Source organism: Leifsonia sp. HAY1-4F (genome assembly GCF_056755275.1).
This window is the reverse complement of sequence record NZ_JBNDHX010000019.1, coordinates 1-48,087: the sequence shown is the minus strand read 5'-3', so window position 1 is coordinate 48,087 and position 48,087 is coordinate 1. Positions and strand designations below refer to the sequence as shown.

The window sequence follows — 48,087 nt, the reverse complement described above, 5'->3', positions numbered from 1 at the left end:
TGTGGATCTTCACCCTGTGGCTGCACGCTCAGTACGGGCTCCGTGCGCGTCAGCCGTTGCGGTTCCTCTCCTACATCGAGCGTTCTCTCCAGTCCCGCGGCGCCCGGCACCGAACGGAGCTCGCCAGGCATCCGCTGATCGTCCGAGCGCAGGCCGACCTGCAGATCGCCGCCAACAAACCGCAATCCGCACGGGACACCCTCGCGACCGGCGACGACCTGGCGACAGCGGTTCCGCGCGCCCGGTACCTCTGCCTCGCCGGCCGGCCGGAACATGCAGCACACGTCACAGCCTCGGCCCTCGAGCATCCCTCGCTCACCGACCGGGACCAGCTGGAGCTGCTCATCGTCTCGATCTCCACAGCAACGAGACTGGGCCGCCAGACCCAGGCCCTGGAGCTCGTCGGCCGGGTGAACGAACTCGCCGAACGAATCGGAATCGCTCAACCGCTCGCCGGTCTGCCCTCCTGCGACCGCGCCGCACTCGAGCTCGAGGTCTCAGAACCCCCGATCTACCCCGACCGTCTCCGTGTCGTCGAGCTGACGCGGCGAGAACGGGAGTTGCTGAACGCGCTCGCCGTGTCCACCTCGAGAAAGGAGACGGCCGACCTGCTCTTCATCTCGATGAACACCATCAAGACCCAGCTCGCCTCCCTGTATCGCAAACTCGAGGCACGAACCCAGGAAGAGGCGGTCAGAAACGCTCAGGATTGGGGACTTCTGCCCGCGGATCAGCACCGCCAGACGCCGGAACCGGCGCGCACGGCCGATCCCCAGCCGTGACCGGCCTGCGCCCGGGATCAGACGACGATCCCGGGCGTGGCTCTGAACGCGTTGACGCTCCTATCGAGGACGACCTGGGCCTCGGTTCCCGAATCGAGGATTGTATTGCGGACCGATCCCGGATCCACCATGACGGCCGTGACCGCGAGGCCCTCCGACGACTCGGTCGCCAGCAGCGCATCCACCTGGGCCGCATAGGCGGAGTCGCTCGACTTCGCGTTGACGTCCAGTGCCACCACGTGGTTGCTGGAGACGAAGTTGCCGCTCCCTGCCCGCAGCCGGATGATGACCGGCGTCGCACCGGCCGGCCGGACCGTCTGCGCGTCGATGACCTCGGAGAAGTGGTTGCCGATGACGGAGTTGTTGCTGCCGCTGACGGAGAGAAGGCCGGAGAGGTCGTCCCGTCCGTTGCCGACCCCGAGGAACGGCGTCCACGGCTCATGGTCGCGCAGGAAATGGTTCGAGCCCACGAGGTTCTCCGAACTGTTCTCGGCGAGCACGACCATCCCCGGGTAGAACGAATGCAGCCGGTTGTTGGTGACGCTCGAGCGCGTCACCCCCGAGAGCTCGACGCTGCTCGCCCCGCGGGGGAAGACGTTGTTCGCCGTGATCAGGAGCCCGCCGTGATTCTCGGCATAGATGGAGTGACCCCTGAAGCCCGCTCCGATCAGGTTGTCGGTGATCTTCGACGCCTGGCCCCACCCGCGCAATTCGATGCAGCTTCCGCATTCCGCGATGAAGTTGTCGTGAATGGACAGCGCGTCCGCGTTGTAGATCGTGACGGCGTGCTCGAGGTAGACGAACCCCATGCCGTTGACGCGGAACGAGTCGTTCGCGCTCGCGACATGGATGCCCGTCTTGCCGTTGACGTAGGTGTTCTCCGGACGCATCCCCGAGCCCTCGGCGGTGAAGTGCAGGCCGTCGATGCAGAAGTTCGAGAACTCGACCGAGCTGATCCGCGGGCTCCCGCTCCGCTCGACGAGGAAGGCAGCGCCCGCGGGCTCGTCCTCGTCGCTCCCGGGGGGCAGGTCGACGAGGATCCGACTGCCCCCCGGCCACAGTTCATGCAGGCCGGCCCACTCCTCTTCGGGAACGTTGAACCGGATGCTCGACGACGTGAAGCCGTGACCCGAGCCCCGGATCGTGAGGAAGCTGATGTCGATCACCACTGGGGTGCGAAGGCGGTAGTCGCCGGGCGGAAGGTAGATCACCGCGCCCGGCTTTCCGCCCTTGTCCTCATCGGTTGCCGACTGCCGGGCCTTGATGTCAGCGATGATGCTGTTCATCACCTCGCCGACGTCCTGGGCCGGGTCACCGACGGGCCATGTCGTCACGTCGTAGTGGTTGGCGATTGACACGCGAATCCTTCCTTCAGGTGGTGGCTTGCCGATGGTCTTACGGGGTGGGGCGGAACCCGTAGCTGGTGGAGTTCGCCAGCAGTTGATCCTGGGTGCCGCTGTCGAAGACGTGCGAGTTGGTCGTCCCTGCGTCGAGGACCACAGTGTGGAGCGAGAGGTTGGAGATGATGTGGTTGGCGCCGATGTAGTTCTGGTCCCCATTCTTGACGCGGAAGACGGCCGCCGTGCCGCCGGCCGGTTTCACCTGATCGGGCGGGATGACCAGGGTGACGTGGTTGGCGGTGATGGTGTTTCCGTCGCCATTGACCTGGACCACTCCGAAGTCGTCGTCGAGGCCGTTGCCGATGCCGATGAACGGGCCGTACGTCTCGACTTGGCGCTCGAACACGTTGGAGCTGATCAGGTTCTCCTTGCAGTTGCCTTCCAGTGTGATGCTTCCGGGGTAGAAGGACTGGAGCCGGTTCGCCGAGATGTTGGACCGGAACGAGTTCTTGATGTGAACGGAGTCGATTCCCCGCGGGAAGATGTTGTTCCCCGTGACCAGCAGGCCGTTGCTGTTCTCGGCGAAGATCGAGAACCCGACCGGGCCGGCGCCGAGGTGGTTGTCGGAGATCTTGGACGCCTGGCTTCCGCCGACGATCATGATGCACGTCCCGCACTCTGCGAGGAAGTTCCCGGACACATCGAGCGCGTCCGGCCCCTGGATCAACAGCGCGTGCTCGAGATAGACCATCCCCATTCCGCGGACGCGGGCGGAGTCGTTGTCGGTCGCGAAGCGGATCCCCACCTTGCCGTTGCGGTACGAGTTCTGGTTGCTGCCGAACGAGACGCCGTCGAGGCAGAAGTTCTCGAACGCGACGGCGCTCAGGCGCGGGTTCCCGTTGCGGGAGACGATGAAGGCTTCCGCGTTGCCGTCGGTGTTCTCCACCTTGATGTGGCTGCCGCCGGGGTTGATCTCGTGCCAGCCGGTCGTATCCGAGTTGTACCGGATGGAGAGAGAGGTGAAGCCGTGACCGGAGCCCCGGATCGTCAGGAAGCTGACGTCGACGACGACGCGCGTCTTCAGCGAGTAGGTTCCCGGCGGAATGTAGATCACGGCTCCGGGCTTGTCGGCCGGGTCCGCCTGACGCTGCTTGATGTCGGCGATGATGCTGTTGATCACCGCTCCGATGTCGTACTGCGGGTCGACCGGTTGCCCGGGGGTCTTCCAATCGGTGACGTCGTACACGTTGGATTCCATCTGTATTCCTCTCGCTGGGTGGGGTAGCGCTATTACAGGAGGCCGACGGGGACCCGCCGGCGGGGCGCGGGCTGTGCGGCTTGCGCCGGTTGTGTCTCGGCCTGCGCCGGCTTCGCGCTGACATAGGTGAGCGCTGCGAGCGCTACCGAGGTCGCGGCGGTCTGAACGACGGCACGGCGGGTCGGTTGCAGCTTGTCGGTCATGGGCGTCCCTTCTTATCTGTGGTCTCGTGCGGAGTGGTCAGACGCGGATGCGGCCGCACTCGACGACCTATCGATGAGCGCCTCACCGACGACGAGCGCAGTGCGGCTCACGAGGGCATCCGCGCGTTCAGCACCTCGTCGCGATCCTGCGCCCGGATCTCCAAGCGTCCGTCCCGCCAGCCGATGGGCTGCGGGTCCGAGATCTCGCCGACCCAGTCCCCGTCGTCGTCGTTGTTCTGGAAGGCGAGGAGCTGCCACTGGCCGGTCCGGTCCTGCACGAGACGCCCCACATACAGGCGTTCATCGGTGATGCGGTAGGCGGCCTCGATGTCGAACGGCCCCGCCAGCGACGTGGTCGGGAAGGCCCAGATGCCCCCCGACAGCTCCCGGTCGCGACGATCGTGGGAGAGCTCGCTCGCCAGGCACGAGAACAGGCCGACTGGCCGTCCGTCGACCTGGACGGTCTGGACCACCTCGAGATGTCCGAAGCCCGCGCCCGGTTCCGACAGCGGTGGCCGGACGGTCCAGGTGGTCAGATCGGGCGAGGTGGCATGGCCGACGACGCCGCGGCCGTCGGGATCCCCGTGGTTCGCTCGAGCGGTGACCAGCATGTGCCAGACACCGCCGTCGCGGAACACCCACGGGTCGCGCCAGGCCTGGTCCGGCCACTTCCGCGTCCGCTCGGTCTCGTACCAGCGCTCGTCCGGTTCGAGGATCTGGCGGCCGGGTTCCCGTCGCCAGGTGAACAGGTCGTCGGAGACGACGGAGCTGATTCGCTGGTTGAGCCCGCCCTCCGCCCGGCTGACAGCGGTGTAGAACATCCGCCACATCCCGTCGTCGTCGCGGACCACCGACCCGGTCCACGTCGCGAGGTCGTCGAACGCCGGCGAGTCGTCGGGGATGACCGCGTCGGCATGTTCTGTCCACGTTCTGAGATCCGTGGAGGTCGCGTGCCCGATGGTGGCACGCCAATGGCGCCGGTCGGGGTCGAGGAGGGCCCGGGGTGCCTTCAGGAAGAACAGGTGGTATCGGTCGCCGTCGTCGGCGATCCAGAAGTCCCACACCCAGGAGGCGGCGAGGCGAAGCATCTACGTACCTTTCAGTTGGCAGGTGGTCTTGCGACTGAGCCTCGTGTGACGAGCGGACAATCGAGAAGTGTCGGTCGGTCGGCGAGAAGCTTGTATTCGGCTTCGCCGTGGATCAGGTGGACGAGGGTCTCGACGGCCCAGGCGCCCATTTCGTAGTGGGGGAGCGCCACGGTGGTCAGGCCGGGGAACAGGTTCGCGGCGATGAGCTCCTGGTTGTCGAACCCGACGATCGAGAGGTCGCCGGGAATGCTCAGGCCCAACTCCTGGGCCGCCCGGTAGGCGCCCATCGCCATCCGGTCGTTGTAGCAGAACAGGGCGGTCGGCCGGTCGTTCCGGGAAAGGATCTCCCGAGCGAGCTCGTATCCGGGGAGCGTTTCGGATACTGCGTACGCCACGAGGGTTTCGTCGAACGGGATGTCGTGCTCGTGCAGCACCTGCTTGTAGCCGGCGAGACGTCCGTGGGTGGCCGGCACGTCGTCGTCGTTGTTGAGGAAGCCGATGCGGGTGTGACCGGCTGTGACGAGGTGGGTGACGGCGGCGACGGCGCCGCTCACCTCGTCCGGGACCACCGCCGGGACGATGCCGTCCCGGTCGGTGGAGTCGATCAGGACGGCCGGGAGGCCCTGCAGGTCCGGGAGCGAGACCTGGCGGTGATACATCGTCGCGTAGAGGACGGCGTCCACCTGCCGGTCGATCAGCGCCTGGACATCGTCCCGATGCGCGTTGCCACCGGAATCGCGTTCGGTGTTGATGATGACGAGGGTGAGATCGTGTTCGCGCGCCGCGTTCTGGGCGCCGAGGATGATCCTGCCCGCGTGCGGGGTGGTCGCGATGTCCTCGCTCAGCAGACCGATCAGGCCGGACCGGTTGGTCCGCAGCGCCTGCGCCATCCGGTTCGGTCCGTAGCCGAGCGATTTCGCGGCCTGGCGGACACGCGCTCGGGTGTCATCGGCGACGCGCGTGTGCGGGGTGTCGTTCAGGACGTGCGACACCGTCGTGACCGACACCCCGGCGAGCCGGGCGACGTCGCGGATGCCGGCGCTTCTCACTGCCACAATTCTTCCCCTGCCTTCTCGATGTCTGGGATCGCTCGTCTCGGAGCCTCCGGTGAGGGTGCCCGGGTCACCCCTTGACCGCACCGAGGGTGAGCCCTGCGACGATGTGCCGCTGCAGAACGATGGCGAGCACGATGACCGGCACCGAGTACAGCACGGCGAGCGAGGTCATCGTTCCCCAGTCCAGTCCGAACTGACTCTGGAAATTGGCGATCTGCAACGGTGTCGTGACCGCTCGGACGGAGGTCAGCAGGAGCGCGAAGATGAAGTCGTTCCACGAGGCCAGGAAGGCGAAGATCGCCGTCACCGCGACACCTCCTCGGGTGATCGGGATGACCACCCGCCAGAGCGCGCCGAGCCGGCTGCTGCCGTCCACCCGCGCCGACTCCTCCAGCTCGTCCGGCACCGCTTCGAAGAAGCTGGCCATCAGCCAGATGGACAAGGGCAGCGAGATGGTCGTCTGGGCGATGGCCAGCGCGAACGAGGTGTCCGACAGGCCCAGGCTGTGGAAGATGGTGATGAGCGGTGCGCCCACCACGATCGCCGGCACCATCCTCATGATCAACGCGAGCAGGATGAACACCCGGCCGAGCCGCGTCCGGTACCGGGTCACTGCGTAGGCGGCGGGCACAGCCAGGATCAACGAGAGGACGGTGCTCATCACCGCTGTCTGGAGGCTGTTCACGAACGACTGCGGCACGCCCTGCGTGCTCAGGGCGGTGATGTAGTTCTGAACGGTCCAGGTGGAGGGCAGGATCGTCGGCGGAATCGCATTCGTCTCGATCGGCGTCTTGAACGACGTGAAGAGCATGTAGACGAAGGGGAAGGCGTAGAGGACCACGAGCACGGCGAGCGCGGTCCAGAGGATGGAGCGCGTGCTCGCGCGTCGTGTCTCGAGTCCGTTCATCAGTTGTCACTCCCTGGCCGCCAGATGGTGAGGACCGCGACGATCGCGACGACCATCATCGCGATCAGATAGATGGTGCCCATGGCGCTGGCGAGCCCCGGGTTCCCGTTGGCGATCTGCGTGTTGTAGACGAGCAGTGAGAGCACGTTCGTCGAGTTCTGCGGACCGCCATTGGTCTGAACGACGATCACGTCGAAGGCGCGCGCCGCGTCCACTCCTCGAACGATCAGGGCGACCGCGATCACCGGCCGCAGAAGCGGGAGGATGATCCGGAACAGCAGCGTCGGATACCGGGCTCCGTCGATCCGGGCGGCCTCCAGGATCTCTCCGGGCACGTTCTGCAACCCGGCGAACAGGACGAGCGAGATGAAGGAGGTGGTGAGCCAGATGTCCGGCAGCGCGACGGAGAACAATGCGATGTTCGGATCGCTCAGCCACGGGATCTGGTTGGGGGACGAGGTGATGTGCGCTTCGAAGAGCAGCTGGTTGACGATCCCCGAGTTGTCGATGAGCAGGAACCGCCAGAGCAGACCGGCGACGATCGGCGCGATCATCAGCGGGTACAGGAAGATCGTGCGGAAGATGCGGGAGCGGTCGCCGAGTCCGCTGAACAGCAGCGCGACGGTGAGCCCGAGCACGAACTCCATGGTGACGACGATGACGGTGTACGCGATGGTGCGCAGCGCCGAGTTGCCGAAGTCGGCCGAGGTGAGGGCCTGCACATAGTTGGCGAATCCGACGAACTTGTGCGGGCTGCCGGCGATGGGGTTGTAGCGGAAGAAGCTGTTCCCGATGAACTGGGCCAGCGGCCACGCCACGAAGGCGGCGAGGAAGAGCCCGGCGGGCAGCATCATCAGCGCTGCGAACCGGCGGTCGGTCAGCCGGAACCGCTTCCGGCGCCGGCTGGGCGTGTTGTGCGGGCCGAGAGCGGCCGGCCGGGTGGCCGGCCGCTCAGGAACTGTGGTCGTCATGGCTACTGCTGGACGATCTGGTCGATCTGGGATGCTGCGGACTTGAGAAGCGACGCATTGTCCGCGCCCGGCTGGACCGACTTCTGGATCATCGGGATCAGCACGTTGTTGACGATGTTCTGCCAGTTGCCGTTCGCGGGACGGGCGATCGTCGCCGGCGCGGAGAGCGTGGCGATCATCGGTCCGTACGCGTCGTAGCCGGGCTTGTTCTGGTACTGCTTCAGCGCGGAGATCCGGGCCACAAGACCGAGCGAGGTGGTCGCGCTCAGGGCGTTGTGGTCGTAGGCGAACTTCACGAACGCCGTCGAGGCCGCCTGGTGCGCACCCTCCTTCGGGATGCTCAGGTAGAACGGCCCGGGAACACCGGCGATTCCTGCAGGACCGCCGATCATGGGCGCGACGGCCGTCTTGCCGTACACGGGCGACGTGGTCGGGATCTGCCGGAACGCATGCGCCCAGAAGAGCATCATGGCCGACTTGCCCTGGTTGTACGAGTTCTGCGCCGCATTCCAGTCGGCCGCTGCGACACCGGGCGGGGCGAACTTCGCCAGGCTGGTGTAGTAGTTCAACGCCTTGAGGCTGGCTGCGTCACCGAGGGTCGACTTGGTTCCGGCGGCGTTCAGAACCATGTTCTTCTCGCCCGCCTGGGACAAGACCGCCAGGTACTGCGTCTCTTCCGCTCCGGGGAGGGGTGCGCCGTACATCCCGTTCTTCGTGAAGAACTCCGCGGCATCCGTGTACTGCTGCCACGTGGTCGGCGCCTTGAGGTCGTACCCGTACTTGGCCTTGAACGCCGCCTGGTTGGCCGGATCGTTGAAGAGGTCGGTGCGGTAGTACAGGATCTCCGAGTTGGCGAACGCCGGCATGCCGACATAGTTGTCGCCGACCTTGGCCTCCTGCACGACGGACGGGAAGTTGTCCGCCTTGACGGCCGAGGTGTACATACTGTTCAGCGGCTGGAGGCCCGCGGCGAAGGCGGGCAGCCAGACGGCGTCGAGCGCGGCGACGTCGAACGAGACGCTCCCGGTCGACAATTCGCTGTTCACGCGGTTGTAGAGACCGTTGTACGGCAGCTCGACGAAGTTGACTTTGACGCCGGTCGTCTTGGTGTACAGGTCGGCGATGGGCTGGAGCTCCCCATGGCCGCCGGCTTCGACGAGGACGCTGATGGACTTGACGGACGTGGCGCTGTCACCGCTGGTGCCGGGGGAGCATGCGGTGAGGGCAAGGAGAGAGGCGGCGGCGACTGCTGCGACCGCGACCGTCCTGGTGCGGGGGAGACGCACGCGACGGCGACCCGTCGTACTTGTGCGAAGCATCTTTACTCCGATTCATTCGGGGCGCGGCCGGGGCTCGCGCAATGTGTTAGCGAAGTGATCGCGGAAACGTTTTGGCAAAACGTCTTGGCGTAAATGTACTTTCCTCGATTTCACCCCGTCAACCGCCAAAAAGCGCCAAAATACGCCAAAATTTTTGGCCCCGCTTCGTCGAGAGTTTGCCTTGGGTGAAGTTTCGGGGTGAAACCCGCCCGACCACCCCATGAGTGTCTTGAGCTTCGCTATTGATGAGGAGTGTCCTGCCATCTCGCTCCGCTATCGGGCGCTATGTCGGGCGTTACCGAGGGGTCGTAACATGCGTCGAAATCGCACCGCAACATCATCCGCCAAGCACCGGGGTCCGCGTGGTCTGCTGGCCCTGCTCCGCGGAATGCTCTGGCATTCGGGTCGTCCGACGGCAGGGTTCCGGTGGGTGTCGGCCGGCTTGGCGATCGTCACCGGCGTCATGGCGTTGTCGGTTGCGGGTGTGGCGTATGCGGCACCAAGCGCTGCGGTGCATGAGCTCACGGCGAACTGGCTGAATCCGCCGGCGTCCGTGGCCTCTGGTGATGTGGTGACCTCCGAGTGGCACATCAGCACCAACGACGCGAACAATCCGCAAGAGAACAACCCCGTCGACAATGTCCGGGTCACTCTGGTCGCGACGAACGGCGTGTTCGCAAGCATCCCCACCATCTGCAAGACGAGCGGTGTCACTCCGGTGTCGTCGATTTCTGCCGATGGCACCACCCTGGTCTGCAATCTGGGGACGATCACGGAGGGCACCTCCACGGTCGTCGACGCGCCGATCCGCGCGAAGGGCGCGAACGGGGCGCTACTGTCCGCTACGGGAAGCGTCACCTCGGACTCCGCCGTTGCACCGGTGTCGACGTCCGCGCCGCTGCCGGGTGTCCCGATCACGACCACGCACGGCATGGACCTGCGGTTGGCGTCCGCACCGGCCACCGCCCAGCAGGGCATCCTGAGCAACGGAGGCCGGCCCACCCTGCTGATGGACTTCTCTCTCGTCCTCGCCCCCGGAAGCGTCCCGGGACCCGCCAACTATTCGTTCCCCGTCACGATCACTTCACCTGCCGGCACGGCAGGGATGACCGTCGATGGCTGCGCACCGCTGGGCGTTGCAGCTCAGGCCGCCTCTCAACCGTATTCAGACCCGGCACAGTCCAACAGGGACACCTTCCCGGGCTGCACGGTATCGGGCTCCGGCGCCAATTACACGGTCAACCTCACCGGCATCGACTACACCCTGGTGCACACCCCGACCCTGGACAGCCTGGGCAACCCTCTCCCGGTCGGCAGCTACGTCGCGTCGGGAACAGTAGCGTTCAGCTTCCCCGGTCCGGCCGTCGGTACTTCTTACACCTTCACGGCGTCACCGCCGAACTTCACCTTCTCCGACGGGGTGGTCGCTGCGGACAACAATGCCGCCGACGACTCGTCCATCGCGACAATCACTCCGTCGGGCGGTCTGGCGACGACGTGGCACTCGCCTGGCCGGAACAACTGGGACGACAAGCTTTTCGTCAGCCCAGGCCAGACAGACACGGCGACGTCGCCGTTAGCCGCGTGCTTCACCCAATTGTGTTCGGACGCGAATACGTCATTGTGGGCGGGTTACACCGGGCCTGGCGGCGCAGACACTGCTGGTGTTTGCACGTTGTACTCGGATCCGTCGGTGTTCCTCCCGAAAGCCGTCCAAGCAGTTGCGTCGAGTAATGGTGCCCTAACCCCCTCACCTATTCCGTCGGTGCACCTGTGGTATTCCACTCAGGCGTTCAATACGAAGACCGAAACCTGTGGTGAGCCGGTGAACTCAGGGACTTGGCTGCCTGTTACCGACCCCAACAATCTGCCGGCTGGTGTCACAGGCCTGAAGATGACCTGGGACCCCTCGGTTTCACGCGAGCCTGGCCACCAACTGTTGGTCTCCGGCGACATCTCCCCGACCGCACCCGCCGGCGCTGAGAACTGGGAGGTCATTGCCGCCAACAGTCCGGCACGCCCGAACTGGTTCAATGACAGCGATAGCCCGCTGATGGTGCCTGTTACGCCGACATTGTGGAGCACGTACGCGCCGGCAACCAACGGCTACCGGGACGTGATGCGGGTTGTCACGCAAACCGGGACGATCACGAAGACGACGCCGGACACGACGGCGACTCCGGGCTCCCCGGTGCCGTACACGATTCAGGTGTCCGCGCAGGCATCGAGCACGACTCCGCCGCCGCCGACGACGATCACAGTCGTGGATACGCTTCCGGCGGGGATGAGCTACGTGGCCGGTTCCGGGTCGCCGGCACCGTCGTCGGTGTCGGGTCAGACGGTGACCTGGGTTCTTCCGAACTCGACGGCGAACATCCAGTATCCGATCACTTACCAGGCGGTCCTCGCAGCGAACAACGGCTTGGCGCCGGGGACGGCGTTGACGAACTCGGCCGAAGTGCAGGTGCCCGGTGATGTGCGCCCGGCCGGTGCACGCACCGCGACGGCATCGGTCGTGACGGCGAGCAGCGCATCCACGCAGCTCGGCAAGTCCGTCGAGTCGAACACGCTCTCCTTCTACGGCGACTCCTCGGCGTGGGATCTGACGGTCAACTCGTTCGACCCGGTCACGAACCCGTTCACGGACACCATCGACATCCTTCCCGCATCGACGGATGGCCGCGGCACGAACATCGACGGCACCTACACGGTGACCGGTGTCACCGCACCCGCCGGGTCGACGGTGTATTACAGCACCGCGAGCGTGGGGTCGTTGAGCAACGACCCGAGAAGCGCGTCCAACGGTGGAACACCGGGAAGCGTGTCGGGGAACACCGTGGGGTGGACCACGGTGAAGCCGGCCAAACCGACGGCGGTACGCGTGATCGGGCCGGCGCTGGCGCCGGGTGCGACGCAGAACATCCGGATCGCCTTCACCACTCCCGCCGGCACCAGTTGCACCTCGCCGGCGTCGACGGACAACAAGCCCGGTCAGCTGCTGGTGAACTCGGCGCTGAGCATCGCCGGGCACACCGCCCTGCCGATGCTGTCGTCGGCGACCACGACGATCGGCGACTGCTACGCCCTCGATCTGAAGAAGTACGTGCTGGCCAAGGGTGGTGACCCCGTTCCGGCCGACCCGGCCAGCAACCCGTCATGGTTGGACGCGAACACGGTCGCCGGGTACGCCCAGTACGCCGCGGGCGACACCGTCCCGTTCGAAGTGATCGCCACGAACAAGGGCACGGGTGCGCTGACGAACGTCAGCGTGTCCGACCCGCAAGCTCCGAGCTGTGGCGGCACCATTGCGACTCTCGCTGCGGGGGCGAACCAGGTCTTCAGCTGCCAGCTGACCGCGACCGTCGGCACGACGGTGAACACCGCTTCCGCTTCCATCACGCCTCCCACCGGGCCGGCTCTGAACGTGAGCGACCCGGCCGGCTTCGTGGTTCCGGCACCGTACGCGGTCACGAAGACCTCGGATGCGGGAGCGACGGTCACTCCGGGGACGGTCGTCCACTACACGGTGACGGTGACGGAGCCCGCGACCAGTGCTGCGCCCGCGACGAATCCGTCGATCAGCGACGACCTCTCGGGTGTGCTGGATGACGCAACCTACAACGGTGACGCGGTGGCGACCGGTGGGAGCGTGTCGGTGACCGGTGGCACCCTGGCCTGGTCGGCGGCAACGCTGGTGCCGGGACAGATCATCACAATCACTTATTCGGTGACAGTGAAGAACCCGGACACCGGTGACAACGTGCTCGCGAACGCCGTCGTCACGCCGCCCGGTGTCAGCAACTGTCCGGCCGGTGGGAGTGATCCTGCCTGTGCGGTGACGGTCAGGAACAGTGGATCCGCCGTCACCTGTCAGAGCAACGGGTCCATCTTCAACACCGGATTCAACGCTGCCACCGGCGGAACACTGCCCGACAACTCGAAAGATTCCAAGTGGACGGTCGCTGGACCGTTCACTGCCGGCGCCTCGGGATCTCTGCCGCCCGGGAATGCGTCGTTCGCGCCGGCCAACGTCGGGAACCTCCAGCCGCAGCCCGCAGGTTGGTACACGCCACCAGGCGGCAACGCGCAATGGATTTCGCAGCAAACCATTGCCAACCCGTCCAGCGGTCAAGGCGATTGGTTCTACAAGTACACGTTCACCCTTGACCCGACGGTGAACCCGTCAGCGTTCAGCCTGGCCATGAACTTCATGGCAGACAACGCCGTCGAGCACGTCTGGGTGAATGGCGTCGACCAGAACGGACAGACGACTGGCCTCCCGTCGTCCGGGGCACAGAACCCGTACAACTTCCCGGGTTTCGGCAACGGAACACAGGCGAAGGCCACGCTGAATCACAACTGGCAGGCCGGCACCAACACGATCATCGTTTCCATTGCCAGCAACCCGGCGGAAGAGGGATTCCTCGCGCAATTCACGACAACCAGTGTGTGTCCGGCGCCGGCGATCACTCTCCAGAAGTCGGCGACACCGGCCACGATCAGCGCAGCCGGACAGACTGTCACCTATTCGTTCCTGGTGAAGAACACCGGCAACGTTCCCCTGACGAACGTGACGGTGACGGACGCTGCGTTCAGCGGCACCGGCCCGCTGCCGGTGATCACCTGCCCGCCCGGGGCGGCATCCCTTGCTCCAGGCGCCACCGTGACCTGTACGGCCACCTACCAGCCGACGCAAGCGGACCTCGACGCCGGACAGATCACCAACACGGCGACCGCGACCGGCACCCCGCCCAGCGGCCCCGCCCCGGTGTCCCCACCGTCGTCGGCCGCCGTGACGGCGACGCCGGCGCCGGCGATCAGCGTGGTGAAGTCCGCATCCCCGGCTGATGCCGGACACTTCACCGTCGGCCAGGTGATCACGTACTCGTTCGTGGTCACGAACACGGGCAACGTCACTCTGACCAACGTGCAACCGGTCGAGGGCGCGTTCACCGGCTCCGGCACGCTGTCCCTGGCGGTGTGTCCGGCAGGTGCTGCGTCGTTGGCGCCAGGCGCGCAGGTGACCTGCACCGCGACCTACACGATCACTCAGGCGGACGTGGATGCCGGGCAGATCACCAACGATGTGACTGCGACCGGTAACCCGCCCTCGGGGCCGCCGGTGGTGTCGCCGCCGTCGAAGGTGACGATCCCCGCACCGGATAATCCGGCGATCACGGTGGTGAAGTCGGCTACCCCGGCGACGATCACCGCCGCCGGTCAGACGGTGACGTATTCGTTCCTGGTGACCAACAGCGGCAACGTGACTTTGACGAACCCGACGGTGACCGAGACCGCGTTCAGCGGGACCGGGACCGCGCCTGTTCCGTCGTGCCCGCCGGCGACTCTGCTGCCCGGTGCCCAGCTGACGTGCACCGCGACCTATGTGGCGACCCAGGCGGATGTGGATGCTGGACTCGTCACGAACACCGCCACTGCGACGGGGACTCCGCCGTCGGGTCCGCCCGTGGCCTCGCCGCCGTCGAGTGCGACGGTGACCGCGACCCTGACCCCCGGGATCAGCGTGGTGAAGACGGCGAACCCGTCCACGGTGGGGAAGGTGGGTGACACGGTCGCCTACTCGTTCCTGGTGACGAACACGGGCAACACGACGCTGACGAACGTGACGGTGAACGAGGGAGCGTTCTCGGGTACCGGGACGTTGTCTGCGGTGACGTGCCCGGCTGGTGCGGCGTCGTTGGCGCCGGGTGCGTCCGTCACGTGCACGGCCTCCTATACGTTCACGCAGGCGGATGTGGATGCAGGCAAGGTGACGAACACCGCAACCGCGACCGGTAACCCGCCCTCGGGTCCGCCGCCGATCTCGCCGCCGTCGACCACGACGGTGACCGCGACCCCGGCTCCCGGGATCAGTGTGGTGAAGTCGGCGACCCCGTCGACGGTCGGGAAGGTGGGTGACACGGTCGCCTACTCGTTCCTGGTCACCAACACGGGCAACACCACCCTGTCGAACGTGACCGTCAACGAGGGGGCCTTCTCCGGGACCGGGACGCTGTCTCCGGTCACGTGTCCTGCGGGTGCTGCATCGTTGGCGCCGAGCGCGTCGGTGACCTGCACCGCCCCGTACACGTTCACGCAGGCGGATGTGGATGCCGGCAAGGTGACGAACACGGCCACCGCGACGGGTAACCCGCCCTCGGGTCCGCCGGTGGTGTCGACCCCGTCGACCGCGACGGTGACGGTGCCCCCGGCTCCGGGGATCAGTGTGGTGAAGTCGGCGACCCCGTCGGATGCTGCCAGCTACACGGTGGGCCGGGTTATCACCTACTCGTTCGTCGCAACGAACACCGGGAACACCACGCTGACGAATGTGACGATCGACGAGGGCGCGTTCAGCGGGTCGGGGACGTTGTCTGCGGCGGTGTGTCCGGCGGGTGCGGCGTCGTTGGCGCCCGGTGCGCAGGTGACCTGCACGGCCACCTACACGCTGACGCAAGCGGATGTGGATGCCGGGTCCATTACGAACGCCGCAACGTCGACGGGTAATCCGCCCTCGGGGCCGCCGGTGGTGTCGCCGCCGTCGAAGGTGACTATTCCGGCGCCGGATGACCCGGCGATCACGGTGCTGAAGACGGCGAGCACGCAGTCGGTCACGACGGTGGGGCAGGTGATCGGGTACTCGTTCCTGGTGACCAACACCGGCAATGTGACACTGACCGATGCGAAGCCGGTCGAGGGTTCCTTCTCCGGGACCGGTCAGCTCTCCGCGGTGAGCTGCCCGGCGGGTGCCGCCTCGCTGGTGCCGGGTGCGTCCGTGACGTGCACCGCCACGTACACGGTCACTGCTGCCGATGTCAGTTCCGGGAAGAAGCTCTCGAACACCGCTACCGCCACGGGAACACCCCCGTCCGGTGACCCGGTGGTGTCCGACCCGTCGGTGGTGACCGTGGTCACTCCGACCCCACCGACCCCGTCGGCGGGTGCGCTGCCGGACACCGGATCGGTGCTGAGCAATTGGATCATCTTCGGCGCTCCGACGTTGCTGCTGCTCGGGTTGGCGGCAGTCTTCATCGATCGCCGTCGTCGCCGCCGGGTGTAATCCGGACGCCTCGCGGCACCTGTGGGGAGGGACCCGTCCCATTCCGGATCCCTCCCCACCCCAGACCCAATCGACCAACAACCTCTGAATCGTTCACTGGAGAGTTCTATGTTCGCCGCCCCTCAACGACTCTCGATCGCCGCGGCCGCCGCGGTTGCCGTGGCAGCGACCCTGATCTTCACCGGGTGCAGCACGGCGAAACCGCCGGTTACCCACTCCCCGACACCGGCTGCCGCTATCAACGGGCTCCCGGACGGGGTGAAGCCGGCGCCGGTGCCCACCGATGTCCCGAACTCGGTGGCTGCACGCAAGAACGTCACCGTCACCGGCTGCAGCGGAGACGCTGACGGTTGGAAGGCTTCAGGGACGATCACCAACCCGGCGAAGGCCACCACCGACTACACGATCACCGTGTTCTTCACCACCCCGGCGGCGACCGTGATCGATACCGCCCAAACCAAGGTGACCGTCCACGCGGGCGCAACCCAGAAATGGTCCGCAGCGAAAACCTTCACCACCGGTGGGCACGTGCTCTGCGTCCTTCGCGGCGTGGGCTGAACGACCCTTGACATGTCCGAATGGATATCCCTGCGGCCACCCCAGCTCCCGCCGGTGCTGGAAGAGATGCTGCTGGGATGTCAGGCATTCGAGAACACGGCGACCGGCAGCTCGCGCAGGGGCGCCTTCCGCATCACCCGCGCCCTGATCGGAGCGCTCCTGGCCGACGGCTACTCCGTGCACACCATCGCCGAGCTCCTCGGCGTCACCTCCGGTTCCGTCCGCAGCCGTGGCGCGACCATCACGACCGTCCCGGCCGCCGCCCTCACCGCCGTCCCCGGACTGGCGAACGCACAGCTCGACTCCTGGCTCGAGACCAACACGCCACCTGGAGCCGACGGGACCATCGACCTCAGGAAATTCGTCGCCAGCGTCCACCCCGCCGGGAAGAGGAGCCACGTACGGTGACGAACTGGACCCTTGGCCCGCACTACCCCTCTTCAACGACACCGGCGTCGTGGCGCTCATCCGGTTCGGCGGCCGCCGACCAGAAGCCGGCCGCGCATGTCGCGACGGGGCACAGGCTACTGCTGGACGGGCTGGTCCTTTTCCGCCGGGGCGTCGTCCTGCAAGCTCCTCGCCTCGCTGCGTAGGATGCGGGCCGACTGCCCCACGGCGCGAGCCAGGGCCGGCAACTTGGCTGCACCGAAGATCAGTATCACCACGGCGAGAATGATGATCAGGTGCCAACCGGTGAGGTTCGCGAACATGGGGGACCTTCTTCCTGCTCGGACTAGCCGAGCTGATAGCCGCGAAACGTAACCGAGGCGCGGCGGCGGCAGACCACCCTCGGGGCTCTTTGGCTGCGCACTTCTACGGGGTGCATCCGCAGCTGCCCCTCAAGAGGACGTCGACGTCCAGAACCCGGTGTTCACACTCAGTGGGGTTCTCCGTCATCTGGTTGGCGAGAAGTTGGACGGCGACGCGGCCGATCATGTTCATGGGTTGCCGCACCGTTGTGAGCCCAGGCGTGACGAATCGTCCGGCGTCGATCCCGTCGAAGCCGGTGACGGCGACATCGTCGGGCACACGGATCCCAGCCGCAGTCAACGCTTCGATCACGCCGAGCGCGATCTGGTCATTCATGCACACGATGACGTCCGGGAGCTCGGGGCGGTCGGCGCGTGCGAGCAGATCGGCGAGGCGTGATCGGGTGTCGGAACGAAGCCGGGCCTCGCGGAGTTCTGTGCCGCCGGGAGGCTCGAGTCCGGCCTCCGCCACGGCCTTCAGCAGGCCCCGGTAACGTGCGGATCTGTCGAAGTCGTCAACGGGACCAGCGACCCAGAAGCTGCGGTGACCGTGGTCGGAGATCAGATGCTCGGCAAGTCGCCGCATCCCGCCCTCGTTGTCCACGGTCACCGTGGACACGGGCACCGGAGTCTCCGGTTTCTGCGAGACCAATACGATGGGCTTCGTGCGCGCCAGCTGCTTGAGTGCGGATGGCGACATGACACCGGGGAGTACGACCAACCCGTCCACCCGTCTCGCGATCTCGTCGAGAGAGACGCCGCCACTATTGCGCCTCTGCCAGCCCAGGGCGAGAGGAAGCCGACGAAGCGTGCATTCCAGTTCGACCCCGTGCAGCACCTCGTCGGCAAAGAGTGGGTAGCTTCTCTGGGCCATGGACGACTCACGGATGACGGGCACGTCGCCCCTCGCCGGATGCTTGGGCATTTCCAGTTCATCCGGCTCATGGTCGCTGAACGAATACATTCCGATCACGCCGCTGTGGCGTTCCGCCAGGCCGCGGGCGAGTCCGCTTGGGATGTATCCGAGCTCGTCGACCGCGGCGCGGATCGCCTCCTGGGTGGCAGGCCGAACCTTCTCGGGGCTACGGAAGAACCGGGAGACCGATGCCGTGGAGACACCGGCCGCCTCAGCCACGTCATACACCGTCGGTATGTTCCCCGCCACGCGTCCCCCTTATTTCTGGTTTGACCTGCCTCAACAGTGTACGCGCAGACATCGGCGTGTATATGCGCATTTTCGATGTTGCGGGAATTGGATGTACGCGCATACAATCGGCGAACGGGTTACCGATCATCCGATTCAGTAAAAGCTGTGGGCGACGTCCACCCTGCAGGAGGGCACGTACTACTCGCTGATCGGAACGTTGCTCGGGCTGCAGCTGACGTACAACTCGGGGGCCGCGTTCTCTTCACATGGTCGACGCGACCTGGGTGTTCACGATCATCGCTGCGATCGCGGTCGTAGCGCTGCTCTGGTTCTCGCGGCGGGTCGGATCACGGCGGTGGGCGGTGGCGTTCGGGCTGCTGCTCGGCGGCGCGATCACGCACCTCGGTGACCGCCTGTTCCGGGCGCCGTCGTTCGGGCAGGGGCGCGTTGTCGACTTCATCGCTTACGTGAACTGGTTCATCGGTAACATCGCCGACATCGCTATCGTCTCCGGCGCCCTGCTCGCGCTCGCCCTTGCGGTCGCGCGGGTGCCGCTACGCGGAAACCGGCGAAGCTGATCGCGAGACGGTCTCGTGCATGTTCGAGCACCGGCAGGCAGCTGCTGGGCCGAGTGAACCTGTCCGCGACAATAGCGTTCCGGCGACCGGTCCGCCCGGGGTGAAGTTTCAGGGTTAAACCGACCGTTCTGCCCCCATTCGACCCCCGCGTCCACTACTACTTGGAGCAGCCTCCTCAGTAACCGGAATTCGGTTCGGGGCGGAGGTGTAGAGGACGTTTCTGCAAGGCGCTGCAGGCTAGGTGCCCGGATCTACCGGAGGCGATTGCCCACTGCTCGCAGCGCCATGCGAGCGCGCCTTTCCGCCGGGAATTCTCGGGCTTTTGTAGTGGAAGGAACACAGAGTGAGAAAAGTGGGCATCATCGGCGGACGGGTTACGGGAACGTCTGCGTTCGTCCAACTCGTGGGCACCCTCAGCCCGGGAGACGAAATCGCGATCTTCGACGCTGCTGAGCCCGTGCACCCGCCTGTCTTCTCCGACGAGGCGAGCGGACTCCTGCTGAACACCTCCCCCGATATCGGGTCCCTGGTCTCGGGAAAACCGGACGACTTCCTCGACTATCTGGCAGAGCATGGAATCACGGAACCCATCCCGCGTTCGACCGTGGGACGGTATGCCCGGGCCCGCTACGAGCAGTACGCCCGGAAGGCAGCACGCCGATCGATCGCAGTCTCCCGGGTGACCGGCACGGTGATATCCGTGACACCGGCGGCCGGCGGGGGATACGAGCTGCGCTTGACCTCGGGCGCAACCGCCTGGGTGAGTCATGTCGTCTTCGGGATGGGCCGCGGGCCCGCAAAGCGTGTGCCCGGGATGGACACGCTCGACCCGTATCCGGCGACAGCCCTGGAACAGTCTCGGCCAGGAAATGCGCTCGTGGTCGGGATGGGACCTTCCGGCATCGACGCGGCCCTCACCCTCGCCGCTGCCGGCCACCGGGTGGACATCACCTCGCGGCACGGGCTCTTTCCCGCGGTGCGCACGCGGACACCCCGTGGAGCCGGAGTCGACGTTCATCACAGCGCTACGGAGATCTCCGTCCGAGACCACATGGTCCAGCCCGTGATCGGCGGCGCAAGAACCCTTCCGCCGGAGCATCTCGAATCAGCCCCAGACCCGCTTCAGCTCTTGCGGAGGGATATCGCCGACTCCGATCCGAGCACCTCACCCTGGCAGGACACTCTGGCCGATATCGTCGCCTTTCTGGGAACGCGCAACCTGCCGGTGACGGACGCCCCCTTCTTCGTGTGGCGCTATCTCACCTCCATCATGCTTCCCGTCGCCACCCGGCTGGAAGCAGCGCTGTCTTCCGGCAAGATCACCGTCGTCCCGCTGTCTGGTGCGAAGAGCGGCGACTACGACACAACGGTCTCCGCGATCGGATTCCACCCCTACCCGGTGAGCATCGAAGGCGCCACGGTGCACCTCGGCGACAAACGCCGCGCGCCGCTCAGCCACCTGTCACATGACCTGCGTGTCAGAGTCCCCGAGAACGACCACCCGGAGCGGATCTGGGCCATCGGTCCCGCCGCCCAATTCGCTTTCCCCTTCGCGGCCGCCATCATCGTCACCGTCCTCCACTCCGCGCACGTGGCGGAGCAGATCGCGAACAGCTGAATTCATCATCCCCGGGGCAATCCCCGACGTCATGTCGTTTGAGAAGGGCCGTCAGAGTATGGGCCAGTTCGACTGACTGCTCGATCTCCACCGACCTCGAGGACACGCTCTCCACGTTGAGGCCAACGGGAACTCCACGTCGGCGGCAGTACGAGACGAGGTCCTTCGCAGCCGCGAGCGAATGCTCGTGCGTCGCCAGCAGAGGATCGTCGGAGTGGATCACCTCGTTTTCGATCCATCGCGGAACGTCCACCCCGAGCCAACGCATGAATTCGAGAGTTCGCTTTCCACCGATCACAGAAAACGTGAACACAATCGGTACCGGAGTTGCGCCCCTCATAGAGCACTCGTAGCTATAGTCCGAGACCAGGTTCTTTGCGGCGTTGACGTCGTAGACGACCTGGGTCACGAAGAAGCTGCAACCCGAGTCCTGCTTGGACAGCATTCGAAGGTGCTCATCCCGGCGCCGAGCGTGCCGTTCCGGTATCGCCACACCGCCCACGAGAAGATCCGGTGCTCTCTCGGAGCGAAGGCGATGCGCGACGGCCAAGCTCGTATGAACGTGGCTGTCTTTGGTGGGGCTGCCGACGAATACAGAGAGGGAGTTTCGTGGATCTTGGTGGGCGCTCCAGGTCGCTATCTCCTCGGTGCGGTACTTGCCCACTGCGCGATAGACGACGGCCGGTACATCCAGGGGCGCAAGGTACTCCGACAAATAGTGGGCGGGATCCAATGTGGGATGAAATGGAAACGGTCGATCGCTCGCATTTCGATCGCTCTCGTCATCTATGTCGTACAGCACGACTCCATCCAGTTCCAGAGACGTCAACCGCGAACGCGTTCGATTGGCAATATCGGCAACGCGCTCAGGTGGCGTGGTCCCCTGGGGCGGGGTGATCGCGAACAACAGGAACTCCCCGCGCTTGTCGCGTATTCGATCTTGGAGGCTCAGCATTCGATCGATATGGCTAGCACCGCCATCACGATCAACCGCGCTGCCGGAATTTATCATGAGCCGACGCTACGGCTCTGAGTGATCCCGGCGCGCAGTGTTACGAACCGCCGCTATCCGTAACAGGCGTCCGCAGGCCGGTCGCTCAGGGGACCCGACGGCCGCGCCTCAGGAAGACAAATCGCCAGTAGCCGGCCATGCCAGGGGCACGCAGTATTGGTCGTATGGCGGGCGGATTCGACAGGGGACGTGGCGGGCTACTGCGCCCGATTTCGCCGGGGCTACCCTCCAGCCGTCGTCGATGCCGTTGCCGGTGCCCTCGCACTGACTCCGGCAGACACGATCGTCGATCTCGGGTGCGGCACGGGTCAGCTGACACTGCCCTTGGCACGCAAGGTCGGACGGGCGCTGGGCGTCGATCCCGAGGCGGACATGCTCGGGCATGCCCGAACCGCGGCACGCGAGGCCGCCGTGACCAACGTGGACTGGATCCGCGGTACAGCCGACGATCTGCGAACGATCGCGGGAGGTTATGGGGGTGTCGGAGCGATCACTGTAGCGAACGCCATCCATCTCATCGACCGTGACACCTTGTTCACGGCGGCCGCGGCGGTGCTGAAACCGGGGCGCGGCCTGGCGATCATCGCCAACGGGACCCCATTGTGGCTGCAAGACACGGCGTGGTCGGTCGCGTTGCGGGCATTCCTGCAACATCGGCTGGGCGCCCGTCCTACCGGCTATTGCGGCACGGACGACGAATCCCGCTCCACCTATCGGCGTGAACTGACACCCATGGGGTACACGGTCGACGAGGTTCGTGTCAGCTACACCGACACCCTCACCCTCGAGCAGATCGTGGGAGGGGTCTTCTCGGCGATGTCCGACCGGATACCGGGAAGGAAGGACCGAGACCGATTCGCGACCGACCTGGGCGAGGCGCTGGCCGGTACGGATCCCTTTCTGGAACACGTCGACGTCCGCACGCTGGTCGCGCTCCGACCGTGAGCGGACTCCCGCGCAGGGACGTCGCTGGTAAGCGATTCTCGATCGTGCAGAGGGAGATCGAGCCGTCCCAATCGCGGCGACCAGCCGTTCAGGGGAACCCGACGGCTGCTCCTCAGGAAGACAGCTCGGGGATGGCCATCTCCTCGAGGACGGTGATGGTGCACCCCTCTGCCCAGCCGAGGTGGTGATGGTTCTCGACCATTTCCAGGGCCGCCTCCATCGAGGGGGCCTCGATGATCGACATGCCGATCACGTCGGTGTCGCCCTGCGACACTCCTTCGGCCGTGACTTTCCGGGACTGCCCGAGGGGCTGGCCAGGGTCGACGAGCGCCGGCCCGAGTTCGATGGCCCAGTCGATCCACGCTTGCAGCCCGAGCTGGGCTTCCTCGGGAGTGGCTTGGGCGAAGCGCTGCGCCACGGCGAGGGGAGCGTGGTAGAGCACGATGTATCTGGTCATGGCTGCCTTTCGTTGTGTTCGGAGATGAGCATTTCGAGTCGGGCGGCGACGCTGCGGAGCGCCTCGGTAGCCTCGACCAACTGGTTCGAGGGGAGGTTCTCGATCACGCCTTCCGACCACTGGAGCTGTCGTTCGTAGATCTGCTCGAGCAGGTCTCGGCCCCGAGCTGTCAGGTGCACCATCTGTGTTCGGCGATCGGTGGGATGCGGGCGATATTCTGCGAGCCCGTCCGCAACGAGGGCATTCGCCACACGTTGCGTGCTCTGCCGCGCATGGCCGATCTGTTTCGCCATCTCCGCCACGGTCATCCCACCGAACGCTCGTCCCAGCACCTGCCAGCGCGCGCTTGATTCGCCGAGGGGGCCGACGATCCCTTCGCCGGCCTGGAGGATCAGGCTGTTGACCGCGAAGACGCTCGTCACGAACTCTGTCCAGGGGTCGTGCGGAGTCGCAGGAGACGGCATGTCTGAACGTTAGGGTATCGACAGCCTGCTGTCAATCGTGTCATCGAACTGCGCGGGGAGTTGCAAATCCGGCAGCGGTGTGTAACGATACATCCCATCGATCATGTATCGATACAGATCAGCCTCCGCGAAGCTGCGGAGACGAATGGAGACAACGACGTGAACCGCTCGACGCCACAGACGGGGCCCTTCTTCGCCGACCCCGCACTGGTCGCATTCGGAGACAGCTTCTACCTCTATCCGACGACCGACGGCAACGAGAACTGGGACTCGGACAACTTCCGGGTCCTCGGATCGCGCGACCTGCGGGAGTGGACGGATCTGGGGGAGGTGCTCCGGCTCGGCCGCGACGTTCCCTGGGCCGACCGGAACGCTTGGGCGCCGGCCGCGGCCTACCGCAATGGTCTCTACTACTTCTACTTCACCGCCGACGACAACATCGGCGTCGCCGTGGCGACGTCACCGACTGGGCCGTTCATCGACTCCGGCGCCCCCATCGTCTCGCGCGGCCAGTTCGCGGGTCGTGCGATCGACCCGGCGGTGTTCGTCGATGACGACGGGACGTCGTACCTCATCTGGGGCAACACCGTCGCCCACATCGCACGCCTCGGCAACGACATGGTGTCCATCGACCTGGATTCGGTGACGGCCTGGGAGCACCCCACATTCCGGGAGGCCGCCCACATCCACCGCCGGGGTGACCTCTACTATCTGACCTGGTCGGAGAACGACACCCGCGACCCCGCATACCGCGTCCGCTGGGCGACGGGGGAGAGCCCCTTCGGTCCCTGGACCGAACGAGGCGTCCTGCTCGAACAGTCGCCGGCCGACGGCATCTTCGCCACCGGCCACCACTCCATCCTCCGGGTCCCCGGCACGGACGAGTGGCTCATCGCCTACCACCGGTTCGCCGTCCCGGACGGCGACGGCTTCCATCGCGAGATCGTCATCGACGAACTCACCCACTTGCCGTCCGGAGACCTGTCACCTGTACGAACAAGCGCTGACTCAATCCGATTGACACAGCCTGCACTACCCGAAACCCTCGACACCTAAGAGAAAGCAGAAAGCAATGTCGCTTCACCACAGTTCCTCGCCGCGCCGCCGCGGCAAGAAGGGGACGCTCATCGCGGTCTCGGCGATCGCCGCCGCAGCCCTCGCGCTGACCGGATGCTCCGCCGGAAGCGGCGCATCGGGAGGCTCCAAGACCGTCAGCTTCCTCTCCTGGGACAACGAGCAGACCATGAAGCCCGTGTTCGCCGAGTTCGAGAAGGAGAACCCCGGCTACACCGTCAAGGCCTCCTACGCTCCGCCGGTCCCGCAGTACATCCAGAAGCTGCAGACCCTGCTCGGCTCCGGCACCGCCCCCGACGTCTTCATCATCACCGCCGAGAACAAGGCGCAGATCATGAGTGGTGGATTCGCCAAGGACCTGAGCAGCGAGTCCTGGATCTCCAACATCTCCCCGGCCGCCAAGGCCACCTACACCCAGAACGGCAAGGTCTACGGGGCCGCGACGGCATCGTGGGGTGGCGGCATCCTGATCAACAAGGATCTCCTCGCCAAGGTGGGCTACACGGATGCGCCCAAGACCTGGCAGGACTTCCTCGACCTCGGCAAGAAGCTCAAGGCCGCCGGGATCACGCCGTTCTACGAGGGCGGCGACGGCATCCCCGTCAGCCTGGCTGCGCTTCTCGGCCTGAAGAACCAGAGCCTGGGCGGCACGATGGACCAGCAGATCTGGGCCGGCAAGACCTCGTTCCAGAAGACCTGGACCGACGCGCTCGATACCTGGAACCAGCTGTTCACGCAAGGCGTCGAGCCTCGTACGGTGTCCGGGCTCACCGGCGACCAGGTGACGCAGCAGTTCGAGCAGGGCAAGGTCGCGATGATCGGGACCGGTTCCTGGGCTCTCGGCGGCATCCAGCAGGCGGCGCCCAGCCTGAAGCTGCAGTACCTCGCCGTGCCCAGCGCCGACGGCCAGAGCTACTGGTGCGGCGCGGTCTCCCCGGGCTACGCGATCAACGCGAAGGCCAAGGATCCGGAGGCCGCCGAGAAGTTCGTGCAGTTCCTGCAGAGCAAGAAGGGCGTCGAGGTCTACCAGAAGCAGACCCAGTCCATCACGACCACCAAGGACTTCACCCCGACGCTCGACCCGTCGCTCAGTGACATGACCGATGCCGTCCGCGCGGGCAAGTTCTACCTTCCCCAGGTGAACTGGCCGACCCACAGCGACCAGATGGGCACCGAGGCCACCGCCCTCCTGCAGCAGCTGATCGGCGGCACCGTCAGCCCGGAGCAGGTCGCCAAGGGACTCGACGCGAAGCTCGACGCGATCAAGTAGCAGACTCTCGAGAGGTGGCGCCGCCCCCGGGCGCCACCTCTCGAGGCATCCCAGAAAGCACGAGGACATGGCCAACGCAACAACGGTAGAACGCCCGGCGATCGCACGAGACCTGCGGACCGCGGTTCGCACGCGGTCGCGTTTCCGACGGGCCCGGGAGGGATTCGCCGCCTACTGGTTCGTCGTCCCCATCCTCATCGTCTTCGTCGTGCTGTACCTGATCCCGATGGCCCAGTCCATCTATTACAGCTTCACCGACTACAACGGGTACGTCAGCACCCCGACTTTCGTCGGCTTCAAGAACTACGTCACCATCTGGAAAGACTCCTCGATGGTCTCCGCGTTCGGCTTTACGCTCTTCTACGCGGTCGCGACCACCGTCATCGTGACCGCTCTCGCGATCCCGCTGGCATTGGTGCTCAACCGTCGATTCGTGGGTCGTGGCTTCGTCCGCTCCGTCTTCTTCTTCCCGGCGGTTCCCAGCGTCGCGATCCTCGGGCTGGTGTGGGCCTTCATCCTCAGCCCGCTCGGCTCCGGCGTGATCAACTCGGTCATCGGTCAGCTGGGAGTGGCGCCGATCCCGTGGCTCTCGAACGAGACGCTCGCACAGGTGAGCGTGATCATCGTCGCCGTGTGGTCCCAGACCGGATGGCACGCGATGCTCTACCTGGCCTATCTCCAGGCGTTGCCCTCCGACATCTTCGAGGCCGCCAAGATCGACGGGGCCAATCGCTGGCAGGAGTTCAAGAACCTGACGCTGCCGTTGCTCGTCCCGGCCATCACCGTCAGCCAGCTCCTGCTGCTCACGAACGGGCTCAAGGTCTACGACCTGCCGTTCACGCTCACGCACGGCGGTCCGGGGTTCGCCACCCGGACGCTCACCCAGTCGATCATCGAGAACGGCATCGCCCAGTCCGACGTCGGCAAGGCGTCGGCTCTCAGCGTGCTCTTCCTCCTCGTCGTCGGGCTGATCATCCTCGGCCAGCTCGCCCTGTCCCGTCGCCTCGAGGAGCGCTACTCATGAAACAGACCCGCGGCATCCTGCTCAGCATCGTGATGATCCCCGTCGCGTGCGTCGTCGCTCTCCCCTTCTATTACATCCTCGTCAACACGCTGAAGACGCAGCCGGAGACGGCGGCCAACCCGCTCGCCCTGCCGACGCACCTCTTCCTCGGCAACTACATCCAGGTCTTCCAGACGACGCCGGTGGTGCAAGCCTTCCTGAACACGCTGTACGTGACCGTGATCTCGATCGTGCTCATGCTGCTGATCGGGTCGATGGCGGCGTTCGGCGTGCTGATCGGCAAGGGCCGGTTCGCGACCATCGTCGGCGTCATCCTCGTGGTCGCTTTCCTCGTGCCCGGCCAGGCGACGCTCATCCCGCTGTACCGGATGCTCGCCGGCGTCGGGCTCGTCGACTCCCTCAACGGGCTCATCGTCATGTACAGCTGCGGTTCGATCTTCTGCTACTTCCTCATCGTCGGATACATGCGCACCTTGCCGACGGAACTGTTCGAGGCGGCGAAGATCGACGGCGCCGGAGCCTTCCGGGTCTACTGGTCGGTCGCGCTGCCGCTGATCCGACCCATCCTGGTGACCGTAGGCGTCTTCCAGACCATGTGGGTGTGGAACGACTTCATCACCCCCAACGTGTTCATCAACTCGCCGGAGAAGCAGACCCTGGTGCTGCAGGTCTACACCGCCGTCGGGCAGTTCACGACGGACTGGCCGGCATTCATGACCTTGAGCGTCATCGTCCTCATCCCGATGGTGATCTTCTTCATCGTGGCGCAGCGTCAGATCGTGAGCGGGCTGGTCAGCGGCAGCGTCAAGGGATGAGCCGAGGCGGACGAGCTTCGGAGACGATCTCAGCGGACCGCCGTCGACTCCCGCGCCACGAGCGTGAACGGGCTCACGAACTCGACGGCCTCGCCGCTCCCGCCGTTGATGCGGTCCACCAGGAGGTCGACGGCCTTCGCGGCGATGAGATCCTTCGACGGATTCACGCTCGACAACGAAGGGGTGAGGAACCGGCTGCTCTCGACATCGTCGAAGCCGATGACCTTCACGTCGTCGGGGACCGAGATGCCCAGATCGGCGAGCGCGCGCATGACGCCGAGGGCGACGTAGTCGGTCACGCAGAAGACTCCGTCGAAGCTCAGACCGGCGTCGACCGCCTGGTGAACGGCCGCGGAGGCCGCTTCCGGCGAGAACACGTCCAGGGTCAGCGTCAACCGAGGATCTTCCTCGATCCCGGCCTCGGCGAGGGCCCGGCGATATCCCGCGTGGCGCAGCGTCGAGACGTCGGTGTCGTGGCTCAGCGAGCCGTGGACCGCGACGATCCGGGTGCACCCGCGTTCGATCAGGTGCTGGACTGCGGCGTAGGCGCCGTCGTCGTTCGGCATCGCGACGTGGTCGAGGGGACCGCTGAAGATGCGCTCACCCAGGATCACGACGGGGAAGTCCACGCGGAGCAACTCGACGTCGGACTCACCGAGCCCGACGGCGCCGAGGATGAGGCCGTCGTACATCCGAAGCCGGGAGAGGGCCAGCGCCGTCAGCTCGTTCTCACGCGAGCGCTCGGTCTGTTCGATGACCACGTTGAGGTCGTGGCGCCGGCCGTTCTCGATGATCGCGGCACCCAGCTCGCCGAAATACGGGCGATCGACTTCGGGCACGGCGAGGCCGATGGTGTGCGTCTTCCCGCGGCGCAGATTGCGTGCGGCGATGTTCACCCGGTAGTCCAGGTCGTCGATCGTCTGCAGGACGCGCGCCCGCGTCGAATCCTTGACGTGCGGCCTGCTGTTGAGGACGTTCGAGACCGTCATCGGCGAGACTCCCGCGGCCTTCGCGATATCGCGGATCGTCACCATGACGTCTCTCCCTCCCGCCCCCTGCCGGGCGATGTCCCTCTGCGTTGTATAACGTTACAACCTACGCGAGGTCCACGTTCGGACATCGGAATGAATGTGCGGAGTATGCGATGAGTGCGCCAATCTTCCGGGACCCCGTCTACGACGGAGCGACCGACCCGGCGGTCATCAGGAACAGCCGGACGGGCGACTGGTGGATGTTCTACACCCAACGGCGGACCACCGAACCGGGCGAGGGCGTGCGCTGGATCCACGGCACGTCGATCGGAATCGCGATCTCGTCGGACGACGGAGCCACGTGGCACTACAGCGGAACGGCGAATGGGCTCGGCCGTGACGACACGCTCTGGGCTCCGGAGGTCATCGCCGCCGGAGACCGCTACCGGATGTATCTGACAGTGGTCGACGGTGTCCCGGACTCGTGGACGGGCGCAGATGCCCACATCGTGGAGTTCGTCAGCGACGACCTCCTGAACTGGGACCGCGTCGGCGAGATGGAGCTTGGCTCCGACCGGGTGATCGACGCGGCGGTCGCGCGGTGCGAAGACGGGAACTGGCGGCTCTGGTACAAGAACGAGCGCGACGGCTCCTCGACGTGGTCCGCCGTCAGCCCGGACCTGTGCGGCTGGCGCGTCGAAGGGCGGGCCGTGCCGGCGACCCCGCCGCATGAGGGCCCGAATGTCTTTTCCCTAGGCGGCTGGCATTGGATGATCACCGACGAGTGGCGCGGGCTCGGTGTTCACCGCTCCCGTGACACCCGGACCTGGCAGCGCCAGGAGCTGAACGGCGGACTCATCCTCGATACCCCGGGCAGCCACCCCGACGATCGCGGAATCGGCCATCATGCGGACGCGGTGGTCCTCCCGGCGACAGCCGGACGGCCGGAGTCGGCGATCCTCTTCTACTTCACGCATCCGCGGCTCGACGACCCGAGCCGGATGGTCGCGCGGAGCAGCCCCATCCACGGCGCGCGTCTCGCCGTGAGCGACGGACAGCTGATCGCCGATCGGGACATCGCCACGCCGCAGCGCCTCCTCGGTGACACCGCAGCAGAGGCCACGGCCTCGGCAGAAAGGACGACATGAGCCCGAGCTACGACGGATTCCTCCTGGCCTACTTCCAGAACGGGAACGGCCCGGACTGCGAGCAGATCCGATTCGCGGTGACCTGCGGCCGCGAACCGGACGAGTGGATGCCGGTCGCCGGCGGTCGCCCCGTGCTCCGCTCCGATGTCGGAGAACAAGGAGTGCGGGATCCGTTCCTCGCGCGCGACCCGAGGACGGGCTCGTTCGTCCTCATCGCAACGGACCTGCGAACCTTTCCCGATCAGGACTGGGAGCGCGCGGTCCGGCACGGAAGCCGTTCCATCGTGATCTGGCAGAGCGACGACCTCCTCACCTGGACGCCGCCCCGCCTCGCCGAGATCGCTCCGGAGGAAGCGGGCAACGCCTGGGCGCCCAAGGCGTTCTGGTCGGCCGCCGACAACGCGTGGCTGGTCTTCTTCGCCGCTGCCGTGTACGAGCCCGGATCGGATCGCGCCCGGCAGGAGCACCAGCGGATCCTCGTGACCGAGACGCAGGACTTCCAGCACTTCAGCCCTGCACGCAGCTACCTCGATCCGGGCCACGACATCATCGATGCGACCTTCCTCGAGTGGCAGGGAGAGCTCGCCCGGTTCACGGCGGACTCCCTCACGGACGATCCCCAGACCCGTTCTCGCTTCGTCTCGCAGGAACGCGGGGGAGCGTACCTGTCCCCGGACTTCCGCCTGGTCGCGCGCGAGCTGGGATCGGCAACCCAGGCCCGTGCGGAAGGGCCGGCCGTTTTCGCGGGAATCGACGAGGAGACGGCGTATCTGCTTCTGGACGAGTTCGAGCTCCGCGGCTACCAGCTCTACCGCAGTGCCGAACCGCTCGACGGCCGCTGGGAGCATCGGGCTGCGGCACGTCTTCCGGAGGGTGCTCGTCACGGCTCGGTCATCCCGATCACTTCGGTGGAGCGCGAGCGGCTGATCGGCAGCTGAATCCGCCGTGAATCCGTCCATGAATCGGGCGCAGACTGGATGAGGAAAGAGGACACAGTGTCAACCATTCAGACCACAGCGCGTCGCCGGTGGATGGCGGTGAGCGCGGGCTTCATCGTGGTGGCTCTCCTCGCGGCCTTGGCGGTCGGCCTCCTCGGGTTCCTGCACTCGCATCCGTCGTCCGCCCAGGCCGCTCCAGCGCCCAGCTCGACCGTTGCCCGGCTGGGGGCGGACGAGCAGGTCGCCACGGTGAACGGGATCTCGATCCCGATGCGCGAGTTCCAGACCTTCCTGGACAAGGAGCGCGCCGCCACCTTGGCGCGGTACCCGTCGGGCTCGTCGGCGGGCGATGGCGAAGCCTTCTGGAACCGACCGGTCGACGGCGTCACTCCTGCCGGCTACCTCACCCGGACGGCACTCGCCGACGTGGTTACGACGACGGTCGAGCTCCAGCTCGCGGCCAAGTACAAGCTCATCGCGGACCCGAGCTACCACTCGTTTCTGGCCGCCTTCCAGGCGGAGAACGAGCGCCGCGCGAGAGCCATCGCGCAGCGCCAGGTCGTGTATGGGCCCATGAAGTACGCGGAAGCGAACTACCTGGACTATGTGACCGGCGAGTACGCCTACGAACTCGAGTCCCAACTCGTAGGGGACGGCACCCTGCCTGCGACGGACAATGCTCAGAACGCCGCCACCGAGTATCGCCGGCTGATCGACGGCCTCGCATCCCACGCGCAGGTCGTCGCACAACGCACCAGCATCATCGAGACCGGTGGTTGCCTGGTGACCGGGCAATGCACCCGCTGATCGCTTGACAGCGGGACCCGCATAGTAAATCATTCGTGTATCGATACAAACACAATCCCTTGGTGGGGTCCGCCCGTTGAGCTGTATCGATACACATGACGTCAAAGTCGACGAAAGGATCAGGATGCCAAAACGTACACGCTCGCTCCTCGGGGGAGTGATCGCCGTCCTGCTGGGGTTCAGCGCCGCGCTGGTGGGTACCACCTCGGCGTCCGCAGCGGGCTGCACCACGTACTACGTCTCGTCAGCGACAGGAAGCGACTCCAACGACGGCTGCAGCACGACCACGCCGTGGCAGAGCCTCGCGAAGGTGAACGCGACGACGTTCGCTGCCGGAAACCAGCTCCTGTTCGCGAAAGGCGGTTCCTGGTCGGGCGAGCTTCAGTTGCTGGGATCGGGAGCGAGTGGCAACCCCATCGTCGTCTCCAGCTACGGAAGCGGAGCCGCTCCGATCATCGCCGGAGGCGGTGCCGCTGCCGCGATCGCCCTGGTCAACGAGCAGTACGTCACCATCCAGAACCTCGAGATCACCAACACGACGACCTCGGCGGCCGTGCGCGCGGGCATCCTCGCGGAGAACGACACCAGCGGGATCCTGAACGGCATCCACATCCTGAACAACAACATCCACGACGTCCTCGGGTACTGGGACAAATCGACCGGTCAGCCGAGCAACGACTCCGGCATCGGCTTCAACCTGAGCGACTCGTACACGACCAACGGCTGGAACGACGTCGACATCGACGGCAACACGCTGACGAAGGTCGACGCAGGCGGCATCTACATCGGGTCGGTCGCGGGAACGAACCACAGCATCGTGACCGCGAACGTGGTGATCCAGAACAACACGATCACGAACGCCGGCGGCAACGACGTCGTCTGCGTCTACTGCAACGCTCCGACCGTCCAGAACAACGTCACCACCGACAGCGGCTACCGGTACTCGGGCGCCGGCTACTGGATGGCGCTGAACAACGGCGGCGTCTGGCAGAACAACGAGATCGCACGTCAGTGGCGTGCGCTGTGGGACGGCGAAGCGTTCGACATCGAGCACGACAACACCAACGTGACTCTGCAGTACAACTACACGCACGACAACCCGTACGGGTTCATGGAGTTCTGCTGCAGCACCACCTTCGGGTCACTGGGCACCTCGGTCATCCGCGACAACATCAGCCAGAACGATGGATCGACCAACGCGGTCTTCTCGACACTCAACGGCGTCGAGGCGGGAGCGTCCGCGCAGTTCTACAACAACACGGTCTACATGGGGCCGAACGACAACGGCTACGTCGCCAGCGGGACGCCGGCGAGCAGCGCGTCGGTCAGCTTCACCAACAACCTGATCTACCACCTCGGTCAGGGCGGGTACAACGCCGGGAACGTCTCGTGGTCGCACAACCTCATGTACGGAGTCCACCCGTCGACGGAGCCTGCGGACAGTTCCAAGATCACGTCCGACCCGAAGCTGGTCGATCCCGGTGCCGCCGGCTCGGGCCGCAGCTCGGCATCGGTCTACCAGCTCCTCAGCGGATCGCCCGCACTCGGCGCCGGTGCCGTGATCTCCAGCAACGGCGGCAAGGACTACTTCGGAAACGCGGTGTCCTCGACAGCCGCCCCGAACATCGGCGCCTACAACGGCGCGGCGGTCACTGCGCTGTCCGCCTCCTCCGGTGGCCACTGGCGATTCGACGAAGGAAGCGGCACCGCAGCATCCGACTCCACCGGGCACCTGAACAACGGGACCCTGCAGGCCGGCGCGGGCTGGACCACAGGACAGCTGGGCAGCGGAGCGCTCTCTCTCACCGGCGCGACCAACAGCTGGGTCGACATCCCGACGGCGGCGATCGACACAAGCGCCAGCTACACGGTCTCCGCCTGGGTGCAGCCCTCCACCGTCTCCGGGAACCAGACCTTCGCGAGCATCGACGGAACCACCATCAGCCCGTTCTATCTGCAACTCTCCGGGGGCAAGCTGACCCTGACCGAGCGGAGTTCCGACTCGACGGCCTCGACCGCCACCCAGGTGGTCGGACCGGCCGCCGTCGCCGGGACGTGGTACCAGCTGGTCGGTGTCTACGATGCGACCGCGGGGACGATCAAGCTGTACGTGAACGGCGTGCTCCAGGGAACGACGGCGTACACCTCCGGCTGGAAGGCCACCGGGCACACCACGATCGGGCGCGCCAAGTGGAACGGCGGCAATGTCGACTTCGTCAACGGCGCCATCGACGACGTGCAGCTGATCCCGCGCGCCGTCACCGACCGGGAGGCCTTCGCCATCGGCACCGGGGCTACCGCCTATTACGCGTTCGACGAAGGCTCCGGCAGCACCACGACCGATGCGAGCGGCAACATGCCGAACGCGTCGCTCGAGGGCAACGCGGGTTGGGCTGCCGGCCGCATCGGGACGGGTGCTCTCTCGCAGACCGGGCAGGCGGGCTCCTTCGCCGAGACGCCGGGCGCGGCCATCGACACCCGCAAGAGCTACGCGGTGGCAGCGTGGGTGAAGCTGAACACCACGAGCGGTGGCAACCAGACGATCATCAGCCAGTTCGGGTCCACCATCAGCCCCGTTCTATCTGCAGCTGACGGGCGGCAAGTTCGCTTTCGCGGTGCGGAGCTCGGACTCCACGAGCTCGACAGTGACCTCCGTGACGGCGACGTCGGCCGCGAGCGCGGGTACCTGGTATCACCTGGTGGGGATGTGGGACAGCTCTTCGGGAACCATCTCCCTCTACGTCAACGGGACGCTGCAGGGGACGGCCGCGTACAGCACTCCGTGGACGGGAGTACTCGGCACGACGGTGATCGGGGCCGGAGAGTGGGCGCTGTCCCCGGTGGACTTCGTCAACGGATCCATCGACGATGTCCACCTCTACAACCGCACGCTGACGAGCGCGCAGATCACCACGCTGGCGACGCCGTGATTCCCGGAGGGGCGGAGTTTCGGGACTCCGCCCCTCCGGTTGTCGGCGACCCGCTCACGGGAGCAGCGTGAATCCGGACTCGTAGTGCGTCTTGGCGATCGCCGCCAACACGATCTGCAGAAAGCCCAACGCCTCGAGCTCCCGCGCACGCGAAAGGGGCCCAGCGTCAACAGCACGGAGCCCTGCTGCCTCGATCAGGGCGACGACGGCGATCTTCGCCTCCGCATCGTCACCCGCGAGAAGAACCGTCGTGGGCGTGGTGCCATTGGTGCCGGTGGCCAGCGTGTCGCCGAAATTCACGTTGAACGCCTTCACTACCGCTGCACCCGGAATCTCGTGCGCGATTTCGGCAGCGGCAGAGGAGTCGGCCGGGACGAGCAGTTCATCGTAGGTGGTGAAGTCGATCGGGTTGCTGATATCGATGACGACCTTTCCCCTGAGTCGACTCCGATACCGGGCGAGTACGTCCGCGACCGCTTCGTAGGGAACCGCGAGGACCACGAGCTCGCCGGTGAGCTCGTCGCCCATGACCCCGTATTCCACGTCAGCGCGCTCGGGCGACGAGCCGACGCCGGCCCTGCGTCTGATGATCTGGATGTTCGCTCCGGCCCGGGCGGCCACGTCGGCCAGAGCCGAGCCCATTTTGCCGGTGCCGATGATGCTGATGGATGTCATGCGGACGGGACCCTTCTGAGTCGCTTGAGTGTCTTCTCGGCGGCAGCCACGGCGTCGTAGTCGAAGACCACGCCCCGGCGGAAGTCGCGCCCGGCCCGCAATTCCGCGTCGCGTTTCCGGGTGTCCTCGAACTCGTTCTGCGAGTCGAACTGCGAACCGCTTCTGCGGGAGCTGTTCTGCAGAATCGCCGTTCGTTGCATCCGAACCGACGTATAGCGTTTGAAGGCTTCGGCGATGCCGTCGGAGCCATCGCCTTCCCGGAGGAAGAAGGCGAGGGCGATGCTGTCTTCGATGGCCTGGTTCACGCCCTGGCCTGCGTGGGGCAGCATCGTGTGTGCTGCGTCGCCGAGCAAGGTGATCCGACCACGCGACCAGTTGCTCAGAGGCTCGCGGTCGTACAGCCCCCACCAGAAGGTCTTGTCGATGAGTCCGATGAACTCACGGAGTTTCGGGTCCCATCCATCGCCCCCGAACTCCGCGGCGAGTTCGTTGACATCCCCGGCGGATGACCACGATTCCTCGAGGGGCTTGTCGCTGGGTACGAACCCCACATAGTTGAACAACTTCCGCTTCTGCAGCGGGTAGCACATGAAGTGCTTTCCCTCGCCCATCCAGACCTGGCTCTTCATCGGCCAGTCGTCGGGGAGGCGAGTCGCGTCAAGCACTCCGCGGTAGGCGATCGATCCGGAATAGACGGGATCCGGGACTGTCATGATCGAGTCCCGCACCACCGAGTGGACGCCATCCGCACCCACCACGGCGTCGAATTCACCGGTCACGCCGTTGTCGAATTCCAGGCGGACGCTTGAGGCCGACTGGTGAATCGACGTCAAACGATGTCCCAGGCGAACCGAGTCAGCGGGGACCGCTCGAGTCAGAACCTCGACCAGATCGGGTCTGTACATTCCCACATTCTGGTACCGCCGGGCTGAGTCCTCCCACGCTGCTTCGGCGATCAGCGCGCCTCTGGCGTCCAGGTACACGCCGGGCCCTTCCATGCGTGCGCCTGCGCGCTTGATCTCATCGAGCAGACCCAGCGTGTCGAGAATGCGCTGGGCATTCGGGGCGACCGTGACGCCTGCGCCCACATCGCCGAACCTTCGCGCCTGCTCGAATACCGTGACCTGGACGCCGGCGATCCTCGTCAGCGCGATTGCGGCGGTGAGCCCGCCCATCCCGCCGCCGATGACCGCGACTCTCGTGGTGTGATCTGCCATAAGTTCTCCTCGACCGAATTGCGTGACACTCGAATGTGGCTTGCCTCAAGCGGGTCCCTACCGCTTCTCCGCCAACTCCATCTGGGCCCCGTTCGGGACGAACACCGTGGCCCCGCTCGCCTGCTCGGCCTCGTGGTCCGGCCCGAGCGGGATGCCGCGACGGTCGCGCAGGCACAGCGCCGCCCCGGCTCCGAGGAGGGTGGCTACGAGGAGATATCCCGAGATCGCGACTGTGGTGCCGGTGCCCTCCAGCAGAGCCTGGGCGATCGTCGGCGCGAACGCCCCACCGAGGACCGCCCCGATCGCGTAGGCGATGGATACGCCGGAGAAGCGCACGGACGCCGGGAAGATCTCCGCGTACCACGCGGCCAATGGGCCGTACGTGAGGCCGAGGCCGATCGAGATCAGGATCAGCGCGGTGTAGAGCCCGGGAAGCGTGCCGGTGTCGACGAGCCAGAAGATCGGGAAGACGATCAGGGCCTGCAAGGCGAAGCCGATGAGGATGGTGTTCCGCCGGCCGATCGAGTCGGCGAGGCGACCGGAGATCAGCGTCGACACGAACCAGACCATCGAGGCGACCGCGGCTGCGACGAGCACCGCCGTCGTGTCGATCTTCAGCCTGCCGGTGGCGTAGCTGTTGAGGAAGCCGCCGGTCGTCATGTAGCCCGCAGTGTTGTTGCCCACGAACACGAGCGCGGCGAGGATCACGAGATGCCAGTGCCGCCGGAAGAGGACAAGGATCGGGACCTTGATCTGATTGCCGCGCTCGGCGATCTCCTTGAACACGGGGCTTTCCTCAACGGACCGGCGGACCAGGAAGCCGACGACGATGAGCACGATGCTGAGCAGGAACGGCACGCGCCAGCCCCACTCCAGGTAGGCCGTGCCGGGGGAGAAGACGCCGGTCATGAGGGCCGTGACACCTGAGGCGAGGAGGAAGCCGAGCGGGACGCCGAGCTGTGGAAAGGCGCCGGCGCGGCCGCGGCGGTCCGCAGGGGCATGCTCGACGACCATGAGAACCGCTCCGCCCCATTCGCCGCCGGCGGAGACGCCTTGGAGGATGCGGAGCAGGAGCAGGAGGATCGGCGCTGCGATGCCGATCTGGGTGAACGTCGGCAGGACGCCGATGAGTGTCGTCGCCGTTCCCATGAGGACGAGCGTGATGACGAGCACCGTGCGCCGACCGATCACATCGCCGAAGTGCCCCGCAAGGAATGCTCCGAGCGGACGGAAGAGGAACGAGATGCCGACAGTGGCGAGGGACAGCAGGAGCCCGATGTCCGTACCGGCCGGGGCGAAGAAGAGCTGAGCGAAGACGAGTCCCGCGCCTGTCGCGAAAATGAAGAAGTCGTACCACTCGATGGTGGTGCCGATGATCGTCGCAATGGCGACCCGGCTCTGGGTCGCGCGATTGCCAGCGGCAGTGGAGGTGGTCATCGTGTCCCTAACGTCATTGTTTGTCCCCGATCAAGACGGGTGCGAGAGAACTGTTTCTCTATATTGGGAGTCGTGGATCTCCGTGTAAAACGCAGAAATCCGCGGATGTTGTTCTGTTGTACTTATGTAACCCTTCGAGAAGAGGTCGCCATGGCCGATGTGAGCTTGAGGCAGCTCGAGCTGTTCGCCGCCCTGCCGAACTTCACGACGCTGAGCGCGGCGGCGGCCCATCTGCACATCTCGGAGTCGGCGCTGTCGCAGGCCGTCACGGGGCTCGAGAAGACCGTGGGGGAGCAGCTGTGCGTGCGCCGCAAGGCGCGAGGCCTCACCCTGACCCCCGCGGGCCAGGAGTTCGCCGCGCAGGCCCGCCGGATCCTCGCGGACACTCGGGAGCTCGTCCTCGGCGCCCGCCGGGGCGAGTTGCGCGGCCCCGTGAAGCTCGGCTGCTACGCGAGCTTCGCGACGAGCGTGGTGCCCGAGCTTCTCGAAGGTTTCCCGCGCAGGCATCCGGGGGTGCATCTCGAGGTCACGGTGGGCACCAACGAGGAGTTGTTCTCAGCGCTCCAGGCGGGGTACCTCGACGTAGCCTTCACGTACGACGTGTCCCTGCCCACCGGATACCGTCGCCGCAAGATCTATCCGACCGCGCTGGAGGCCCACCTGCATCCGGCCCATCCTCTCGCAGCGGGCGACACGGTGGACCTTGCCGATCTCGCCGGTGAGCCGCTCATCCAGTACGACGCGAGTCCCGGCACCATCAACATCACGGAGGCATTCGCGGCCCGTGGGGTGGAGCTCACGATTCAGGCGCGGGTCACTCAGATCATCCTCGTCGAGGCGCTGGTGGGCCGCGGTGTGGGTTACGGCCTGCTCATGTCCCGGCCCAACACGCTCCCCGTGAGCATCGAGGGGCGGCCGATCGCCGTCCGTCCCCTCGACCCGCCCGTGACTCTCGCCCACGTCGTGGGAATCTGGCCCGAGGAGATGACCCTCACGCCGCGCGCCGCGGCCCTGCTCGACTATGCGGTCGAGAAGCTCGGCGGCTACGACCACGCAGACGCCATGGACACCCAGGCTTGCACCCGTCAGGGTCACAGGCCCGCTGTGGCGGGTTGAACGGATCGAGCCGCCGTTGCGCTTCCCGCAGATCGACCTCAGAGCAGAGCCAGCCGCCCCACGATCCTGTCGACACGGTTACGGGGGCCGACCACGCTGACCGCGTAGTAGGGGAGTGCGCCACCGGAGGTCGCCGCCACGCTGCCGAGGTACTCGTCGTAGACCCTGGTCAGCTGAGCGGCGGCGGGCATGTCGGCGACGAACACGTCGTCGGCCGTCGCGGCCTTCTCGCGGATGACGGCCAGCTGCTCCGGCGTCGCGCGCAGCACCGAGCATCCGGCCCACGGCAGTCCGGGATGCGTGCTGCCATCCGCGTCGATCGCGTCGGGGCCGAGCAGGGCGCCCACGTTCGCTGCGGTGGAGGCCGCCGTGCAGATCGCCGCGTTGGCGGCGATCCCCGCCGGCAGCGATGCGTCGACGACGACCACCCATTTGAGCCGGGCCGAGCGGGTCGGGGCGGCGGTGTCCACCTCATGGGCCTGGAAGCCGACGGCTGCGGTCATGGAGTCTCCTTTCGTTCGGTCTGAACCCTCAGAACCTAGCCGGGATGCGGAGATCCTGCTGAGAGTCCGCACGAAGTTCGGCAATGGCGCTATTCTGGCCGGCATGGACGAACTTGATCGGGCGATTCTGCGCGAACTCCAGTCGGATGCGCGGCGCAGCAACCGCGAGGTCGCTGCGGCCGTCGGCGTCTCGCCGAGCACTGCGCTGGAGCGCACGAGAGCGCTGCGCCGGCGCGGCATCATCCGGGGCGCGAGCCTCGACGTCGACCTCTCCGCGATCGGCCGGCCAGTGCAGGCGCTCATCGCCGTGCGGGTTCGACCGCCCTCCCGCCCGGTCATCGAGGGCTTCCGTGACTGGGTCGCCTCCCTGCCCGAGACGATCGGCGTGTTCGTGACGAGCGGGAACGAGGACTTCATCATCCACGTGGCGGTCGCCGACAACGAGAGTCTCTACGCCTTCGTCATCGACCGGCTGACCCAGCGGCGTGAGATCGCGGATGTCCGGACCTCGGTCGTGTACGAGCACCTGCGCAACGGCAGTCCCCAGCCGGTGGACTGAGACGGACACATGTGCTGGATCGCGGCGGGGATCTCGCTCATCAGCATCACCGGACGAGCCGTCCCTCCCCGTCGCGGACATTCACCCGGTGCGCGCTCAGGATGGAGATGCGGTTGAAGGCGTTGATGGCCACCGCGACCCACTCGGCCGCGACGTACGTCGCCTCACCGAGCACCGAGCGCGCCCCGGCCAGGTCCGCTCGCGCGTCCTCCGTCAACGGCAGTCGGGTTGCCGCCTCGGCGATGGCCAGCACGGCCTGCTCGCGCTCGTCGTACAACTCCGCGTCGCGCCAGGCCGGAAGCATGTCGAGCTTCTGTTGGGGGACGCCGGCCTGCCGGGCCTCGCGCGAGTGCAGATCGAGGCAATAGGCGCACGCGTTCACCTGCGATGCGCGCACCTTGAGGAGTTCGGTCTCCTGGGCGGTCAGCCCGCCCTGGAGTGCGGCCTCCGCGACCGCGGCCGACCACTCCCGTGCGGCCTGCCACGCGTCGGGCGAGGATTTGTCGAGGTAGGGGATCATGCGCTCTCCTGTGCGTGCCGGAAACGTGGCCGCGTCAGTCCACGGTCTCGGCGCCCACGCGCTTCGCGAGGACGGCTTGCCAGTCGCCGGGAAGGCGGTTCGCCGGACCCGGGACGCTCTGGTGCTCGGGATGGCTGGCCGGTGCCGCGAGTTCCGGGCCGTCCACGTACTGGTCGGTGCCGAAGTCCCAGAACCAGTCCTCGCCGGGCTCGAAGCTCTGAATGAAGCGGTGGCCGGTCGCCTCGGCGTGGGCGCGTCCGTGCCGTCCCAGGGAGTCGTCGCAGCAACCGACGTGGCCGCACGCCGCGCAGCGTCGCAGGTGCACCCACCAGCCGCCGTCGCGGTCGCATTCGAGGCAGCCGGTGCCGCTGGGCGGGACGTTCGGGTCGATTCCGTCGGTCATCGTTCACTCCTCACCTGGTACCGAGCTCGTACGGGAGAAGGCACTCGCCGAACGGCACTCACTCTAGTCCGCGGGCGCCTGCGATCACCCGGACGATGGGCGGCCAGGGAGGCGTGCCTCGCCGCACCTCGTTCCGAGTCCTACGACGCGGGAGGCGCGGTCGATTGGCGCACCACCAGGCGGGTGGGGATCGGGATGGACTCGGCGGCGGTCTCCGGCTCTTCGAGCGCGATCAGGACCTGCTGCATGGTGAGCGCGCCCAGGGAGCCGAAATCCTGGCGGACGGTCGTGAGCGGCGGCACGAAGTAGGCCGCCTCCGGCACGTCGTCGAAGCCGACGACGCTGATGTCTTCGGGGATACGCAGCCCGCGGCCGCGCAGCGCCGCCATGACGCCGATCGCCATTTGGTCGTTCGCGACGAACACCGCAGTGGCCGACCCCACTGCCAGCTGCGAGCCGAACCGGAAGCCGCTCTCGGCCGACCAGTCGCCGTGGCTGAGCTCGGTCGCCACCAGCCGCGCCTCGGACAGTTCGTCGCGCCATCCGCGCACACGTTCGATGGCGTCGGGCGAGACCTCGGGGCCGGCCAGGCTCGCGATGCTGCGGTGGCCGAGCTCCACCAGGTGGCGCACCGCCTCGCGAGCACCGCGGTATTGGTCGATCGATACGGTGAGCGGGCCTCGATGCTGGCCGGCCGCGACCGCGATGATCGGGACGCCGGCTTCGAGGGCGCGGACGACATCCAGCTGGGCGACGTCCTCGGCGATCAACACGACTGCCTCGACGCGCTCCCGCAGCAGCGACTCGACCACGCCCCGGATCGAGCTGACGTCGCCGGAGACCGAGGCGACGCTGATGACGCTGTAGCGGGCCTCGCGCGCCGCCTCGCTGAAGTGGATGGCGATGGAGGAGGGGCCGAAGTCGGCGCTCGCCGGGGTGATCAGTCCGATCATCCGGGTGCGCCGGGTGACAAGCGCACGCGCGGCCGGCGACGGGGTGTACCGGAGCTTCTTGATCGCCTGCTCGACGCGCTGGCGGGTGGCAGGCCGCACTCCGGGAACATCGTTGAGCACCCGCGACACCGTCTGATGCGACACGCCCGCCAGGCGTGCCACATCGAAGATGTTCGCCACCTTCGCCGGTCTGTCCTCTGCGCTCACCTCTCGGTCCGCCTGATCCCAGCACGGCCCGCGGTACGTGCCGGCTCGGTCGTCCCGGCCTCGGCGCCTTTCGGCTCGGCTGCCTCAGGCTCCTCCGAGTCTGCACTGGCGACCATCGCCAGGAGGGATTCGAAACTCACGTCGTCCGCATCCAGCGTGGCGATCACCTCCCGGTCCCTCAGAACGACGATGCGGTCGCCCACCCGCAGGACCTCCTCGAGCTCCGCCGAGATGAACAGGATGGTCATACCCGATTCTGCCAGTTCGCTGACGAGTCGCTGGATCTCGACCTTCGCACCGACATCGATGCCGCGGGTGGGCTCGTCGAGAGCGAGGATGCGCGGCGACAGGGCGAGCAGCCGCGCAAGCATGACCTTCTGCTGGTTGCCACCGGAGAGTGCGCCGGCCGGCCGTTCCGGGTCGGCGGGCCGGATGTCCAGGGCCTCGATCCAGCTCGCCGTCAGTTCGTCCTGACGTGCGCGCGGGATGCGGCGGACCCACCCCTTCTCGGCCTGCAGTGCGAGCGTGATGTTCTCCCGGACGGTCAGCTCGCCGATGATCCCCTCGAGCTTCCGGTTCTCGGAGGAGTACGCGATGCCCGCGCGCAGGCCGTCGCGCGGGCCCGACAGCCGCCGCGGCGCTCCGTCGACGACGATGGATCCTGCTTCGATGCCGTCGATCCCGGCCAGGAGCCGCGCGAGTTCCGTGCGGCCGGATCCGAGCAACCCCGCGAGTCCGACCACTTCTCTTTCATACAGGTCGACGGTCGCGGGTTTCAGCATCCCGCGCCGCTCGATCCCGGTCGCGGACAGCACCGGGGCGGACGCCTCGACGCTGGACGGGGTGTCGGGCCGGGCGTCGACGCGCTCGAGCTCCGCGCCCTCCCTGCCGAGCATCTTGTGCACCAGATCGATCCGCAGCAGCTCGGTCGTCAGGTATTCGCCGACCAGCTCGCCGTTGCGGAGCACCGTGACCCGGTCGCAGATCTCGTAGACCTGTTCGAGGAAGTGCGAGACGAAGAGGATGGCGATGCCGCGCGAGCGCAGCTCCCGGATGACGCGGAAGAGTTCCGTCACCTCGTCCTGGTCGAGGCTCGACGTCGGCTCGTCGAGCACCAGCACCTTGAGGTCGGCGGAGACGGCGCGGGCGATCGCGACCAGCTGCTGCACCGCCAGTGAGTACGAGCCGAGCGGGCTGGCCGGGTCGATGTCCAGCCCGAGGCCGACGAGGGCGCGCTGTGCTTCGGAGCGCATGCGGGCCCAGTCGATCCCGCCCCGGCGGCGCGGCTCCCGGCCGAGCATGACGTTCTCAGCGACGGTCAGGTTGGTCAGCAGGTCCACCTCCTGGTAGACCGTGCGGATGCCCGCCTTCTGGGCCTGCCGCGGGTTCGCGAACGTGCGGACCACCCCGTCGAGCCGCACCGTGCCCGAGTCGAGGGGGATGACGCCGGTGATCGCGCGGATCAGCGTCGACTTGCCTGCCCCGTTCTCGCCCATGAGGGAGTGGACTTCGCCCGGGAACATCCGGAAGTCGACGTTGGAGAGCGCCGCGTCTCCCGCATACCGCACGGACGCACCGCTGACCTCGACGACAGGGTCGACATGCATCGTCGCCTCGCGCTCCTTGTCCGCCTGGGTGACGGAGTACACACTACTATCGGCGGCTACGCCCGTCCTGCAGCGCTTACTTTCTGCTGGTCCGGGCGACGATGAGCCGCTGCACGACCACGAACGCCAGCAGCAGGATGCCGATGGTGATCCGGGTCCAGGAGGCGTCGGCGCCGAGGAAGGTGATGGACACCTTGATCACGCCGTAGACGAGCACGCCGACCAGCGAGCCGATCACGTAGCCGCTCCCGCCGGTCAGCAGGGTGCCTCCGATGACCACGGCGGCGATGGTGTCGAGCTCGGTGCCGATTCCGTTCAGGCTGTAGCCCGCGGCCGTGTAGGAGGTGAACAGCAGGCCGGCGACGCCGGCGCAGGTCCCACTGATGACGTAGACGAGGACTCGGGTGCGCGCGACCGGCAGGCCCATCAGCAGTGCGGACTGCTGGTTGCCGCCGACGGCGTAGACCGTGCGCCCGAAGCGCGTGTAGCCCAGGACCCAGATCGCCACCGCGACGACGAGCAGGGCGATGATCACCGTCGGCGTGATGTACCAGCCTCCGGAACCCAGCTTGGTCGATTGCAGCCACAGCACCGCCGGCTCTTTGACCTGGATCGCCTCGAGGCTGACCACGAAGCACAGGCCCCGCGCCAGGAACATCGCGGCGAGGGACGCGATGAACGGCTGCACATCGAAGTAGTGCACCATCACACCGATGGTCAGACCGAACAGCGCTCCGGCGGCGATCATCAACGGGATCACCAGCGGCGTCGGGATGCCCGCCGCGAGCAGCTTGGCGCCCAGGATGCCCGTGAAGGCCATCACGGCACCGACCGAGAGGTCGATCCCGCCGCTCAGGATCACGAAGGTCATTCCGGCGGCCAGCACGATCAGATAGGCATTGTCGACGAAGAGCGACGACAGGATGCGCGGGGTGACGAACACCCCGAAATACCCCTGACCGGCGGCGAGCATCAGGAGGAGGATGGTCACCGCGGCGAGGACCGGCGCCCACGACGCCTTGTTCCTCAGCCGGTGCCGCCAGGACGGCGCGATTCGGACGCTCCGGGTGGGTTCGAGGATCGGGGTCGCGCTCATGCCGCGCTCCTTTCGGTTTCCGCCGTGCGCGCTGCGATGCGCGGCTGCGGTGGTCGCAGTCGTCCGAGCCACGCGCGCACCCGCCGCGACTGCGACAAGCACACGATGATCACGACGGCCGCCTTGAAGACCGGTGTCACCGCCGGCGGAACGCCGAGGAAGGTGATGGTCGAGGTCAGGGTCTGCAGGATGAAGACGCCGATGACGGTGCCCGCGAGCGTGAACTTGCCGCCCGCCAGCGAAGTGCCGCCGAGCACCACCGCGAGGATGGCGTCCAGCTCGATGTTCAGGCCGGCGTTGTTGGCGTCCGCCGCCATGATGTTGGAGCTGTAGAGGATGCCCGCGATTCCGGCCAGCAAGCCGCTCAGGCCGTAGAGGCTCCACACGATGCCGCGAGAACGCACCCCGGCGAGGCGGCTGGCCGACGGGTTGATGCCGACCGACTCGGTCAGCACGCCGAGTGCTGTCCGGCGCACGAGCAGGCTGATGACGATGATCGCGCCGATCGAGACGATGAAGGCGAAGGGCAGCCCGAAGACATACCCCTGAGAGATGTACGCGTACGGCGCGCTCGTGATCGTCGTGATGAAGCCACCGGTGATCAGGAGGGCGATCCCACGCCCCGCCAGCATCAGCACCAGTGTCGCGATGATCGGCTGGATGCCGAGCACCGCCACCAGGAAGCCGTTCCAGAGCCCGAACAGCAGACTGATCACGACGGCCGTGAGGATGGCCGTGCTCACCGTCCCCAGGCTGCCCGGCGACCCGGACCCGGAGATGATCGTCAGGGCCACGGCGCCGGAGATCGCCATCTGCGCACCGACCGACAGGTCGATGCCCCGCGTCGCGATGACCAGGGTCATCCCGAGGGCGATCAGCATCAGCGGCGCGCTGTTGCGCAGGATGTCGATGAGCGACCCGTACAGCTCGCCGTCTTTGACGGTGATGCTGAGGAAGCTGGGCCGTGAAATGGTGTTCAGGACGATGAGCGCCAGCAGTGCGCCGATCGGCCACACCAGCCGATGCCTGAAGATCGTGCTCATGCTGCGCCCTCCTTGGCGATCAGCGCGACGATGTCATCGACATCGACGTGACTTTCATTGTCGAGTTCCGCGATCTTGCGGCGATCCCTCATGACTACCACCCGTTGCGAGAGCCGCACCACTTCATCCAGCTCGGAGGAGATGAAGATGAGGGCGAGGCCGCCCGACGCGAGTTCGACGATCAGCCGCTGGATCTCCGCCTTGGCTCCGATGTCGATGCCGCGGGTCGGCTCGTCGAGGATGAGCAGTTGCGGGTCCGTTGCGAGCCACCGGGCGAGAAGGACCTTCTGCTGGTTGCCGCCCGAGAGGTTGCGGATCAGCGCGTTGGGATTGGCCGGCCGGATGCCGAGGGACTCCATGTACTGCCCGACGATCCGCGCCTGCTCCGCCTTGGTGACCCGGCGGAGCCAGCCGCGCTTCGCCTGCACGCCGAGCACCAGGTTCTCGGCCACCGTCAGGTCTGCGATGATGCCCTCCTCCCGGCGATCCTCGGACGAGAAGGCGATGCGCTGCTCGACGGCGTGGCGTGGGCTCGTCAGCCGTGCCGTGGATCCTCTGACCGAGACGCGTCCCTGATCGGCGCGATCCGCGCCGTAGATGAGCCGGGCCAGCTCCGTGCGCCCGGAGCCGAGCAGGCCGGCGATGCCGACCACCTCGCCGTCGTAGACCTCGAGGTCGAACGGCTCGACCGATCCCTTGCGACCCACGAGTGCTGCGCTCAGAACCGGCGCGCCTGCGCGATCGACCTGACGGTCGGCCGACCGGCCGATGGACTCGAACTCGGCCAGTTCCCGGCCGAGCATCGCCGCGATGAGCTCCGTGCGGCTGATCTCCTCGATGGCGTGCTCGCCGATGAGGCGACCGTTGCGCAGCACGGTGAGACGGTCCGAGATCTCGTAGATCTGGTCGAGGAAGTGGGAGACGAAGAGGATGGCGACGCCGCGGTCGCGCAGTGCCCGCATCACGGCGAAGAGCTGTTCGACCTCGAAGCGGTCGAGGCTGGACGTCGGCTCGTCGAGCACCAGGACCTTGCAGTCCACCACCACGGCCCTGCTGATGGCGACCAGTTGCTGCACCGCCAGGGAGTGAGACGACAGCGGCGACCGCGGATCGATGTCGAGGCCGAGCTCGCCGAGGAACCGGGACGCCTCTTTGTGAGTGGTCCGCCAATCCACCCCGAAGGGCCCGCGCTTCTCGTTGCCGAGCATGACGTTCTCGCCCACCGAGAGATTGGTGCAGAGATTCACCTCTTGGTAGACGGTGGCGATGCCGGCGTCCTGCGCGTCGGCGGTGCCGGCGAAGGTGCGCGGCTCGCCTCCGACCGCGATCCGGCCGCTGTCGATCGGGTAGACGCCGGTCAGCGCTTTGATCAGCGTGGACTTGCCCGCCCCGTTCTCGCCGAGCAGAGAGTGGATCTCACCCGGCCGAAGGGTGAAGTCGACCTGGTCGAGCGCCTTCACCCCGGGGAACGAGATGGAGATGTCGCGCATCTCGACAACATTGTCGGTCACGTGTGAGCCTGCTTTCCTCGATGGGATGGCCACGGGGCGAGCCTGCGCGCGCCCCGTGGCCTCCTATTCCGTCTGATCAGTACTTGCGGGTGGGGAGGGCTTCCTTGGCCGCCGCCTGGTCGAACGCGAGGTCCTTCGCGGTGTAGGCCTTGTCGACCTTCTTGCCGGCGATGACATCCTTCACCACGGAGGCGACCTGGTCGCCGAGCAGCGGGTTGCACTCCACGACGTAGTTGAACTGGCCGTTCGCCAGAGCGGTGAGCCCGTCCTTCGTGCCGTCGATGCTGACGATCTTGATGTCCGTTCCCGGCGTCAGACCAGCGGCCTTGATGGCATCGAGGGCGCCGAGACCCATGTCGTCGTTCTGAGCGAACAGCAGGTTGATCTTCTTGCCGTACTTCTGCAGGAAGCCTTCCATGACGGTCTTGCCGTCGGCGCGGGTGAAGTTACCGGTCTGCGAGTCGAGCTTGGTGATCGACGTTCCGGCGATGCTCGACGAGAAGCCCTTGGCCCGGTCGATCGCGGGAGCGGAACCAGTGGTTCCCTCCAGGACGACCATGTTGGTCGGGGAGGTCCCGAGCGTGCTCGCCGCCCAGCTGCCGGCGGTCTCGCCCTCCTTCTTGAAGTCGTCGCCGATCCAGCTGGCGTAGAGGCTCGGGTCGGCGTCGATCGTGCGGTCTTCGAGGATCACCGGGATCTTGGCGTCCTTCGCCTCCTTGAGGACATCGTCCCAACCGGTGGTGACGACGGCG

Annotated in this window: 43 protein-coding genes; 17 read left to right on the top strand and 26 right to left on the bottom strand. The window is 66.5% G+C overall.

Annotated features, from left to right (window positions below; genetic code table 11):
• Positions 1-782 (top strand): helix-turn-helix transcriptional regulator (locus ACPYOG_RS06295; RefSeq protein WP_481293389.1); only part of this gene is annotated, 782 nt, incomplete at its 5' end.
• A gap of 17 nt (positions 783-799) precedes the next feature.
• Here the strand turns inward: ACPYOG_RS06295 and ACPYOG_RS06290 are convergent.
• The 8 genes from ACPYOG_RS06290 to ACPYOG_RS06255 form a co-directional block, all read right to left on the bottom strand.
• Positions 800-2,140, bottom strand: coding sequence for a NosD domain-containing protein (locus ACPYOG_RS06290; protein WP_481293388.1), 1,341 nt, complete (start codon positions 2,138-2,140; stop codon positions 800-802).
• 37 nt (positions 2,141-2,177) lie between these two features.
• Positions 2,178-3,380, bottom strand: coding sequence for a NosD domain-containing protein (locus ACPYOG_RS06285; protein WP_481293387.1), 1,203 nt, complete (start codon positions 3,378-3,380; stop codon positions 2,178-2,180).
• Positions 3,381-3,412: 32 nt separating this feature from the next.
• A complete protein-coding gene (locus ACPYOG_RS06280; RefSeq protein ID WP_481293386.1) occupies positions 3,413-3,583 on the bottom strand; it encodes a hypothetical protein in 171 nt (56 codons plus the stop codon).
• 107 nt (positions 3,584-3,690) lie between these two features.
• The gene (locus ACPYOG_RS06275; RefSeq protein WP_481293385.1) at positions 3,691-4,671 is read right to left on the bottom strand and encodes a glycosyl hydrolase family 32; all 981 of its coding nucleotides are present in this window, start codon (positions 4,669-4,671) and stop codon (positions 3,691-3,693) included.
• A gap of 11 nt (positions 4,672-4,682) precedes the next feature.
• A complete protein-coding gene (locus ACPYOG_RS06270) occupies positions 4,683-5,720 on the bottom strand; it encodes a LacI family DNA-binding transcriptional regulator (RefSeq protein WP_481293384.1) in 1,038 nt (345 codons plus the stop codon).
• 73 nt (positions 5,721-5,793) lie between these two features.
• Positions 5,794-6,633, bottom strand: coding sequence for a carbohydrate ABC transporter permease (locus tag ACPYOG_RS06265; RefSeq protein WP_481293383.1), 840 nt, complete (start codon positions 6,631-6,633; stop codon positions 5,794-5,796).
• Complete coding sequence (locus ACPYOG_RS06260; protein ID WP_481293392.1) at positions 6,633-7,487, bottom strand: carbohydrate ABC transporter permease; 855 nt, start codon at positions 7,485-7,487, stop codon at positions 6,633-6,635. The genes ACPYOG_RS06265 and ACPYOG_RS06260 overlap by 1 nt, the downstream gene beginning before the upstream one ends.
• 119 nt (positions 7,488-7,606) lie before the next feature.
• A complete protein-coding gene (locus tag ACPYOG_RS06255) occupies positions 7,607-8,890 on the bottom strand; it encodes an extracellular solute-binding protein (RefSeq protein WP_481293382.1) in 1,284 nt (427 codons plus the stop codon).
• 463 nt (positions 8,891-9,353) lie between these two features.
• Between ACPYOG_RS06255 and ACPYOG_RS06250 the strand changes: the two genes are divergently transcribed.
• From ACPYOG_RS06250 to ACPYOG_RS06240, 3 genes are all read left to right on the top strand, one after another.
• Positions 9,354-15,983: a beta strand repeat-containing protein gene (locus ACPYOG_RS06250; protein ID WP_481293381.1), complete on the top strand. Its 6,630-nt coding sequence runs from the start codon at positions 9,354-9,356 to the stop codon at positions 15,981-15,983.
• Between the two features lie 108 nt (positions 15,984-16,091).
• Positions 16,092-16,541, top strand: a complete 450-nt coding sequence (locus ACPYOG_RS06245) for a hypothetical protein (protein WP_481293380.1) — start codon at positions 16,092-16,094, stop codon at positions 16,539-16,541.
• A gap of 12 nt (positions 16,542-16,553) precedes the next feature.
• Positions 16,554-16,949: a hypothetical protein gene (locus tag ACPYOG_RS06240; RefSeq protein ID WP_481293379.1), complete on the top strand. Its 396-nt coding sequence runs from the start codon at positions 16,554-16,556 to the stop codon at positions 16,947-16,949.
• Between the two features lie 116 nt (positions 16,950-17,065).
• Here the strand turns inward: ACPYOG_RS06240 and tatA are convergent, their stop codons facing one another.
• Both tatA and ACPYOG_RS06230 read right to left on the bottom strand, forming a co-directional pair.
• Positions 17,066-17,251 carry a twin-arginine translocase TatA/TatE family subunit gene (gene tatA, locus ACPYOG_RS06235; RefSeq protein ID WP_481293378.1) on the bottom strand — a complete coding sequence of 62 codons (186 nt, stop codon included), beginning with the start codon at positions 17,249-17,251 and terminating at the stop codon, positions 17,066-17,068.
• A 103-nt stretch (positions 17,252-17,354) separates the two neighbouring features.
• Entirely contained in the window at positions 17,355-18,434 is a 1,080-nt protein-coding gene (locus ACPYOG_RS06230; RefSeq protein WP_481293377.1) for a LacI family DNA-binding transcriptional regulator, read from the bottom strand.
• A 269-nt stretch (positions 18,435-18,703) separates the two neighbouring features.
• Here ACPYOG_RS06230 and ACPYOG_RS06225 point away from each other — a divergent pair, with 269 nt between their 5' ends.
• Positions 18,704-19,015 carry a signal peptidase II gene (locus tag ACPYOG_RS06225; protein ID WP_481293376.1) on the top strand — a complete coding sequence of 104 codons (312 nt, stop codon included), beginning with the start codon at positions 18,704-18,706 and terminating at the stop codon, positions 19,013-19,015.
• 343 nt (positions 19,016-19,358) lie between these two features.
• Positions 19,359-20,633: an FAD/NAD(P)-binding protein gene (locus tag ACPYOG_RS06220; RefSeq protein WP_481293375.1), complete on the top strand. Its 1,275-nt coding sequence runs from the start codon at positions 19,359-19,361 to the stop codon at positions 20,631-20,633.
• On the opposite strand, the gene ACPYOG_RS06215 is transcribed toward ACPYOG_RS06220, so the two are convergent.
• Positions 20,584-21,645 (bottom strand): methylenetetrahydrofolate reductase, encoded by a 1,062-nt coding sequence (locus tag ACPYOG_RS06215; protein WP_481293374.1) that lies wholly within the window; start codon positions 21,643-21,645, stop codon positions 20,584-20,586. The genes ACPYOG_RS06220 and ACPYOG_RS06215 overlap by 50 nt on opposite strands.
• 189 nt (positions 21,646-21,834) lie before the next feature.
• Here ACPYOG_RS06215 and ACPYOG_RS06210 point away from each other — a divergent pair, with 189 nt between their 5' ends.
• Positions 21,835-22,590, top strand: a complete 756-nt coding sequence (locus ACPYOG_RS06210; RefSeq protein ID WP_481293373.1) for a class I SAM-dependent methyltransferase — start codon at positions 21,835-21,837, stop codon at positions 22,588-22,590.
• A 112-nt stretch (positions 22,591-22,702) separates the two neighbouring features.
• On the opposite strand, the gene ACPYOG_RS06205 is transcribed toward ACPYOG_RS06210, so the two are convergent.
• Together ACPYOG_RS06205 and ACPYOG_RS06200 are read right to left on the bottom strand one after the other, a co-directional pair.
• The gene (locus tag ACPYOG_RS06205; protein WP_481293372.1) at positions 22,703-23,047 is read right to left on the bottom strand and encodes a YciI family protein; all 345 of its coding nucleotides are present in this window, start codon (positions 23,045-23,047) and stop codon (positions 22,703-22,705) included.
• The gene (locus ACPYOG_RS06200; RefSeq protein WP_481293371.1) at positions 23,044-23,469 is read right to left on the bottom strand and encodes a MarR family winged helix-turn-helix transcriptional regulator; all 426 of its coding nucleotides are present in this window, start codon (positions 23,467-23,469) and stop codon (positions 23,044-23,046) included. The genes ACPYOG_RS06205 and ACPYOG_RS06200 overlap by 4 nt, the downstream gene beginning before the upstream one ends.
• 201 nt (positions 23,470-23,670) lie before the next feature.
• Here ACPYOG_RS06200 and ACPYOG_RS06195 point away from each other — a divergent pair, with 201 nt between their 5' ends.
• From ACPYOG_RS06195 to ACPYOG_RS06180, 4 genes are all read left to right on the top strand, one after another.
• A complete protein-coding gene (locus ACPYOG_RS06195; RefSeq protein ID WP_481293370.1) occupies positions 23,671-24,567 on the top strand; it encodes a family 43 glycosylhydrolase in 897 nt (298 codons plus the stop codon).
• A gap of 16 nt (positions 24,568-24,583) precedes the next feature.
• Complete coding sequence (locus ACPYOG_RS06190; RefSeq protein WP_481293369.1) at positions 24,584-25,855, top strand: ABC transporter substrate-binding protein; 1,272 nt, start codon at positions 24,584-24,586, stop codon at positions 25,853-25,855.
• Positions 25,856-25,922: 67 nt separating this feature from the next.
• The gene (locus ACPYOG_RS06185) at positions 25,923-26,879 is read left to right on the top strand and encodes a carbohydrate ABC transporter permease (RefSeq protein ID WP_481293368.1); all 957 of its coding nucleotides are present in this window, start codon (positions 25,923-25,925) and stop codon (positions 26,877-26,879) included.
• Positions 26,876-27,694, top strand: a complete 819-nt coding sequence (locus ACPYOG_RS06180; RefSeq protein ID WP_481293367.1) for a carbohydrate ABC transporter permease — start codon at positions 26,876-26,878, stop codon at positions 27,692-27,694. The genes ACPYOG_RS06185 and ACPYOG_RS06180 overlap by 4 nt, the downstream gene beginning before the upstream one ends.
• 29 nt (positions 27,695-27,723) lie before the next feature.
• On the opposite strand, the gene ACPYOG_RS06175 is transcribed toward ACPYOG_RS06180, so the two are convergent.
• A complete protein-coding gene (locus ACPYOG_RS06175) occupies positions 27,724-28,728 on the bottom strand; it encodes a LacI family DNA-binding transcriptional regulator (RefSeq protein WP_481293366.1) in 1,005 nt (334 codons plus the stop codon).
• 110 nt (positions 28,729-28,838) lie between these two features.
• Between ACPYOG_RS06175 and ACPYOG_RS06170 the strand changes: the two genes are divergently transcribed.
• The 4 genes from ACPYOG_RS06170 (at position 28,839) to ACPYOG_RS06155 (ending at position 34,559) form a co-directional block, all read left to right on the top strand.
• Entirely contained in the window at positions 28,839-29,813 is a 975-nt protein-coding gene (locus ACPYOG_RS06170) for a family 43 glycosylhydrolase (RefSeq protein ID WP_481293365.1), read from the top strand.
• Positions 29,810-30,751 (top strand): glycoside hydrolase family 43 protein, encoded by a 942-nt coding sequence (locus tag ACPYOG_RS06165; protein WP_481293364.1) that lies wholly within the window; start codon positions 29,810-29,812, stop codon positions 30,749-30,751. The genes ACPYOG_RS06170 and ACPYOG_RS06165 overlap by 4 nt, the downstream gene beginning before the upstream one ends.
• A 57-nt stretch (positions 30,752-30,808) precedes the next feature.
• Positions 30,809-31,558: a hypothetical protein gene (locus ACPYOG_RS06160; RefSeq protein WP_481293363.1), complete on the top strand. Its 750-nt coding sequence runs from the start codon at positions 30,809-30,811 to the stop codon at positions 31,556-31,558.
• A gap of 124 nt (positions 31,559-31,682) precedes the next feature.
• A complete protein-coding gene (locus ACPYOG_RS06155) occupies positions 31,683-34,559 on the top strand; it encodes a LamG-like jellyroll fold domain-containing protein (RefSeq protein WP_481293362.1) in 2,877 nt (958 codons plus the stop codon).
• On the opposite strand, the gene ACPYOG_RS06150 is transcribed toward ACPYOG_RS06155, so the two are convergent.
• Genes ACPYOG_RS06150 through ACPYOG_RS06140 form a run of 3 tightly spaced genes read right to left on the bottom strand, consistent with a single transcriptional unit; the run spans position 34,543 to position 37,817 of the window.
• Positions 34,543-35,163 (bottom strand): NADPH-dependent F420 reductase, encoded by a 621-nt coding sequence (locus tag ACPYOG_RS06150; protein ID WP_481293361.1) that lies wholly within the window; start codon positions 35,161-35,163, stop codon positions 34,543-34,545. The two genes, ACPYOG_RS06155 and ACPYOG_RS06150, sit on opposite strands and share 17 nt — an antisense overlap.
• A complete protein-coding gene (locus ACPYOG_RS06145; protein ID WP_481293360.1) occupies positions 35,160-36,380 on the bottom strand; it encodes an FAD-dependent monooxygenase in 1,221 nt (406 codons plus the stop codon). Before ACPYOG_RS06145 ends, ACPYOG_RS06150 begins: the two co-directional genes overlap by 4 nt.
• Positions 36,381-36,437: 57 nt before the next feature.
• Positions 36,438-37,817 carry an MFS transporter gene (locus tag ACPYOG_RS06140; protein ID WP_481293359.1) on the bottom strand — a complete coding sequence of 460 codons (1,380 nt, stop codon included), beginning with the start codon at positions 37,815-37,817 and terminating at the stop codon, positions 36,438-36,440.
• Between the two features lie 150 nt (positions 37,818-37,967).
• On the opposite strand from ACPYOG_RS06140, the gene ACPYOG_RS06135 reads away from it, so the two are divergent.
• Positions 37,968-38,933, top strand: a complete 966-nt coding sequence (locus ACPYOG_RS06135; protein WP_481293358.1) for a LysR substrate-binding domain-containing protein — start codon at positions 37,968-37,970, stop codon at positions 38,931-38,933.
• A gap of 38 nt (positions 38,934-38,971) precedes the next feature.
• Here ACPYOG_RS06135 and ACPYOG_RS06130 read toward each other — a convergent pair whose 3' ends face one another.
• Entirely contained in the window at positions 38,972-39,436 is a 465-nt protein-coding gene (locus ACPYOG_RS06130; protein ID WP_481293357.1) for a DUF2000 domain-containing protein, read from the bottom strand.
• A gap of 103 nt (positions 39,437-39,539) precedes the next feature.
• On the opposite strand from ACPYOG_RS06130, the gene ACPYOG_RS06125 reads away from it, so the two are divergent.
• Complete coding sequence (locus ACPYOG_RS06125) at positions 39,540-39,995, top strand: Lrp/AsnC family transcriptional regulator (RefSeq protein ID WP_481293356.1); 456 nt, start codon at positions 39,540-39,542, stop codon at positions 39,993-39,995.
• A gap of 46 nt (positions 39,996-40,041) precedes the next feature.
• On the opposite strand, the gene ACPYOG_RS06120 is transcribed toward ACPYOG_RS06125, so the two are convergent.
• The 8 genes from ACPYOG_RS06120 to ACPYOG_RS06085 form a co-directional block, all read right to left on the bottom strand.
• Entirely contained in the window at positions 40,042-40,515 is a 474-nt protein-coding gene (locus tag ACPYOG_RS06120) for a carboxymuconolactone decarboxylase family protein (protein WP_481293355.1), read from the bottom strand.
• Between the two features lie 34 nt (positions 40,516-40,549).
• Positions 40,550-40,918, bottom strand: a complete 369-nt coding sequence (locus ACPYOG_RS06115) for a UBP-type zinc finger domain-containing protein (RefSeq protein ID WP_481293354.1) — start codon at positions 40,916-40,918, stop codon at positions 40,550-40,552.
• Positions 40,919-41,058: 140 nt separating this feature from the next.
• Positions 41,059-42,078, bottom strand: a complete 1,020-nt coding sequence (locus ACPYOG_RS06110; protein WP_481293353.1) for a LacI family DNA-binding transcriptional regulator — start codon at positions 42,076-42,078, stop codon at positions 41,059-41,061.
• Positions 42,075-43,685 (bottom strand): sugar ABC transporter ATP-binding protein, encoded by a 1,611-nt coding sequence (locus ACPYOG_RS06105; RefSeq protein WP_481293391.1) that lies wholly within the window; start codon positions 43,683-43,685, stop codon positions 42,075-42,077. The genes ACPYOG_RS06110 and ACPYOG_RS06105 overlap by 4 nt, the downstream gene beginning before the upstream one ends.
• A 76-nt stretch (positions 43,686-43,761) precedes the next feature.
• On the bottom strand, positions 43,762-44,781 hold the full coding sequence (locus ACPYOG_RS06100) for an ABC transporter permease subunit (protein WP_481293352.1): 1,020 nt from the start codon (positions 44,779-44,781) through the stop codon (positions 43,762-43,764).
• The gene (locus ACPYOG_RS06095) at positions 44,778-45,824 is read right to left on the bottom strand and encodes an ABC transporter permease (RefSeq protein WP_090034737.1); all 1,047 of its coding nucleotides are present in this window, start codon (positions 45,822-45,824) and stop codon (positions 44,778-44,780) included. Before ACPYOG_RS06095 ends, ACPYOG_RS06100 begins: the two co-directional genes overlap by 4 nt.
• Positions 45,821-47,314 (bottom strand): sugar ABC transporter ATP-binding protein, encoded by a 1,494-nt coding sequence (locus ACPYOG_RS06090; RefSeq protein ID WP_481293390.1) that lies wholly within the window; start codon positions 47,312-47,314, stop codon positions 45,821-45,823. The genes ACPYOG_RS06095 and ACPYOG_RS06090 overlap by 4 nt, the downstream gene beginning before the upstream one ends.
• A gap of 97 nt (positions 47,315-47,411) precedes the next feature.
• On the bottom strand, positions 47,412-48,087 hold a 676-nt coding region (locus tag ACPYOG_RS06085), incomplete at its 5' end, for a substrate-binding domain-containing protein (protein ID WP_481293351.1).

Coding starts and splice junctions, on each gene's coding strand:
- ACPYOG_RS06285 (WP_481293387.1), bottom strand. CDS start 3,380: ATGGAATCCAACGTGTACGACGTCACCGATTGGAAGACCCCCGGGCAA.
- ACPYOG_RS06280 (WP_481293386.1), bottom strand. CDS start 3,583: ATGACCGACAAGCTGCAACCGACCCGCCGTGCCGTCGTTCAGACCGCC.
- ACPYOG_RS06275 (WP_481293385.1), bottom strand. CDS start 4,671: ATGCTTCGCCTCGCCGCCTCCTGGGTGTGGGACTTCTGGATCGCCGAC.
- ACPYOG_RS06265 (WP_481293383.1), bottom strand. CDS start 6,633: ATGAACGGACTCGAGACACGACGCGCGAGCACGCGCTCCATCCTCTGG.
- ACPYOG_RS06260 (WP_481293392.1), bottom strand. CDS start 7,487: ATGATGCTGCCCGCCGGGCTCTTCCTCGCCGCCTTCGTGGCGTGGCCG.
- ACPYOG_RS06245 (WP_481293380.1), top strand. CDS start 16,092: ATGTTCGCCGCCCCTCAACGACTCTCGATCGCCGCGGCCGCCGCGGTT.
- ACPYOG_RS06240 (WP_481293379.1), top strand. CDS start 16,554: ATGTCCGAATGGATATCCCTGCGGCCACCCCAGCTCCCGCCGGTGCTG.
- tatA (WP_481293378.1), bottom strand. CDS start 17,251: ATGTTCGCGAACCTCACCGGTTGGCACCTGATCATCATTCTCGCCGTG.
- ACPYOG_RS06225 (WP_481293376.1), top strand. CDS start 18,704: ATGGTCGACGCGACCTGGGTGTTCACGATCATCGCTGCGATCGCGGTC.
- ACPYOG_RS06215 (WP_481293374.1), bottom strand. CDS start 21,645: ATGATAAATTCCGGCAGCGCGGTTGATCGTGATGGCGGTGCTAGCCAT.
- ACPYOG_RS06205 (WP_481293372.1), bottom strand. CDS start 23,047: ATGACCAGATACATCGTGCTCTACCACGCTCCCCTCGCCGTGGCGCAG.
- ACPYOG_RS06190 (WP_481293369.1), top strand. CDS start 24,584: ATGTCGCTTCACCACAGTTCCTCGCCGCGCCGCCGCGGCAAGAAGGGG.
- ACPYOG_RS06185 (WP_481293368.1), top strand. CDS start 25,923: ATGGCCAACGCAACAACGGTAGAACGCCCGGCGATCGCACGAGACCTG.
- ACPYOG_RS06180 (WP_481293367.1), top strand. CDS start 26,876: ATGAAACAGACCCGCGGCATCCTGCTCAGCATCGTGATGATCCCCGTC.
- ACPYOG_RS06175 (WP_481293366.1), bottom strand. CDS start 28,728: ATGGTGACGATCCGCGATATCGCGAAGGCCGCGGGAGTCTCGCCGATG.
- ACPYOG_RS06170 (WP_481293365.1), top strand. CDS start 28,839: ATGAGTGCGCCAATCTTCCGGGACCCCGTCTACGACGGAGCGACCGAC.
- ACPYOG_RS06165 (WP_481293364.1), top strand. CDS start 29,810: ATGAGCCCGAGCTACGACGGATTCCTCCTGGCCTACTTCCAGAACGGG.
- ACPYOG_RS06155 (WP_481293362.1), top strand. CDS start 31,683: ATGCCAAAACGTACACGCTCGCTCCTCGGGGGAGTGATCGCCGTCCTG.
- ACPYOG_RS06150 (WP_481293361.1), bottom strand. CDS start 35,163: ATGACATCCATCAGCATCATCGGCACCGGCAAAATGGGCTCGGCTCTG.
- ACPYOG_RS06145 (WP_481293360.1), bottom strand. CDS start 36,380: ATGGCAGATCACACCACGAGAGTCGCGGTCATCGGCGGCGGGATGGGC.
- ACPYOG_RS06140 (WP_481293359.1), bottom strand. CDS start 37,817: ATGACCACCTCCACTGCCGCTGGCAATCGCGCGACCCAGAGCCGGGTC.
- ACPYOG_RS06135 (WP_481293358.1), top strand. CDS start 37,968: ATGGCCGATGTGAGCTTGAGGCAGCTCGAGCTGTTCGCCGCCCTGCCG.
- ACPYOG_RS06130 (WP_481293357.1), bottom strand. CDS start 39,436: ATGACCGCAGCCGTCGGCTTCCAGGCCCATGAGGTGGACACCGCCGCC.
- ACPYOG_RS06125 (WP_481293356.1), top strand. CDS start 39,540: ATGGACGAACTTGATCGGGCGATTCTGCGCGAACTCCAGTCGGATGCG.
- ACPYOG_RS06120 (WP_481293355.1), bottom strand. CDS start 40,515: ATGATCCCCTACCTCGACAAATCCTCGCCCGACGCGTGGCAGGCCGCA.
- ACPYOG_RS06115 (WP_481293354.1), bottom strand. CDS start 40,918: ATGACCGACGGAATCGACCCGAACGTCCCGCCCAGCGGCACCGGCTGC.
- ACPYOG_RS06105 (WP_481293391.1), bottom strand. CDS start 43,685: ATGCATGTCGACCCTGTCGTCGAGGTCAGCGGTGCGTCCGTGCGGTAT.
- ACPYOG_RS06100 (WP_481293352.1), bottom strand. CDS start 44,781: ATGAGCGCGACCCCGATCCTCGAACCCACCCGGAGCGTCCGAATCGCG.
- ACPYOG_RS06095 (WP_090034737.1), bottom strand. CDS start 45,824: ATGAGCACGATCTTCAGGCATCGGCTGGTGTGGCCGATCGGCGCACTG.
- ACPYOG_RS06090 (WP_481293390.1), bottom strand. CDS start 47,314: ATGCGCGACATCTCCATCTCGTTCCCCGGGGTGAAGGCGCTCGACCAG.